General features: G+C 66.8%; 53 protein-coding genes and 2 tRNA genes (1 of these 55 running past the window's edge). 25 read left to right on the top strand and 30 right to left on the bottom strand.

What is annotated here, in order from left to right; translation table 11 throughout:
- The 5 genes from AC3WTC_RS07260 to AC3WTC_RS07280 form a co-directional block, all read right to left on the bottom strand.
- Positions 1-73: transfer RNA gene (locus AC3WTC_RS07260), tRNA-Pro, on the bottom strand.
- Positions 74-211: 138 nt separating this feature from the next.
- A tRNA-Pro gene (locus AC3WTC_RS07265) sits at positions 212-288 on the bottom strand.
- A 56-nt stretch (positions 289-344) separates the two neighbouring features.
- Positions 345-458, bottom strand: coding sequence for a cytochrome bd-I oxidase subunit CydX (gene cydX / locus AC3WTC_RS07270; RefSeq protein ID WP_025876452.1), 114 nt, complete (start codon positions 456-458; stop codon positions 345-347).
- A 54-nt stretch (positions 459-512) separates the two neighbouring features.
- Entirely contained in the window at positions 513-1,667 is a 1,155-nt protein-coding gene (cydB, locus tag AC3WTC_RS07275; protein ID WP_025876453.1) for a cytochrome d ubiquinol oxidase subunit II, read from the bottom strand.
- A 15-nt stretch (positions 1,668-1,682) separates the two neighbouring features.
- On the bottom strand, positions 1,683-3,266 hold the full coding sequence (locus tag AC3WTC_RS07280) for a cytochrome ubiquinol oxidase subunit I (RefSeq protein ID WP_032978752.1): 1,584 nt from the start codon (positions 3,264-3,266) through the stop codon (positions 1,683-1,685).
- A 228-nt stretch (positions 3,267-3,494) separates the two neighbouring features.
- On the opposite strand from AC3WTC_RS07280, the gene cydD reads away from it, so the two are divergent.
- A complete protein-coding gene (gene cydD, locus AC3WTC_RS07285) occupies positions 3,495-5,240 on the top strand; it encodes a thiol reductant ABC exporter subunit CydD (RefSeq protein WP_080148406.1) in 1,746 nt (581 codons plus the stop codon).
- Positions 5,237-6,916: a thiol reductant ABC exporter subunit CydC gene (cydC, locus tag AC3WTC_RS07290; RefSeq protein ID WP_080148407.1), complete on the top strand. Its 1,680-nt coding sequence runs from the start codon at positions 5,237-5,239 to the stop codon at positions 6,914-6,916. Before cydD ends, cydC begins: the two co-directional genes overlap by 4 nt.
- Before the next feature lie 50 nt (positions 6,917-6,966).
- Here cydC and AC3WTC_RS07295 read toward each other — a convergent pair whose 3' ends face one another.
- The 11 genes from AC3WTC_RS07295 to ccmA form a co-directional block, all read right to left on the bottom strand.
- Positions 6,967-7,311 (bottom strand): DUF1294 domain-containing protein, encoded by a 345-nt coding sequence (locus tag AC3WTC_RS07295; RefSeq protein WP_059064663.1) that lies wholly within the window; start codon positions 7,309-7,311, stop codon positions 6,967-6,969.
- The gene (gene metX / locus AC3WTC_RS07300) at positions 7,311-8,423 is read right to left on the bottom strand and encodes a homoserine O-acetyltransferase MetX (RefSeq protein ID WP_492711227.1); all 1,113 of its coding nucleotides are present in this window, start codon (positions 8,421-8,423) and stop codon (positions 7,311-7,313) included. Before metX ends, AC3WTC_RS07295 begins: the two co-directional genes overlap by 1 nt.
- Positions 8,424-8,576: 153 nt before the next feature.
- Positions 8,577-9,566 carry a tetratricopeptide repeat protein gene (locus AC3WTC_RS07305; protein ID WP_025876465.1) on the bottom strand — a complete coding sequence of 330 codons (990 nt, stop codon included), beginning with the start codon at positions 9,564-9,566 and terminating at the stop codon, positions 8,577-8,579.
- On the bottom strand, positions 9,560-10,018 hold the full coding sequence (locus AC3WTC_RS07310) for a cytochrome c-type biogenesis protein (RefSeq protein WP_428701884.1): 459 nt from the start codon (positions 10,016-10,018) through the stop codon (positions 9,560-9,562). The genes AC3WTC_RS07305 and AC3WTC_RS07310 overlap by 7 nt, the downstream gene beginning before the upstream one ends.
- 4 nt (positions 10,019-10,022) lie before the next feature.
- Positions 10,023-10,640 (bottom strand): DsbE family thiol:disulfide interchange protein, encoded by a 618-nt coding sequence (locus tag AC3WTC_RS07315; protein WP_025876469.1) that lies wholly within the window; start codon positions 10,638-10,640, stop codon positions 10,023-10,025.
- Between the two features lie 9 nt (positions 10,641-10,649).
- Positions 10,650-12,569 carry a heme lyase CcmF/NrfE family subunit gene (locus AC3WTC_RS07320; protein ID WP_248149209.1) on the bottom strand — a complete coding sequence of 640 codons (1,920 nt, stop codon included), beginning with the start codon at positions 12,567-12,569 and terminating at the stop codon, positions 10,650-10,652.
- A complete protein-coding gene (gene ccmE / locus AC3WTC_RS07325) occupies positions 12,570-13,031 on the bottom strand; it encodes a cytochrome c maturation protein CcmE (RefSeq protein ID WP_025876474.1) in 462 nt (153 codons plus the stop codon).
- Entirely contained in the window at positions 13,028-13,213 is a 186-nt protein-coding gene (gene ccmD, locus AC3WTC_RS07330; RefSeq protein WP_025876476.1) for a heme exporter protein CcmD, read from the bottom strand. The genes ccmE and ccmD overlap by 4 nt, the downstream gene beginning before the upstream one ends.
- Complete coding sequence (ccmC, locus tag AC3WTC_RS07335; RefSeq protein WP_492711228.1) at positions 13,213-13,974, bottom strand: heme ABC transporter permease CcmC; 762 nt, start codon at positions 13,972-13,974, stop codon at positions 13,213-13,215. The genes ccmD and ccmC overlap by 1 nt, the downstream gene beginning before the upstream one ends.
- A gap of 43 nt (positions 13,975-14,017) precedes the next feature.
- Positions 14,018-14,713 (bottom strand): heme exporter protein CcmB, encoded by a 696-nt coding sequence (gene ccmB, locus AC3WTC_RS07340; RefSeq protein ID WP_025876478.1) that lies wholly within the window; start codon positions 14,711-14,713, stop codon positions 14,018-14,020.
- Positions 14,710-15,441, bottom strand: a complete 732-nt coding sequence (gene ccmA, locus AC3WTC_RS07345) for a heme ABC exporter ATP-binding protein CcmA (protein ID WP_492711229.1) — start codon at positions 15,439-15,441, stop codon at positions 14,710-14,712. Before ccmA ends, ccmB begins: the two co-directional genes overlap by 4 nt.
- A gap of 113 nt (positions 15,442-15,554) precedes the next feature.
- On the opposite strand from ccmA, the gene AC3WTC_RS07350 reads away from it, so the two are divergent.
- The 3 genes from AC3WTC_RS07350 to AC3WTC_RS07360 all read left to right on the top strand — a co-directional run bounded on the left by AC3WTC_RS07350 (position 15,555) and on the right by AC3WTC_RS07360 (position 18,067).
- Positions 15,555-16,703 (top strand): pyridoxal phosphate-dependent aminotransferase, encoded by a 1,149-nt coding sequence (locus AC3WTC_RS07350; protein WP_032978768.1) that lies wholly within the window; start codon positions 15,555-15,557, stop codon positions 16,701-16,703.
- Positions 16,704-16,717: 14 nt separating this feature from the next.
- Complete coding sequence (locus tag AC3WTC_RS07355) at positions 16,718-17,524, top strand: amidohydrolase (protein ID WP_080148411.1); 807 nt, start codon at positions 16,718-16,720, stop codon at positions 17,522-17,524.
- A gap of 105 nt (positions 17,525-17,629) precedes the next feature.
- The gene (locus tag AC3WTC_RS07360) at positions 17,630-18,067 is read left to right on the top strand and encodes a hypothetical protein (RefSeq protein WP_492711230.1); all 438 of its coding nucleotides are present in this window, start codon (positions 17,630-17,632) and stop codon (positions 18,065-18,067) included.
- Here the strand turns inward: AC3WTC_RS07360 and AC3WTC_RS07365 are convergent.
- Positions 18,054-18,374, bottom strand: coding sequence for a hypothetical protein (locus AC3WTC_RS07365; RefSeq protein WP_258954683.1), 321 nt, complete (start codon positions 18,372-18,374; stop codon positions 18,054-18,056). The two genes, AC3WTC_RS07360 and AC3WTC_RS07365, sit on opposite strands and share 14 nt — an antisense overlap.
- A 68-nt stretch (positions 18,375-18,442) precedes the next feature.
- Positions 18,443-19,570, bottom strand: coding sequence for an MFS transporter (locus tag AC3WTC_RS07370; RefSeq protein ID WP_223482859.1), 1,128 nt, complete (start codon positions 19,568-19,570; stop codon positions 18,443-18,445).
- A gap of 90 nt (positions 19,571-19,660) precedes the next feature.
- Here AC3WTC_RS07370 and AC3WTC_RS07375 point away from each other — a divergent pair, with 90 nt between their 5' ends.
- On the top strand, positions 19,661-20,449 hold the full coding sequence (locus AC3WTC_RS07375; RefSeq protein WP_080148414.1) for an AraC family transcriptional regulator: 789 nt from the start codon (positions 19,661-19,663) through the stop codon (positions 20,447-20,449).
- A 63-nt stretch (positions 20,450-20,512) separates the two neighbouring features.
- Here AC3WTC_RS07375 and AC3WTC_RS07380 read toward each other — a convergent pair whose 3' ends face one another.
- From AC3WTC_RS07380 to AC3WTC_RS07395, 4 genes are read right to left on the bottom strand one after another with little or no spacing between them, the layout of a single operon-like run.
- Positions 20,513-21,238: a hypothetical protein gene (locus tag AC3WTC_RS07380; protein ID WP_133119351.1), complete on the bottom strand. Its 726-nt coding sequence runs from the start codon at positions 21,236-21,238 to the stop codon at positions 20,513-20,515.
- 27 nt (positions 21,239-21,265) lie between these two features.
- A complete protein-coding gene (locus AC3WTC_RS07385) occupies positions 21,266-22,996 on the bottom strand; it encodes a pseudouridine synthase (RefSeq protein WP_032978780.1) in 1,731 nt (576 codons plus the stop codon).
- Complete coding sequence (gene scpB, locus AC3WTC_RS07390; protein ID WP_080148415.1) at positions 22,989-23,861, bottom strand: SMC-Scp complex subunit ScpB; 873 nt, start codon at positions 23,859-23,861, stop codon at positions 22,989-22,991. Before scpB ends, AC3WTC_RS07385 begins: the two co-directional genes overlap by 8 nt.
- 13 nt (positions 23,862-23,874) lie before the next feature.
- A complete protein-coding gene (locus AC3WTC_RS07395) occupies positions 23,875-24,780 on the bottom strand; it encodes a segregation and condensation protein A (protein WP_080148416.1) in 906 nt (301 codons plus the stop codon).
- A gap of 373 nt (positions 24,781-25,153) precedes the next feature.
- Between AC3WTC_RS07395 and AC3WTC_RS07400 the strand changes: the two genes are divergently transcribed.
- From AC3WTC_RS07400 to AC3WTC_RS07445, 10 genes are all read left to right on the top strand, one after another.
- Positions 25,154-25,453 (top strand): YciI family protein, encoded by a 300-nt coding sequence (locus AC3WTC_RS07400; RefSeq protein ID WP_492711252.1) that lies wholly within the window; start codon positions 25,154-25,156, stop codon positions 25,451-25,453.
- Positions 25,450-25,725: a BolA family protein gene (locus AC3WTC_RS07405; protein WP_492711231.1), complete on the top strand. Its 276-nt coding sequence runs from the start codon at positions 25,450-25,452 to the stop codon at positions 25,723-25,725. Before AC3WTC_RS07400 ends, AC3WTC_RS07405 begins: the two co-directional genes overlap by 4 nt.
- Positions 25,726-25,889: 164 nt before the next feature.
- The gene (locus AC3WTC_RS07410) at positions 25,890-26,912 is read left to right on the top strand and encodes a LacI family DNA-binding transcriptional regulator (RefSeq protein ID WP_025876505.1); all 1,023 of its coding nucleotides are present in this window, start codon (positions 25,890-25,892) and stop codon (positions 26,910-26,912) included.
- Positions 26,913-26,988: 76 nt separating this feature from the next.
- Entirely contained in the window at positions 26,989-30,045 is a 3,057-nt protein-coding gene (locus AC3WTC_RS07415) for a TonB-dependent receptor (RefSeq protein ID WP_059064656.1), read from the top strand.
- Between the two features lie 244 nt (positions 30,046-30,289).
- Positions 30,290-31,894 carry a glucoamylase family protein gene (locus AC3WTC_RS07420; RefSeq protein WP_025876509.1) on the top strand — a complete coding sequence of 535 codons (1,605 nt, stop codon included), beginning with the start codon at positions 30,290-30,292 and terminating at the stop codon, positions 31,892-31,894.
- Between the two features lie 64 nt (positions 31,895-31,958).
- Positions 31,959-33,239: a sugar ABC transporter substrate-binding protein gene (locus tag AC3WTC_RS07425; protein WP_282440417.1), complete on the top strand. Its 1,281-nt coding sequence runs from the start codon at positions 31,959-31,961 to the stop codon at positions 33,237-33,239.
- The gene (locus tag AC3WTC_RS07430) at positions 33,236-34,117 is read left to right on the top strand and encodes a carbohydrate ABC transporter permease (protein ID WP_025876513.1); all 882 of its coding nucleotides are present in this window, start codon (positions 33,236-33,238) and stop codon (positions 34,115-34,117) included. The genes AC3WTC_RS07425 and AC3WTC_RS07430 overlap by 4 nt, the downstream gene beginning before the upstream one ends.
- The gene (locus AC3WTC_RS07435; protein ID WP_025876515.1) at positions 34,114-34,950 is read left to right on the top strand and encodes a carbohydrate ABC transporter permease; all 837 of its coding nucleotides are present in this window, start codon (positions 34,114-34,116) and stop codon (positions 34,948-34,950) included. The genes AC3WTC_RS07430 and AC3WTC_RS07435 overlap by 4 nt, the downstream gene beginning before the upstream one ends.
- Entirely contained in the window at positions 34,947-38,114 is a 3,168-nt protein-coding gene (locus tag AC3WTC_RS07440) for a discoidin domain-containing protein (RefSeq protein ID WP_492711232.1), read from the top strand. Before AC3WTC_RS07435 ends, AC3WTC_RS07440 begins: the two co-directional genes overlap by 4 nt.
- Positions 38,115-38,116: 2 nt before the next feature.
- Complete coding sequence (locus tag AC3WTC_RS07445; protein WP_492711233.1) at positions 38,117-39,001, top strand: endonuclease/exonuclease/phosphatase family protein; 885 nt, start codon at positions 38,117-38,119, stop codon at positions 38,999-39,001.
- 115 nt (positions 39,002-39,116) lie between these two features.
- Here AC3WTC_RS07445 and AC3WTC_RS07450 read toward each other — a convergent pair whose 3' ends face one another.
- Positions 39,117-42,350 carry an Rne/Rng family ribonuclease gene (locus tag AC3WTC_RS07450; RefSeq protein WP_492711234.1) on the bottom strand — a complete coding sequence of 1,078 codons (3,234 nt, stop codon included), beginning with the start codon at positions 42,348-42,350 and terminating at the stop codon, positions 39,117-39,119.
- Positions 42,351-42,756: 406 nt separating this feature from the next.
- Between AC3WTC_RS07450 and AC3WTC_RS07455 the strand changes: the two genes are divergently transcribed.
- Complete coding sequence (locus tag AC3WTC_RS07455) at positions 42,757-43,731, top strand: RluA family pseudouridine synthase (RefSeq protein ID WP_134832823.1); 975 nt, start codon at positions 42,757-42,759, stop codon at positions 43,729-43,731.
- A gap of 476 nt (positions 43,732-44,207) precedes the next feature.
- On the opposite strand, the gene zupT is transcribed toward AC3WTC_RS07455, so the two are convergent.
- The 3 genes from zupT to AC3WTC_RS07470 form a co-directional block, all read right to left on the bottom strand.
- Positions 44,208-45,017 carry a zinc transporter ZupT gene (gene zupT / locus AC3WTC_RS07460; RefSeq protein WP_025876721.1) on the bottom strand — a complete coding sequence of 270 codons (810 nt, stop codon included), beginning with the start codon at positions 45,015-45,017 and terminating at the stop codon, positions 44,208-44,210.
- 97 nt (positions 45,018-45,114) lie between these two features.
- Positions 45,115-45,531: an energy transducer TonB gene (locus AC3WTC_RS07465; RefSeq protein ID WP_025876723.1), complete on the bottom strand. Its 417-nt coding sequence runs from the start codon at positions 45,529-45,531 to the stop codon at positions 45,115-45,117.
- Complete coding sequence (locus AC3WTC_RS07470) at positions 45,528-45,878, bottom strand: 4a-hydroxytetrahydrobiopterin dehydratase (RefSeq protein ID WP_025876725.1); 351 nt, start codon at positions 45,876-45,878, stop codon at positions 45,528-45,530. Before AC3WTC_RS07470 ends, AC3WTC_RS07465 begins: the two co-directional genes overlap by 4 nt.
- A 90-nt stretch (positions 45,879-45,968) precedes the next feature.
- On the opposite strand from AC3WTC_RS07470, the gene AC3WTC_RS07475 reads away from it, so the two are divergent.
- Entirely contained in the window at positions 45,969-46,568 is a 600-nt protein-coding gene (locus tag AC3WTC_RS07475; RefSeq protein WP_049466593.1) for an NfuA family Fe-S biogenesis protein, read from the top strand.
- Positions 46,569-46,578: 10 nt separating this feature from the next.
- The gene (locus tag AC3WTC_RS07480) at positions 46,579-48,333 is read left to right on the top strand and encodes a hypothetical protein (RefSeq protein ID WP_263929097.1); all 1,755 of its coding nucleotides are present in this window, start codon (positions 46,579-46,581) and stop codon (positions 48,331-48,333) included.
- Between the two features lie 122 nt (positions 48,334-48,455).
- Here AC3WTC_RS07480 and AC3WTC_RS07485 read toward each other — a convergent pair whose 3' ends face one another.
- Together AC3WTC_RS07485 and AC3WTC_RS07490 are read right to left on the bottom strand one after the other, a co-directional pair.
- Positions 48,456-48,869, bottom strand: a complete 414-nt coding sequence (locus tag AC3WTC_RS07485; RefSeq protein WP_025876732.1) for a barstar family protein — start codon at positions 48,867-48,869, stop codon at positions 48,456-48,458.
- Entirely contained in the window at positions 48,866-49,318 is a 453-nt protein-coding gene (locus AC3WTC_RS07490; RefSeq protein WP_032978805.1) for a guanyl-specific ribonuclease, read from the bottom strand. Before AC3WTC_RS07490 ends, AC3WTC_RS07485 begins: the two co-directional genes overlap by 4 nt.
- A gap of 220 nt (positions 49,319-49,538) precedes the next feature.
- Between AC3WTC_RS07490 and AC3WTC_RS07495 the strand changes: the two genes are divergently transcribed.
- Positions 49,539-50,150, top strand: coding sequence for a superoxide dismutase (locus AC3WTC_RS07495; RefSeq protein WP_005410310.1), 612 nt, complete (start codon positions 49,539-49,541; stop codon positions 50,148-50,150).
- A 113-nt stretch (positions 50,151-50,263) separates the two neighbouring features.
- Here the strand turns inward: AC3WTC_RS07495 and AC3WTC_RS07500 are convergent, their stop codons facing one another.
- The gene (locus tag AC3WTC_RS07500) at positions 50,264-51,100 is read right to left on the bottom strand and encodes an endonuclease/exonuclease/phosphatase family protein (RefSeq protein WP_025876740.1); all 837 of its coding nucleotides are present in this window, start codon (positions 51,098-51,100) and stop codon (positions 50,264-50,266) included.
- 162 nt (positions 51,101-51,262) lie between these two features.
- On the opposite strand from AC3WTC_RS07500, the gene AC3WTC_RS07505 reads away from it, so the two are divergent.
- Entirely contained in the window at positions 51,263-52,828 is a 1,566-nt protein-coding gene (locus AC3WTC_RS07505; protein ID WP_492711235.1) for a POT-type proton-dependent oligopeptide transporter, read from the top strand.
- Between the two features lie 7 nt (positions 52,829-52,835).
- Complete coding sequence (locus tag AC3WTC_RS07510) at positions 52,836-53,462, top strand: rhomboid family intramembrane serine protease (protein ID WP_492711236.1); 627 nt, start codon at positions 52,836-52,838, stop codon at positions 53,460-53,462.
- Between the two features lie 62 nt (positions 53,463-53,524).
- On the opposite strand, the gene AC3WTC_RS07515 is transcribed toward AC3WTC_RS07510, so the two are convergent.
- Complete coding sequence (locus AC3WTC_RS07515; protein ID WP_162887673.1) at positions 53,525-53,686, bottom strand: hypothetical protein; 162 nt, start codon at positions 53,684-53,686, stop codon at positions 53,525-53,527.
- Between the two features lie 208 nt (positions 53,687-53,894).
- On the opposite strand from AC3WTC_RS07515, the gene AC3WTC_RS07520 reads away from it, so the two are divergent.
- The 3 genes in view from AC3WTC_RS07520 to cfa are tightly spaced (at most 36 nt apart) and all read left to right on the top strand, a layout consistent with a single transcriptional unit that may run on beyond the window.
- A complete protein-coding gene (locus AC3WTC_RS07520; protein ID WP_025876743.1) occupies positions 53,895-54,197 on the top strand; it encodes a GNAT family N-acetyltransferase in 303 nt (100 codons plus the stop codon).
- 36 nt (positions 54,198-54,233) lie between these two features.
- A complete protein-coding gene (locus tag AC3WTC_RS07525) occupies positions 54,234-55,115 on the top strand; it encodes a DUF3298 and DUF4163 domain-containing protein (RefSeq protein ID WP_105165031.1) in 882 nt (293 codons plus the stop codon).
- 19 nt (positions 55,116-55,134) lie between these two features.
- Positions 55,135-55,672, top strand: the 5' portion of a protein-coding gene (gene cfa, locus AC3WTC_RS07530) for a cyclopropane fatty acyl phospholipid synthase (protein ID WP_312401445.1). Its footprint extends 578 nt past the window's final position; 538 of the gene's 1,116 nt are visible here — the first part of the coding sequence; its start codon is at positions 55,135-55,137; the stop codon falls past the right edge of the window.

The following is a 55,672-nucleotide window of genomic DNA, read 5'->3' on the forward strand; positions in this document are numbered from 1 at the left end:
CGGGGAGACAGGATTCGAACCTGCGACCTCTACGTCCCGAACGTAGCGCTCTACCAGACTGAGCTACACCCCGAAGGGAGCCGCCTATTCTAGCCATTTCCCCCGATGGCGGCAAGGGGGAAGACCGTTCTGCTTCGCTGCCGTGGCAGCGACTCCTGCGGGAACAAAAAAGCCTGGAAGACTTCACCAGGCTTCAATGCGACCACCGAAGTGGTCGGGGAGACAGGATTCGAACCTGCGACCTCTACGTCCCGAACGTAGCGCTCTACCAGACTGAGCTACACCCCGAAGGAGCCGCCAAGAATACGGTGTGAAGGCCGTATCGGCAACCCTTTTTTACAGTTTCAACGCACTTCCTTGTCGGCGCGGGCGCTTTCGCGCGCTTCGAACCACATCCCGTTGAGGATGGCCACGACCGAAGCCAGGCCGGCGCCGAGAATCCAAGCGAAATACCACATGGTCAATCTCCTGTGTGCGAGGGGTGTGCCGACCCTGGGCCGGCACACGGGCAATCAGTACGCGTTGGGGTTGTCGTCCATGTCCTCGACCGTCGTCTTGCCCTTCAGCACGCGGTACACCCAGGTGGTGTAGGCGAGGATGATCGGCAGGAAGATGGCCGTGGCCAGCAGCATGACCCACAGCGTGAGGTGGCTGGACGAACTGTCCCAGACGGTCAGGCTGGAGGTGGGCTGGCTGGAGGACGGCAGCAGGAACGGGAAGATCGCAAAGCCGACGGTGAGGATGATGCCGGCAATGGACGCGCCCGAGGCGATGAAGGCCAGGCCGCCACGACGCGCGCGAAGCAGCACCGCGCTGGCAAGCGCACCCAGCAGGCCCAGCACCGGGAACACCAGCGTTGCCGGCATGCTGCTGTAGTTGCGCAGCCAGCCACCTGCGGCGGACCCCAGTTCGGCGGTCTTCAGCAGCGGATTGGTCGGCCCGTCGGTCACCACCTGCGAAGTGATCTGGTAGCCCGGCAGGCCGAAGGCCACCCAAGCGCCGGCAGCGGCGAACAGCACGAAGCTGATGATGGCGGCGATGCTGCCATAGCGCGCCGCACGTTCGGCCACCGGGCCGTCGGTCTTCAGCACCAGCATGGCCGCACCGTGCGACACCAGCATGGCCACGCTGATGAGGCCGGCGATGAGCGCGAACGGTGTGAGCAGGCCGAAGAACGAACCGGTGTAGGTCACGCGCAGGGTGTCATCGAAGTGGAACGGCACACCCAGCAGTACGTTGCCCACGGCGACGCCGGCAATCAGGCCCGGCAGCAGGCCACCGACGAACAGCACGCGGTCCCAGTTGTCGCGCCAGCGCTTGGAAGGCAGCTTGCTGCGGTACTTGAAGCCGACCGGGCGCAGGATCAGCCCGAACAGCATCGCGAACACCGCCAGGTAGAAGCCGGAGAAGCTGACCGCATACAGCGGCGGCCATGCGGCGAAGATCGCGCCGCCACCCAGCACCAACCAGACCTGGTTGCCTTCCCAGACCGGGCCGACGGTGTTGATCACCAGCCGGCGTTCTTCATCGGTCTTTGCCACGAACGGCAGCAGCGTGCCGACGCCGAGGTCGAAACCATCCATGACGGCCCAGCCGACCAGCAGGATGCCGAGCAGCAGCCACCAGATCACGCGGAGCGTGGTGTAATCAAGTGCAATGAATTCCATCTGGATTCTCCTGCCTCAGGCCTGGCCGGGGGCAACGGCATTGGGGGAAACAGGGCGGATGTCGGCCTGCAGCGTCGGCAGGATGTCGTCCGGGCCCTTGCGGACCGCCTTCAGCATCAGCTTGATTTCGATGATCAGCAGCACCGTGTACAGGCTGGTGAACACCGCCAGCGTGGTCAGGATTTCATGCAGTGCCAGGCCCGATGCCGCGTAGAAAGTGGGCAGCACGCCATCCACCGCCCACGGCTGGCGGCCGTACTCGGCCACGAACCAACCGCATTCGATCGCGATCCACGGCGCCGGCAGGCTCCACACGGCCAGCTTCAGGAACCAGCGCTTGTCCTGGAAGTTGTTGCGGCACGAGAAGTAGAAGGCCAGCGCGAAGAAGGCGATCAGGTAGAAGCCCAGCCCGGCCATGATACGGAAGGTCCAGAACAGCGGCGCCACGCGCGGTACGGTATCCATCGCGGCCTTGGAGATTTCCTCCGGCGTCGCGTTGAGGATGTCCTCGCGGTAACGCTTCAGCAGCAGGCCATGGCCGAGGTCCTGCCAATGGCGATCGAACATTTCACGCGCTGCAAGATCGGTCTTGTCCTTCTTCACCCGTTCCAGTGCGCCATAGGCGATCTGGCCACCGCGGATGCGGTGCTCCGCACGCTCCACCAGCTCCAGGATGCCCGGAATCGGCTGATCCAGCGAACGGGTGGCGATCAGGCCCATCAGGTATGGGATCTTGATCGCGTAGTCGTTGGTGTGGGTGTCCTGGTTGGGAATGCCGAAGGCGGTGAAGTCGGCCGGCGCACGCTCGGTCTCCCACATCGCTTCGATCGCCGCCAGCTTCATCTTCTGGTGCTCGCTGGCGGCATAGCCGCTCTCGTCACCCAGCACCACCACCGACAGCGAGGACAGCAGGCCGAAGGCCGCGGCGACCGCGAACGAACGGCGGGCCATGTCCCTGTGCTTGTTGCGCAGCAGGTACAGGGCGCTGATGGACATCACGAAGATCGCACCGGTCACGTAACCGGCACTGACGGTGTGCACGAACTTGGCCTGCGCCACCGGGTTCAGCAGCACCGCGGCGAAGTCGACCACTTCCATGCGCATGGTTTCCGGGTTGAACACCGCACCGGTCGGGTTCTGCATCCAGCCGTTGGCGATCAGGATCCACACCGCCGACAGGTTGGTGCCCAGCGCCATCAGCCAGGTCACGGTGAGGTGCTTGACCGGGCTCAGGCGCTTCCAGCCGAAGAAGAACAGGCCGATGAAGGTCGCTTCCAGGAAGAACGCCATCAGGCCTTCGATGGCCAGCGGCGCACCGAAGATGTCACCCACGTAGTGGCTGTAGTACGACCAGTTCATGCCGAACTGGAACTCCATCACCAGGCCGGTGGCCACGCCGATGGCGAAGTTGATGCCGAACAGGGTGCCCCAGAACAGGGTCATCTGCCGCCAGACCTGCTTGCGGGTCATGACGTACACGCTTTCCATGATGGCCACCATGAAGGACAGGCCAAGCGTGAGCGGTACGAATAGGAAGTGGTACATCGCGGTCAGAGCGAATTGCAGCCGCGACAGTTCTACGACTGTCTGATCAATCATGGCCTGGCTACCTCGTTGGATAGTGCCGTTGCAGGTGGCGGGAAGGGTGGTCTACGGGGTGAATGATGTGACCGACTACTTCAAACAGCCTTGATCCAGATCAATGTATGAACAGGTATTCAGGAGGATCGTATGCCAACCCGATGAAGACTGCGACCGCCGGCCGCAGGGGAAGGCTGTTGCCTGCGCCTACAATGCCGTCCATCCCCCTGCTGCCTGTGAAGAGCCTTGAGCGCTGCCGAACCGACCGCTGACGCCCCTGATCGGGATGAAGAATCGACCCGCCTGCGGCGTGTGCGTACCGCCTGGCTGGCCGATCTGGCCCGTGCCGCGAAGGGGCGGCAGCGGCTGGCGTCGCTGTGCATCAGCGTGTCTGGTGCGCTGTTGATCGCTCAAGCTGCCGCCATCGCCTGGCTGGTGCAGCAGGTGCTGGTCGAGCGCGTGCCGCTGGCCCAGGGCCTGCCGGTGCTGGCCGCGTTGGCGGTGATCCTTGTCGTGCGCACCCTGCTGGGCAGTGCCACCCAGGCCGCGGCCGGTGACGTTGCCGATGCCGCACGCCTGTCCCTGCGCGAGCGTGTCTTCGCGCGTCTGCTCGGGCACGGCCCATTGTGGCTGCGGCAGCGCCGTACCGGTGAACTGGGCGAGTTGATGCTGCATCACGGCGATGCGATCGAGAACTACTACAGTGGTTTCCTGCCGGTGCGCACCGAAGTGGTGGTGGTGCCGTTGTTGATCCTGGCTGCTGTGGCCTGGGTCGATTGGGTGGTTGCACTGATCCTGCTGTTCACTGCACCGCTGGTGCCTTTTTTCATGATGCTGGTGGGCTGGGGCGCCGAAGCCGCCGGGCGCGCGCAGCTGGGCGAGCTGGCGCGGATGAGCGGGCACTTCGCCGATCGCATCAAGGGCCTGGGCCTGCTGCGCCTGTATGGCCGTGGGGAAGCCGAACTGGCCGGCATCGAGGCCGCGGCCGAAGGTGTGCGCGTGCGCACGATGAAGGTGCTGCGCATCGCCTTCCTGTCGTCCACCGTGCTGGAATTCTTTGCCTCGGTCAGCGTGGCGATGGTCGCCTTGTATCTGGGCCTGAGCTATCTGGGCCTGATGTCGCTGCATGCGACCGTGCCGACGCTGGGGGCGGGCCTGTTCTGCCTGCTGCTGGCACCGGAGTTCTACGCACCGTTGCGGCGCCTGGCCGCGCACTATCACGACCGCGCCAATGCACTGGCCGCCGCCGCCGAGGTGGAGCGCCTGCTGCAGGCGCTGCCGGAAGAGGAGGCCAGCACAATCGACGGCACTGTGCCGTTGGCGCCAGAGCCTGCCGAGGCCGCCCTGCCGCCACTGCAGGCGCACGGTCTGGTATTGCGTCCGTTGGGCGCTGCGCACGATGTGCTGCAGAACCTGGACCTGCAGCTGGAACCGGGCCAGCGTCTGGCCCTGGTCGGCCCCAGTGGCAGCGGCAAGAGCACGTTGCTGGAAGCGCTGGCCGGTTGGCTGCCGCCGCGTGCTGGCCGGGTGCAGTTGCGGCCGGGGCTGCAGGTGGCCTATGCCAGCCAGCGTCCCTATCTGTTCCACGGCACCATCGCCGAGAACCTGCGCCTGGCCGATCCCGGTGCCAGCGACGCGCGCCTGCGCGCCGTTGCCGAAGCCGCCCAGGTGCTGCAGTTCGCACAGCGCCTGCCGCAGGGGCTGGATACGCTGATCGGCGAGCGCGGCTTTGGCCTGTCTGGTGGCGAAGCACGTCGCATCGGCCTGGCGCGCCTGCTGCTGCGCGATCCGCAGGTGCTGCTGCTGGACGAGCCAACCGCGTTTCTCGATGCCGAAACCGAAGCAGCGCTGCTGCGCAGCCTGGCCGCCTATGCGCGCGGACGCAGCGTGGTGGTGGCCACCCACAGCCCGGCGGTGATCGCCTGGGCCGACCGCTGCCTGCTGTTGCCCGAAGGGCGCCTGGTTGAGCCGGCGCAGGCGGTACGCGCATGAGCCGGTCTGCCGATTCGCTGCGCACGGTATTCCTGCGGCATCGCCCGCGCCTGCTGCTGGCAGTGCTGCTGCTGTGGACCACGATGCTGGCCGGCACCGCCCTGCTGGGCCTGTCTGGTGGCTTCCTCACTGCTGCAGCGCTGGCCGGTGCAGCGGGCCTTGGCCAGGGCTTCAATTTCTTCACTCCGTCGGCCGGCATCCGCGGCCTGACCATGGCGCGCATCGCATCGCGCTACTTCGAAAAGCTGGTGGGGCATGATGCCACCCTGCGCATCGCCCGCGACCTGCGCGTATGGTTCTTCCGCCGCGCGCTGCCACTGGCCCCGGCACGGCTGGGTGCAACCCGCACCGGCGATCTGCTGGCGCGGCTGCTGGGTGACATCGGCGAAATCGATGGCCTGCTGGTGCGTGCCATCGGCCCGTTGCTGGCGCTGGGCGCGTTGACGTTGGTGGGCGTGGGCTCGGCAGCGTTGATCCTGCCATCGGCAGCGGTGCTGCTGGCGGTACTGGCGTTGCTGATCGGCATCGGCGTGCCGTGGCTGGGCGTGAGGGGCCATGACAGCGAAGAGGCCGACCGCGCCGCACATCGCGCAGCGTTGCGCACGGCGGCATTCGAGGGGCTGGAAGGGGCGGCTGATCTGGCCGCGCTCAACGCTGGCAATGCCTGGCAGTTGAAGGTGCGGGTGGCGGCCAAGCAGGTGGCCTCGCGCGATCGTCGTCGACGCCTGCGGCTGATCGCTGCATCAACGCTGCATGGTGTGCTGGCCGGGCTCGGCCTGGTGGCGATGCTGGCACTGGCGCTGCATGCGGCCGAACAACAGCGCATCGCGCCGGAAATGGCCGCCGGGCTGGTGTTCCTGACCGTTGCGATGATCGAACTGTGGGCGGGCATGGGCCTGGCCTGGCAGTCGCTGCAATCGGGCCGCATTGCGGCCGCGCGCCTGCAGGGCATCGTCGAGCAGGCACCTTCGGTGCAGGAGCCGGTGTCGCCGCAGCCGCTGGCGCCGGCGGCGACCGTGCATTGGGACGATGTGCACTTCCAGTGGCCGGGCGCCGCACGGCCGGTGCTGCGTGGCCTGCAGCTGACGCTGGCACCGGGCGAGCGCATCGCCATCCGTGGCGACAGCGGCAGCGGCAAGACCACCTTGTCGAGCCTGCTGCTGCGGCTGTGGGATCCGCAGCAGGGGCGGCTGACCTACGGTGGCCAGGACCTGCGCGATGTCGTCCAGGCCGACTGGCACCGGCACCTGGCGTGGCTGCCGCAGAACGCGCCGGTGTTTGCCGGCAGCGTGGCCGCGAACCTGCGGCTGGGCGATCCCGAGGCCAGCGACAAAGCGTTGTGGGCGGTGCTGCAACGGGTACGGCTGGGTGAATGGGCCGAGCGCAACGGCGGCCTGCAGGCGTGGGTGGGCGAGAACGGCGCAACGATGTCGGCCGGCCAGGCGCGTCGCCTGGCGCTGGCCCGCGCGCTGCTGCGCAATGCGCCGATCCTGCTGGTGGATGAGCCCACCGAAGGCCTGGACGTGGATACCGCGCGCGCGCTGCTGCAGGACCTGCCAGCACTGCTGGAAGGGCGCAGCCTGCTGATGATCACCCACGATGACCTGCCCGCGGGTGTGGTGGATGTGCAGTACCGGTTGGTGGACGGGGTGCTGGTCCGCGAACCGCTTCGGTAGATGCCGACCTTGGTCGGCATATCCACGCGTGGCGTGGATCTACAGGGCAGCTACCGCGAAAACGCGCGCAGCATCACCGCGATCGAGGCCACGTTGGCCAGCACGCATAACCAGAACACCCACTGGAACGGCGCCTTGCGATGTTTATGGCGGAACAGCGCCTGGCCGAGCAGCGCGCCGGGCCAGCCGCCGGCAAAGGCCAGCAGCTGCAGCGTGCGTTCGGGCGTCCTCTGCTGTTTTCGCTGCGCGGCGCGCTTGTCGTGCCCATACAGGCCGAACGACACCGCACTGGCCAGCACGCACCATGCGCCCAGCCAGAGCGGAAACACGCCGGTTGCGGTCAAGCCGATCAACGCACCGAACGCGGCCAGTGCGAAATTGCGCCGCCACGCCACTACAGTTCGTCGAGGAAGCCGCGCACGGCCGGGCCGAAACGTTCGAAGTCGACCAGGAACGCGTCATGACCCTGGGGCGATTCCAGGCCGATGAAACGCGCGTCCGCGCCACCAGCGCGCAGGCCATCGGCGACCTGTTGCTGCTGCTGTACAGGGAACAGGATGTCGGTGTTGGCGCCGATCGCCAGTGCCTTGCCGACGCGGATGCTGGCCAGTCCGGCCAGCACATCGCCATCGCCATACTCGGCCAGATCGAACCAGTCCATCGAGCGGCTCAGGTACAGATAGCAGTTGGGGTCGAAGAAGCGCACGAACCGGCGTGCATGGCCTTCCAGATAGCTCTCGACCTGGAATTCCAGGCCGAATGGATCATCGTCGGTCTGGTCTGAATCCAGCCGCACGCGACCGAAGCGGCCATCCCATTCCAGTGCCGAGCGGTAGGTGATCACGCCCAGCTTGCGTGCCATGCGCATGCCTGATTCCGGGTATGCCTCATTGTCGTAGTGGCCACCGTTCCAGCGCGGGTCCAAGCGGATCGCTTCGCGCTGCAGCGAACGGATGGCGATCGAGAACGGCAGGGCCTGCGCGCTGCCGGAAATGTTGATATGGCTGCGGGCGATGCCCGGGTGCAGCAGCAACACCGCCAGCGCCGTCATCCCGCCCATCGAATTGCCGATCACGCAGGCGAGTTGTCCGATGCCCAGTGCGCGCACCACGTCGATCGCCGCGCGTGCGCCGTCTTCGATGGACAGTTCCGGGAAATCCAGGCGATACAGCTCGCCGTTGGCCGGATTGATCGAGGCCGGGCCGGTGGAGCCCTTGCAGCTGCCCAGCGAGTTCACGCAGACCACGAACCAGCGGTCGGTATCGATCGGTTTGCCGGGGCCGAGCATGGCCTCCCACCAGCCTGGCGCAGGGTTGGCTTCGTTGGCTGCGGCATGCGCATCCGGCGACAGGCCGGTGACGATCAGGATCGCGTTGCTGGCGTCTGCGTCCAGCGCACCCCAGGTCTCATACGCCACACGGGCGCCATGCAGCGCGCCGCCGCGTTTGCATGGGAACGGCGAGGGCAGGGCATGGAAGCGGGTGCCAGGCGGAATGAATTCGGTCATGTGGGCATTCTAGCGGGGCGGCGTGTGCAGCTGGCGACACGCTGGTTTCCGTCAACGGGCTGAGCGTGAATCCGCCGGGCATGGCCCGGCGCTACCGGTGGTGCGCGTGGATAACGCCGGGCCATGCCCGGCGAGCGCAGCGGCGCGTGTACGTTACGGGAACTGCAGCTCAACCACACCGTCATGCGGCAGGCTGACCTTGACCGGCGTGGTCTGCAGGTCGTCTTCGCTGCGGTTGGCGCTGCCGCTGCGCGAAATACGCGCCAGTACTTCCACTTCGCGATGTGCCGACAACGGTGCGGTAGGCATCGGGCTGTCGCCGTCGCCGAGGCCGACCGTTGCAGGGAAGCCGGCCAGGGGCAGCTTGCGTGCAGCCACCGGCATCGGCGGGCCGCCCACAGCGCGTGCCAGCACGAAGACCTGGGTGCTGGCCGGCCAGTCACCCGCTTTCAATGATGCGGGCAGCTGCACCCGTACCTGCAGCAGCGCGGGAGCAGCTGCCGGTGCGTGCGATGGCTGGCCGGCCGCCTCGCGGGCGATGGCGATCTGTGCCTGCAGCGCCTGCGCGGCACCCGGCTCCAGGCGTGGCAGCAGCGTGCTCCAGAGTTCGGCGGCCTCGGCATTGCGGCCCCGCTGGCGCAGGGCAATGCCAAGCAGCCAGCTTGCGCGTTCGGCGTCGGGCGACAAGGTACGTGCGCGCTGCAACCATGCCAGGGCGGTGTCATCGAACTGCTTGCCAGGATCGGCCTGGGCGCGTGCCTGCGCGGCCTCGACCAGCACGCCCGGTTCGTCGGGTGCCAGTGCTGCGGCGCGGTTGAAGGCGTCGGCCGCGGCGGCGGCATTGCCAAGCTCGGCCTGCGAACGACCCAGCAGCGCCCAGCCATCCGCACGTTGCGGGTCACGCTGCAGCGCCTGCTGCAGCGCCTCTACACCGTCACGCAACGTGGCGACCGAAGGCGCAGGCTGCACCTGTGCGGCGCGGGGATTGCCGACCAGCAGGTACAGGCAGGCACCGGCCACGCCCAGTGCCACCACCCCCAGCACGAAGCTGCGACGGCCATGCTGGCGCAGCGGCCACAGCACCACGGCCGCCAACAGCGCAGCGGCCACTGCGGCGACCATCGGCAACCAGTGCGTCACCAGTCCTCTCCCTCGGTTGGGTCCGCTGCAGCGGATGCATTCATCTGCCGACTACGGCGACGGACGATGCCCATCACCACCAGCGCGCCGCCACCCAGTACCAGCAGCGGGCCGCCCCACAGCAGCCAGGTGCCCGGTTGCAGTGGCGGTTGATAGAGCACGAACTCGCCATAGCGGGCGACCAGGAACTGCTTGATGGCCGCATCGTCGAGGCCCTGCTGCATCAACTGCAGCACTTCGCGCCGCAGGTCCTGCGCGATCTGCGCGTTGGAATCGGCCAGTGACTGGTTCTGGCACTGCACGCAGCGCAACTGCGCAGCCAGGTCGTGGAAGCGCGTCTCCTCGGCTGCATCGCGGAACATCAGCGGCCGCGCATCATGCACCGGTTGTTGGGCGAGGCCGGAGTTTGGCAGCGCCAGGGTCATCGCCAGCAGCAGCGGCAGCAGCCAGCGCATGCGCTTACGGCGAGGCGTGCAGGGTATTGCCAGCATCGCCCTGGGCCTTTTCAAGCTTTTCCAGCGCCGGAATCAACTTCTCATCGACCACCTGCTGGGTCATCGCGCCGCTGTACTTCCAGCGCACGATGCCACTGCCGTCGACCAGGAAGGTCTCCGGTGCTGCCGTCACACCCCAGTCGATGGCGGTGCGGCCTTCGATGTCGCTCAACACGACCATGAACGGGTTGCCCAGCTGTTCCAGCCAGTGCAGCGCGTCGGTCGGTTCATCCTTCCAGTTGTAGCCGATCACGCGTACGCGCTTGCTCTCGGCGAAGCGGGTCAGCACCGGATGTTCTTCACGGCAGGCCGCGCACCAGCTGCCCCAGACGTTGAGCAGGTACGGCGCGCCACGCAGCTCCTCGCTGCGCACGATCATCTGCGGGTCATGCAGCACCGGCAGCGCGAACGCCGGCGCCGGCTTGTCGATCAATGCCGAGGGCAGCACGTCGCGCTGCGGATCGCCCGATTTCATCACCCCGTAGATCATCAGGCCAAGCAGGCCGAAGAAGAACAGGACGCCGATCACGATGGCTACCGGCGGCAGCGGGCGGGAAGGGCGTGGGGCGGGTGACTCGGACATGGGGAACTCCTACGGACGACGAAAGCGGCGATCGGCAGCGGTGATGAATCCGCCCAGGGCCATCAACAGCGCGCCCAGCCAGATCCAGCGCACGAAGGGCTTGATGTGCACCCGTACCGCCCATGCATTGTTGCCCAGCGGCTCGCCCAATGCCACGTAGACATCACCGCTGAGTCGTGCATCGATGCCCGCTTCGGTCATCACCTGGCCGCCGCTGGCGTACTGGCGCTTCTCTGGATGCAGCAGGGCCAGCTCGCGACCATCGCGCAGCACCCGCAGATGGCCGCGATCAGCGATGAAATTGGGGCCTTCGCGGTGGTCCACGCCCTCGAAGCGCACTTCGTGCCCGGCGACCACCACCTGCTGGCCCGGCGACAGCGCCACTTCGCGCTGCACGTTCAACGCTTCCACCAGCAGCGCGCCGGCCAGGAACACCGCGACACCGGCATGGGCGACGATCATGCCAAGCATTTCGGCAGTGAAGCGGCCATTGCCACGCAGGCGCTGCCAGACGAACCGGGCGGTGCCCAGCCCAACCCAGGCCGCAGCCGCAACGCCGATGCCGGCCTTCCAGCCATTCTGCGGCGCCTGCCACCAGGCCCAGGCGCCAAGCAGCACAGCCAGCCCCGCCCATGGCAACAGCAATGCCAGTGCGCGCGAGGGTTGGTCGCGCTGCCACTTCACCAGCGGACCGAACGGCAGCAGCATCACCATCGGTGCCATCAGCAGCAGGAACAGGCTGCCGAAGTACGGTGGGCCCACCGAGATCTTGCCCAGCGACAGCGCATCGGCCAGCAGTGGGTAGAGGGTGCCCAGCAGGACCATCGCGCAGGCGCTGGCCAGCAGCAGGTTGTTGGCCAGCAGCAGGGTTTCCCGCGAGGTCGCGGTGAAGCCACGGCGCGGATCACCGGCATCCACGGCCAGCCGCGGCGCACGCAGCGCATACAGCAGCAGGCTGCCCCCCACCAGCACCGACAGGAAGATCAGGATGAACAGCCCACGCGAGGGATCGGCCGCGAACGAATGCACGCTGGTCAGCACGCCGGAGCGGACCAGGAAGGTGCCCAGCAGCGACAGCGCGAACGCCGCGATGGCCAGCAGCAGCGTCCAGCTGCCGAAGGTGCCGCGCTTTTCGGTCACCGCCTGCGAATGGATCAGCGCCGCGCCGACCAGCCAGGGCATGAAGCTGGCGTTTTCGACCGGGTCCCAGAACCACCAGCCGCCCCAGCCCAGCTCGTAGTACGCCCACCAGCTGCCCAGTGCGATGCCCAGCGTGAGGAAGCCCCAAGCGACATTGGTCCAGGGTCGCGTCCAGCGTTGCCAGCGTGCATCGACACGGCCTTCCAGCAGTGCCGCCACGGCGAAGGCGAACGGCACCGCGAAGCCGACGTAGCCCAGGTACAGCATCGGCGGATGGATGATCAGCCCCGGATCCTGCAGCAACGGGTTGAGGTCACGGCCTTCCAGTGGCACCGGGTTCAAGCGCAGGAACGGATTGGAGGTGAAGATCAGGAAGGCGAGGAAGCCGACGCTGACCACGCCCATCACCGCCAGCACGCGCGCCTGTACCGGTGCCGGCAGGTGGCGCGAAAACAGCGCCACTGCACCGGTCCACAGCGCCAGCACCAGCGCCCACATCAGCAGCGAGCCTTCGTGCGCCCCCCACACCGCCGAATAGCGGTAGATCAACGGCAGCAGCGAATTGGAATTCTCGGCGACGTAGCGCACCGAGAAATCCTGTTGCACGAAGGCCGCCGTCAGTACGGCGAAGGCGCCGGCCAGCAGCGCCAGCTGGGCAAAGGCCGCCGGGCGGGCAACGGCCATCCATGCGTCATTGCCGCGCTGCGCGCCCACCAGCGGCAGCACCGCCTGCAGCAGCGAGGCCAGCAGCGCACACAGCAGGAGGATCTGACCGAATTCGGGAAGCACTCAGCGCGCCTCGGGCGCCGTGACCGGCACATCGTGCTTGCGATGCGCATCGCCCATCTTGTCGGCCACTTCCTTGGGCACGTAGTTCTCATCGTGCTTGGCCAGCACCTCGTCGGCGACGAAGGTACCGTCCTGCAGGCGACCGCTGGCGACCACGGCGGTCCCCTCGCGGAACATGTCCGGCAGGATGCGGTCGGTACTGACCGGGAGCGTTGCATCGCCGTCGGTGACCACGAAGTGGGCCTGCAGCGAGCCGCTGGGTCGATCGAAGGACCCCTTCACCACCATGCCACCCAGGCGGAAGCGGGACTGCGCATCCACGTCCCCGCGCAGCACTTCCGAAGGCGTGTACAGGTAGGCGATGTTGCGCTGCAGGGCGAAGGCCACCAGCGTGGTGGCCAGCCCGGAGGCCAGCAACAGCAGGAGCACCCAGATCATGCGGCGTCGCTGTACCGGCGTCATCGGCTGAGCTCGGTGGCAAGCGGCGCCGGTGCCGACGCGTTGCCACGCGCCTGCAGCCGCTGCTGGCGGCGTTGCGCCAGCTGTCGGGCGCTGCGCAGGCGCAGCCACGAGCCCAGCGCATCGCAGGCCAGCACCAGCAGGAACACCGCGAAGGCGGCGATGAGGTAGGGCAGGTGGGTCATCACCGTGCCTCCCCATCCGCGGTGCCGAAGCGCTCGCCGATCCAGGCCTTGCCGGCCTCGCGCGCGATGTTGTCGGCGCGCGCCTTGGCCAGCAGCGAGCCGACGAACCACAGTTTGGTGGCGACCACCATCCACCACAGCGGGGCGATCAGCTCCGGCCGCACGGCGTTCTCGCCGAACACGTTGATCGACTGGCGCTGGTGCAGCGCGCCCCACCAGTCCACCGAATAGCGGATGATCGGCAGCAGGCCCACGCCGACGATGGCCAGCAGGCCGGCCGCGCGTGCGGCGCTGCGGCGGTCTTCGATGGCGTGGTACAGGCCGATCACGCCCAGGTACAGGAACAGCAGGATCAGCTCGCTGGTCATGCGCGGGTCCCAGTCCCACCAGGTGCCCCAGGTGCCCTTGCCCCAGATGCTGCCGGTCAGCAGGGTGATCAGGGTGAAGCCGGCGCCCATCGGCGCACAGGCCATCGCCAGGATCTCGCAGATCTTGATGCGCCAGATCAGCGCGATGGCGGCGTAGGCGGCCATCAGCGCGAACACGAACAGGCTCATCCAGGCGCTGGGTACATGGATGTAGATGATGCGGAAGGCGTCGTGCTGGTTCTGTTCCGGCGGTGCCACGAACAGGCCCTGCCACAGGCCGATCAGCAGCACCGGAACCGCCGCAGCGTAGAACACGCGGGACCAGCGTGCGGCGAAACGATCGAAGGTCGGGGGCGAACCGAGTTGATGGAACCAGCGGACGATCGGATTCATGCGTGGCGGCTATCCAGCAGGGGTGGATTGGCTCTCAGCTCGGTCAACTCAGAGAAATACGGATCGCAGCAGCGGTGGCCAGCGGTGCCAGCACCAGGGCGATCACCAGTCCAGCGCCCAGCATCAGCAGCGCACCGACCGGGTCCTGCCCGCGGCTGGCTGCCGCCAGGCTGCCGGCACCGAAGACAAGCACCGGTACGTACAACGGCAACGACAGCAACGCCACGAGAATACCAGAGCGCCGGATGCCGACGGTCAGTGCAGCGACCACGCCACCGATCAGGCTCAACAACGGTGTTCCCAGCAGCAACGATGCCAGCAACATCGGCAGCTGGTCATGCGGCAGATGCAGCATTTCCGCCAGCAACGGGCTCAGCAGGATCAGTGGCAGGGCGGTGGTCGCCCAATGCAGCAGCACCCGCACCAGCACCAGCCACGCCAGTGGCACCGGCGCCAGCAGCCATTGTTCGAGCGAACCGTCTTCGGCGTCGGAGCGGAACAGCGAATCCAGCGCCAGCTGCCCGGCCAGCAGTACCGCCAACCACAGCACCGCACCGGCGGTGGCGGCCAGCGGCTGCGGGTCCCGGCCCTGGGCCAGGGCGAACAGCACCACCACCAGCAGGGCGAACAGCACCGGCTGCAGGGCATCGCCGCGACGCCGCCAGAGCAGGCGCAGGTCGCGCGCAATCAGCGCGCGGGCGGTCTGCCACAGGCCCGGTTCGGTGCCTGGCGCGATCATGCTTCACCCCCCAGATCGAGCTGGCGGGTGCGTACCGGCGGGGCGGCATAGGCGCCATGCGTGGTGACCAGGGCGGCGCCGCCACTGCGCAGGTGTGCGGAAATCATCCGGTTGACCAGGTTGATGCCTTCCAGGTCGAGGTTGGCATAGGGTTCGTCGAGCAGCCACAGCGGTGCCGGCGACAACCAGATGCGGGCCAGCGCAAGCCGCCGCTTCTGTCCGGCCGACAGGTGCCGCACCAGGGTGTCCTCGTAGCCGGCCAGTCCGACGATGGCCAGCGCATTGCCCGGCATCTGCCGGGCGCGGCGGCCGTGCAGGCCGCAGAGGAAATGCAGGTTCTCCAGCGTGTCCAGGTCCGGCTTCAGCGCCGGCAGGTGGCTGAGGTAGGCGACATAGCGCGCACGCTCGGCGTTGCTGGCCGGCCTGCCGTCGATCAGCACCTGGCCCGCGCCCGGGCGCACCAGGCCCGACAGCACGCGCAGCAGGGTGGTCTTGCCGGCACCGTTGCCGCCCTGTACCAGCAGCGCCTCGCCGGCATCCACGTGGAAGTCCAGCGGGCCGAACACCGGCTCGTCATTGCGGGAGAAGCTCAGGCCGCTGGCGGCCAGCAATGCAGGGGTGTTCAAGGCGCAGGGGTCTTCATGCGGGAGTGCGGCAGCAATTGTAGCGGTGAATGTGACCCGGTAGCGCCGGGCCATGCCCGGCGAGCGCGCAGCGCGGCTTGCCATCGGTGCGGCATGTGCAAAGAGCCGCCGGGTATGACCCGGCGCTACCGTCGGCGCCGCAGGCCGGGTCGGGATTTCGTACACTTCCAGCCCTTGTTTCCCCACAGCCCAGGCCGATGCAACCGAACACCAAGCTGCCCAAGGTCGGTACCACGATCTTCACCGTGATGTCCCAGCTCGCCGCCGAACACGGCGCGGTCAACCTCGGCCAGGGGTTCCCGGATTTCTCCGCGCCGCAGCGCCTGATCGACGAGACCAGCAAGGCGATGGCCGCGGGCCTGAACCAGTACCCTCCGATGACCGGCGTGGCACCGCTGCGCCAGGCCATCGCGCAGAAGTCGCTGGACCTGTACGGCGCGACGATCGATCCGGACACCGAGATCACCGTCACCAGCGGCGCCACCGAGGCGATCTTCAACGCCATCCACGCCGTGGTGCGTGCCGGCGAGGAAGTGATCGTGCTCGACCCGGCCTACGACTGCTATGAACCGGCGATCGAACTGGCCGGCGCCACCGCCGTGCACGTACCGTTGGATCCGCAGACCTTCGCGGTGGACTGGGACCGCGTGCGCGCGGCGATCACCCCGCGCACCCGCCTGCTGATGGTCAACACGCCGCACAACCCGTCCGGCGCGATGCTGGACGAGGCCGACATGCAGGCGCTGGCCGATGTACTGCGCGGCACGCAGATCTACCTGATTTCCGATGAGGTGTACGAGCACATCATCTACGACGGCCGTCGCCACGAATCGGCGTTGCGCTACCCGGAACTGCGAGAGCGCACCTTCGTCATCTCCAGCTTCGGCAAGACCTATCACTGCACCGGCTGGAAGATCGGCTATGCGGTGGCGCCGGCGGCGATGACCGCCGAGTTCCGCAAGGTGCACCAGTACAACACCTTCACCAGCTTCGGCCCGGCGCAGTACGGTTTCGCCGCGATGATCCGCGACGAGCCGCAGCATCATCTGCAACTGGGCGCGTTCTATGAAGCCAAGCGCGACCGGTTCCGCGAGCAGCTGGCCGGTACCCGCCTGAAGGCGCTGCCGGTGCCGGGCGGCTACTTCCAGCTGGTCGACTATTCGGCCATCAGTGACCTGCCGGACCATGAGTTCGTGAAGTGGCTGACCATCGAGAAGGGCGTCACCGCCATTCCGCTGTCGCCGTTCTACGAAACCGCGCCGGTCGGCCAGCGCCTGGTGCGCCTGTGCTTCGCCAAGAACGAGGCCACCCTTGACGCGGCGATCGAACGCCTGCGCCTGCTGTGAGCGGAGGAGACAGCATGCAGGACCTGCGCATTTCCCTCGTCCAGGGCGACACCCGCTGGCACGACCCGGCCGGCAACCGCGAATACTACGGCGCGCTGCTGGCGCCGCTGGCCGGCACCACCGATCTGGTGATCCTGCCGGAAACCTTCACCAGTGGCTTTTCAAACGAAGCCATCGCCCAGGCCGAAGGCATGGACGGCCCGACCGTGGCGTGGGTGCGCGAACAGGCCAAGGCCCTGAACGCGGCGGTGATCGGCAGCGTGCAGCTGCGCGATGGCGAGGGCGTCTACAACCGCCTGCTGTTCGCCACCCCTGACGGTGGCCTGCAGTACTACGACAAGCGCCATCTGTTCCGTTACGGCGGCGAGCACGAGCGCTACGCCGCCGGCCGCGACCGGTTGTGCGTGGAATGGAAGGGCTGGCGGATCAATCCGCAGGTCTGCTACGACCTGCGTTTCCCGGTGTTCTGCCGCAACCGCTACAACGTCGAGCGAGCCGGCCAGCTGGACTTCGACCTGCAGATCTTCGTCGCCAACTGGCCTTCCGCGCGCGCCTACGCGTGGAAGACCCTGCTGCGCGCGCGCGCGATCGAGAACCTGTGTTTCGTCGCTGCGGTCAACCGCGTAGGCGTGGATGGCAACCAGCTGCATTACGCTGGCGACAGCGCGGTCATCGACTTCCTCGGCCAGCCGCAGGTGGAGATCCGCGAGCGCGAGCAGGTGGTGACCACCACCATCTCCGCCGAAGCGCTGGCCTCGCATCGTGCACGCTTCCCGGCCATGCTCGATGCCGATGCCTTCCATCTGGATGTGCAGGCCTGATACGGCGGCTGAACGCTTCCCGCCCCACCGCGCGCGCCTGCATCCAACGTGCACGCGCGCGCTGCTAGATTCGCCCACATTCCGACCGATGTGGATGTTCTGCCGATGAATACCAAGCCGTTTGCACTGCTGCTGGCGCTGGCCGCAGCGTCCCTGGCCCCGGCCGCGCAGGCCGGTGGCAACCTTGACTGCCAGCTGCGCTACAACCTGTCCGGCTGGTCACTGATCTACAAGACCGCCTCGGGCAACGGCACCATCCACTGCACCAACGGTTCCAGCATGCCGGTGCGGATCCAGCTGAAGGGCGGCGGCCTGACCGTTGGCAAGTCGAAGATCACCGATGGCCGTGGCAGCTTCACCGGCGCCAGCAGCGTCGGCGAGCTGCTGGGCACCTACGCCTCGGTCGGCGCGCATGCCGGTGCGGTGAAGTCCAGCAACGCGCAGGTGATGACCAAGGGAGACGTCTCGCTGGCCCTGTCCGGTACCGGCAAGGGCTGGGACCTGGGTGTGGACGGCGCGGCGTTCACCATCAGCCGGCGTTGAGGCGGGAGGGCTCCCCGGCTTCCCAGCTGATGCGGATGTAGTGCTGCTCGGCGTCGCTGGGCAGCCGTTCGACACTGAAGCGGTTCTGCAGCAGTTGCTCGACGACGCCGTCGACGAGGCGCTCGCTGGCCAGCGCCTTGTTGAAGCCGAACACGATGTAACGGCGGCCGTTTTCCGAGCCGACCTGGATCGATTTGTCCAGATCCCTGTAGTACTGCTCGATCGGTCGAGTGGCGGCGTCAGCGTTTGCGCGGGCCTGTTCTGCGGTGATGGTGATCATCGGCATCTGCGTGGTTGCGGAGAACACGCACCATAGCCAGCGCTGCCGCGCGGTTTCCGGCAGTGGCGCACAGTGCAGGGCGTTTGCAGCAATTCCTAGGCCAGCGCGCTCCGCGGACGCAGCAACCACAGCGCCAGCAGTGCACAGGCGATGATGGATGGCGCCAGCATCTGCAGTGCGCCGACAACGGCCATCGCCGCGCCGATCAGCAGGTAGTAGAGCAGGCCGAACAGGGCGCCGGCACTGCCCAGGCAGTGTGCATAGCTGCGTAGTGCCTGCCCGAGCACGTTGGGGATGGCCAGGCCGAATCCCGCAACGACCGGCAGCATCGCCATCACCATGACCGGTTGCCCGCGCAGCAGCGCTGCAAGGACACCACCGGCCAGTACCAGCGATGCCGCGATGCGGATGCGCGTCAACGCAGGGACGCCGGCACGCAACAGGCGGCCATTGGCCCAGGCGCCCAATGCCGAACCCAGCGCCAGCACCGCACCGCTGGCGCCGAACCAGCTGGCCGGCCAGTGCAGGCGTGCGAACACGAACGGCCCCAGCGCGTACCAGCTGTACATGGCCACGTTGAAGGCCATGACCAGCAGCGCGTGCGACCAGATCCAACGGTCGCCCAGCAGTTGCCGCAGCAGGGGCCGCAGCGGTACGGGTGCGATCTGCGCGGGCCGGCTTTCACGCAGCCCGGTTACGCAGCCCAGCATCAGCAATGCAGCGATCAGCAGCAGGCCGGCCTGCACGCCGGCATAGCCATCGGCAGCGACCAGCAGCGAGCCCAGTGCCAGCCCGATCGCCGGGCTCAGCGCCAGCGCCATGCCAATCCAGGAGAACGCCTGCGCCAGCGCGGGCCCTTCAAGGTGGTCTCGCAGCACGGTCTGGGTCACCACCGAGGCGGCGGCGGCGCCCAGGGCGGCCAGCATCTGCGCAGCCAGCACCTGGCCGAACGTGCCGGCCGCCAATCCGCCCAGTGCCGCCAGCACGAAAACGGACAGGCCACCCAGCAGGGCGGGGCGACGGCCAACGCGGTCGGCCAGCCTTCCCCACAGCAGGACGCCCAGCGCGAACCCCAGCAGGTACAGGCTCATCGCCTGGCTGGCAGCGCTGGCCGGCAGGGTGAAGCGTTGCGCCAGATCGGCCAGCGCCGGGCTGTACAGGGTCTGCGCCAGCTGCGGAAACATCAGCAGCGCAATGGTGAGGGACAGCAGGCGAGGCGACATCGGCGCGCTCCGGAAACAGGGGCGCGCATTGTCGTGGCCGTGCTGATGGCGCACTCTAGTGATTACGACAGTAGATGGATTAAATCGGACATGGCGTGGCTGCAGCCCGACGCTCGCTTCGATGCCGATGCCTGGAGCGCCCCGGTGATCGGTATCGCTGCCACGCTGGCCGAGCATGACTCCGGTTGGCACCAGCACGCACGTTCGCAACTGCTGTACACGCGCGCCGGTTGCACGCGGCTGACGTTCGGCGATCGCATCAGCCTGTTGCCGCCATCGCGCGCGGCGTGGATTCCGGGTGGTCTGCTGCACCGCGCGCAGATGCGACAGGCGGTGGACTATCGGTCGCTGTACTTCGATGCCACGCTGTCGGCGCAGTTGCCGCAGCAGCCGGCAATCATTGGTGTTGGTCCCCTGCTGCAGGCGCTGCTGGAGCCGATCGCGCAGGCGCCGTTCGCACATGACTGGCAAGCGCCGCGAGCGGGGCATCAACTGGCGCTGTGCGTGCTTGAGATTGCCGCTGCGCCGGTGGAGCCGATGCAGCTGCCATTGCCGCGCGACCCGCGCATCGCCTGCTGCCTGCCGGTGGCCGAGCAGCTGCCGCCCGAACTGGGTGAGCTGGCCCAGCGCAGCGGACTGAGCGTGCGTACGATCGGGCGCCTGATGCAACGCGATACCGGCATGGGCTACCAGGCGTGGCGCCAGCAATGGCGGTTGATGCGGGCCATGGAACTGCTGCTGCTCGGCCATCGTGTCGCGCACGTGGCGCTGGAACTTGGATTCTCGGCAGAGAGTCCGTTCATCGCCTTCTTCCGCAGCATGGTCGCGACCACGCCTGCGGCGTTCCAGCGCGCCGAAAGCGCTCGAGCGGCAGGGTGAGAGTGCAGTGGTCGCGGCCGAACGCGGGGAAGCGGGCGCACGGGCCCGGCTTCCGCCGCCGGTCTACTGCTGGGCCATCAGCCAGGCCAATGTGCCGCGATGTGGTTCGGGCACGGTGCTGGACGCGGCATCGAGCAGCATCAGCGATGCCCAGCAGACGTCGGCAGCCGGTGCGGTGTCCATCCGCGGCAGTACCGCCATGGCCCGCGCGCGTGTGCTTTCGTCAGCCATCGAGGCGAGCAGGGCCTCGGTCGCCTCGGCAATCTGCTGTTCAGTGGCAGGGGTTGCGGGTCGCTGTTCGAGCTCGGCGAGGCTGGCCTGGTAGCTCATCTCGAACCAGAAATCGATGTCCTGCGACGGACGCTTCTCCAGTTCGTTGAACAAGGTCCTGCCTACCTGCGCAATGTCCGACGCCGTGGTGGCGCGGGCGATCAGTGCGCATTTCTCTACCGGCATTCCGCGCAGCATTGCGGCCAGCAGCTGCGCACGCCGCTCCAGCATGGGGCGGGGCAGGCGGCCAATGCCATCCAGTGCAAGCTGTGCACCGGCGACAGCAGCCTTGTCCTTGCTGCCGGCCTGCTTGATGCGGGTGAGATAGCGCTCATCGACGATCAGCCGACGCAGCATGCGGTCGGCCGGATCGTGCAGGGCCGAAGATTTCGGCCAGGGATTCTGCGTGGCGGCGATTTCCTGCTTGAGCCGGTCGGCAGCGCGTTCGCAGCCGCCGACCAGCAACAGAGCCACCAGCACGGCGCCGATGCGGGCGCCGAGGGACAACATCCGTGTCATCGCTGTGTCCTTCATTGAAGGTGGAGATCAGCCGCCGCGCGGGCCGCTGCGACGCGGGCCACCCGGGCCACGGTTGCCGCCGGGGCCACCCGGGCCGCGGTTGCCACCCGGGCCGCCGGGACCACGGTTGCCGCCGGGGCCACCCGGGCCGCGATTGCCGCCCGGACCACCCGGACCACGGTTGCCGCCCGGACGTGCATTCGCATTGCCGCCCGGACGACCGTTGCCGGCCGGACGCGAGCTGCCGTACGGACTGAAGCCCGGATTGGCGTGGTCGGACGGGAAGCTGGGGGCATTGCCCGGATGGCCGTACGGGTGCTTGTTGCCCTGGCCCTGCGAGCGGTTGCCCGCACCGGCCGGACGACCCTGGCCGCCTGCGCCACCGGCGCCACCGCGTCCTTCACCACCGTAGCCACCACGACCTTCACCGCCGTAGCCGCCCCGACCCTGGCTGCCACCGGCGCCTGCGCCCGGACCCTTCGGCTTGCCGTACGGACGGCCCTGGCCGCCTGCACCTGCGCCCGGACCACGGGCACCCGGGCCACGAGCGCCCGGACCGGCATTGCGGTGGCCGCTCGGGCCGGTGCTCACGCCATCCGGCACGTACCAGGTACGGAATGCGGCCGGGTTGCCTTCCGGCAGCGAGCGGTCGTTCTTCGGCGCGCGCTGCTTGAACGGGCGCTGCGACTGCTTGGCAGCAGCTTCACCGCTGACGGTCAGGCCGCCCTTGAAACCACCACCACCCTTGCCGCCGCGACCGCGGCCGCGGTCTTCGCGCACGTTGTCGAAGCGACGCAGTTCGCGACCTTCATCGGCGGTGTTGTGACCATTGACGTAAGCGTTGCCGCGGCCACCTTCGCGTACGCGCACGGTGGTCTTGGCAGCACGACGCTGGCCGATCACCGGCTGCAGGGTCAGGGCCGACGGCGCGCCTTCTTCCAGCTTCAGTTCGGCGCGCAGCGCTTCGACCTGGCTGCCCGGCAGTTCGACGGACTGGCCGCGGGCCAGTTCGCGCGGCAGGCTGACCTTGCCGTAGCGGGTGCGCTTGAGGCGGCTGACCTGGCAGCCCTGCGATTCCCACAGGCGGCGCACTTCGCGGTTGCGGCCTTCCTTCACCACGACGCGGAACCAGTCGTGCGAATCGGTGCCGCCGATGCGTTCGATCTCATCGAACTTGGCCGGGCCATCTTCCAGCGCGACACCACGGGTGAGGCGGTCGACGACGGCATCGGGCACCTTGTCCTCACCTTCCGGGGCACGCACGCGCACCACGTACTCGCGCTCGACCTCGAAGGAGGGGTGCATCATGGCGTTGGCCAGCTCACCGTCGGTGGTCGCCAGCAGCAGGCCGGTGGTGTTGATGTCCAGGCGGCCGACGGCGATCCAGCGGGCACCCTTCAGCGCCGGCAGGGATTCGAACACGGTCGGGCGACCTTCAGGGTCTTCACGCGTGGTCACTTCGCCTTCCGGCTTGTTGTAGACCAGCACGCGCGACGGCTCGGCCAGCGCAGTGGCGACGAAGCCGCGGCCGTCGAGTTCGATCCTGTCGCCGCTCTTGACCGACATGCCGGTCTGGGCGACTTCACCGTTGACCTTGACCAGGCCTTCGGCAATGCGCTGTTCCAGCGCACGACGCGAGCCGAGGCCGGCCTGGGCCAGGACCTTGTGCAGGCGTTCTTCCAGCTTGAACTGTTCGGACGTGGCTTCGCGCTTGAGCGAAAGCTTGTTCAACGAGGGCTTGCGGGGGGTGTCACTCATCAGTTTTGCTCCGGCCGACGGTTTCGAGGTCGGCCTCTGGTTCGGAATCGGCTTGGTCAACAGCCACGGTCGTCTTCGCGACGGCGTTGTCTTCGCGTTCGTTCACTGTCACCGCGCGCTCGCCCGGCGCGGAATCGGGGTGCCCATCATTGGAGGGCGAAGGTGCTTGCTCATCGTCGGCCGCCGCAGGAAGTGCGTCGGCAGAATCGGGGGTGTCGCCGGCGGTCGTGCCGGTGTCGTCATTTGCAGCGGCGTCCGGGTCGGCGCTCACGTCCGGGCCGTCGGCACTGGCGGCGAGGGGGGCGTCGCGATCCAGCGCCAGCTGCGGTTCCAGGTCGCCCAGGTCCTTCAGCTCGGAAAGGGGCGGCAGTTCGTCCAGGCGTTTCAGCCCGAAGTAGTCCAGGAAGCCCTTGGTGGTGCCGAACAGGGCAGGCTTGCCAGGCACGTCGCGGTGGCCGACCACGCGGATCCACTCGCGCTCTTCCAGTGCCTGGATGATGTTACTGCTGACCGCCACGCCGCGCACCTGCTCGATCTCGCCACGGGTGATCGGCTGCCGGTAGGCGATCAGGGCCAGTGTTTCCAGGGTGGCGCGGGTATAGCGGGTCTTGCGTTCGGTCCACAGCCGGCTGATCCAGCCATGTACTTCGGTGGTCACCTGGTAGCGGAAGCCCGAAGCCACCTCCACCAGTTCCACGCCACGGTCCTGGCAGCCCTCGCGCAGCCGTTCCAGCGCACGTTCGATGCTGCCCGGTGGTGCCGGCTCATCTTCCGGGAACAGGTCCTTCAGCTGGGCCAGGGTGAGCGGCTGGCTGGAGGCCAGCAGCGCACCTTCGACAATGCGGTTGATCAGCGTTTGATCCATCGGCAGTCAGCGCTCACTCGTTTTCATTGGCGGCGTCGTTGTCGTCGAACTCGCTGCTGAACTGCAGCGGGGCATTGGTATTGCCGGCGGCCAGGGACTTCACGTAGATCGGCGCCAGCGGTTCTTCCTGCACCAGGTCCAGCAGCTGCTCCTTGGCCAGTTCCAGCACTGCCAGGAACGTGACCAGCACGCCCAGCTTGCCTTCTTCGGAGGTGAACAGGTTTTCAAAACGATAGAACCTGCCGTCTTCAAGCCGCCCCAGCACTTCACCCATGCGCTGCCGGACACTCAGCGCCTCGCGCTTGATGGCGTGGCCGGTGAACAGCTCGGCGCGCTTGAGCACGTCGTGCAGCGCCATCAGCATTTCCTTCAGGTCCACCGGCGGCGGCAGCTTCACTGCGGCGCGCTCGGGCATGAAGGCATGTGCCACGGTGGTGTCACGGTCCTGCCGGGGCAGGGCGTCGATATCCTCGGCGGCCTGCTTGAAGCGTTCGTACTCCTGCAGCCGTCGCACCAGCTCCGCACGCGGATCGGCTTCCTCGCCCTCCACGCTGGGGGGGCGGGGCAGCAGCATGCGCGACTTCACTTCCGCCAGGATCGCCGCCATCACCAGGTACTCGGCGGCAAGCTCGAAGCGCAGCTCGCGCATCACGGTGATGTATTCCACGTACTGCCGGGTGATCTCGGCCACGGGAATGTCCAGCACGTCCAGGTTCTGCCGGCGGATCAGGTACAGCAGCAGGTCCAGCGGTCCTTCAAAGGCGTCAAGGATGACTTCCAGCGCATCCGGCGGGATGTACAGGTCCTGCGGAATCTGCAGGACCGGTTGCCCATGCACCACGGCCAGCGGCATTTCCTGCTGCTGGGGGGCGGGCGGCCGGGTTGGCGTGTTCGCGTCGAGCGCGAGTTCGGAAGTCATCTAATGGAGATCAGGATTGCAACGGACCAGTCGCGGTAGCTGACACACCGGGCAACTGCCACGGACCGCCAGGACACCAGGCGCGCCTGTCTCGGCGCGGTTCCACACATCAAACAACAGGGCGCTCCGCAGGACACGGCAGCGACAGGACTACGGGGAGGTCGTCTACGTGACCCGGTCGGGTGGACCGGTTCGAAGCAGCGGGTCGGTCGTCGGGGGCTGCGTTGGCCGCAAAAACCGACGGGCTGCTGCATCCAGCCACGTGCAATGGTTCCTAGGGTAAGCCTTTGCCGCGCCAGTGTCCAGCCGAGGCCGGGCGCGGGGCTGGATTGGCTAGAATTGCTTCACCAGCAACGCAAGCGAGGAAATGCCGGTGTGGTATGTGATTGAAGGATATGACGGCCAGGATGTACTGGCCCAGCGGCTGCAGGCGCGGCCCGAGCACCTGGCACGGTTGACCGCGTTGCGCGATGAAGGCCGCCTGCTTCTGGCCGGACCGTGTCCGGCGATCGACAGCGAAGACCCGGGCCCGGCAGGGTTCAGTGGCTCGCTGGTGATTGCCGGCTTCGACTCGTTGCAGCAGGCCCAGGCCTGGGCCGATGCCGACCCGTACGTCGCGGCGGGCGTTTACGTGCGGGTGCAGGTGCGTCCGTTCCGCAAGGTGCTGCCGTGAACGCGGAACGGATCGAGCAGATTCGTGATGCGCTGCAGCACGCGCTGGCCCCCAGCGTGCTTGAGATCGAAGACGACAGCCATCGCCATGCAGGCCATGCCGGAGCGCGCGATGGTCGCGGCCATTTCAACGTGCACGTGGTCAGCGAGCGCTTCGCGGGAATGTCCCCGCTGGCGCGCCATCGCGCGGTCTACGCCGCCTTGGGCACGTTGATGCAAACCGACATCCACGCGTTGTCCATCCGCGCGCATACCCCGTCAGAACAGGGCTGAGGCCTTGTCCCGCGCTGTCCTGGCAGGTCCGTTGATGGGCCTGCCAGGGACAGGTTTCCGTGTCCGTTTGGGGACATTCGTCTAACGGACTGTTTACAAGCGCAGATGGAAACGCTTACATTCCGCGCCAATGCTGGTAGGTCCAAGCCGTGGAGGGCGGCTTCGTGAACAAGGCAGCCATAACAATCAAAGACGTCGCCCGTGAAGCCAAGGTCTCTGTGGCCACCGTTTCGCGCGCGCTCAACGGGCATGAAAATGTCGCCGAACCGGTCCGCCAGCTTGTGCTGGAGGTGGCCGCACGGCTGCGTTACACCCCGCACGCCGCCGCCCGCAGCCTGAGCAGCCGCCGCACCAATACGGTGGGCGTGGTGCTTCCGGACCTGTACGGCGAATTCTTCTCCGAACTGATGCGTGGCATCGACAACGTCGCCCGCAGCCGGCGCCAGCACCTGCTGGTGTCGAGCTATCACGGCGACCAGGAGCAGCAGGGCGCGGCCCTGCGTGCCATGCGCGGCCGGGTCGACGGTCTGCTGGTGCTCTCGCCCTATGCCGAGAGCCCCGGGTTCCTGACCGACAACCTGCCGCAGGCATTGCCGACGGTACTCATCAACACCTACCTGCCTGGGCAGGACCATCCGGTGTTGAGCATCGATGACCATGCAGGGGCAATGGCGATGACCCGCCACCTGCTCGATGCTGGCCATCGGCGCATTGCATTCATTTCTGGCCCGGACCTCAACTTCGACGCGCGCGAGCGCCTGCGCGGCTTCCGTGACGCGCTGGCGGCGTTTGGCAGCGGCGCCGAAGGCATCGAGCTGCCCGGTGATTTCGACGAAGCTTCCGGCCATCGCGCCGGTCAGGAGTTGCTGGCAGCCGGCACGCTGCCCGATGCCGTATTCGCCGCCAACGACATGATGGCCCTGGGTTGCCTGTATGCCTTCGCGCAGGCAGGTGTCCATGTCCCGACCGATGTCGCCCTGGCCGGCTTCGATGACATTCCGCTTGCGCGTTTCGTTCACCCGTCGCTGACCACCATGCAGGTCAGCATTGCCGAACTGGGCGATCGGGCGATGTCGCGTTTGTTGCAGTTGATGGACGGCACCTCCACGGAAGGGGCAGGGGACAAGCAGACCCTGGTCCCGCGCCTGATTGTTCGCGATTCCACCACTCCGCCATCCGGCCATTGAAGCCAGAGGCGTTCCTTCTTTTTTGATTGATCGCAGGTGCCGCGCAAGCGGTCACCGCCACCCGGAGATTGAGTTGATGATGCATTCCACTATCCGCACGCCGGCGCGCCGGCTGCTGAGCACCGCACTGGTCAGCTGCCTGATGCTGGCCGCCGCCCCGAACGTCATGGCGCAGTCGGCCAACGCCAGCCTGCGCGGCCAGGTGTCCGGCGCCCAGGCCGGTGCCGAAGTCACCGCCACCAACGTCGCCACCGGCACCGTCCGTCGCGGCACCGTGCGTGCCGACGGCAGCTACTCGCTGATGGGCCTGGATCCGGGCACCTACAACGTGGTCGCCAACGGCCAGACCCAGAAGGTCACCGTCACCGTCGCCTCGACCGCGACGCTGAACTTCAGCGAGGCGGCTGCCGGTGGTACCGGCTCGACCGCCGCCACCAACCTGGACACCGTCAACGTCGTCGCGCCGACCCTGCTGCAGGAAGTGCGTACCTCCGAAGTCGGCAAGACCGTCAGCCTGCAGCAGATCCAGACCACCCCGCAGGTGTCGCGCAACTTCCTGGAGTTCGCCGACGCGGTGCCGGGCCTGATCTTCACCCGTGATGCCAAGGGCAACACCTCGCTGCGCGGCGGTGCCACCAATTCCGACGGTACCAACGTCTACATCGACGGCGTGGGCCAGAAGAGCTACGTCAAGGGCGGCGGCGTGGCCGGCCAGTCCGGCAGCGCCGGCAACCCGTTCCCGCAGCTGGCCATCGGCGAATACAAGGTCATCAGCGGCAACTACAAGGCCGAGTACGGCCAGGTGTCGAGCGCCGCAGTGACCGCTGCCACCAAGTCCGGTACCAATGAATTCAAGGGCGAGGCGTTCTACCGCTACACCGACGAGGACATGCGCGCCAAGACCCCGGCCGAGCGCCAGGGCGGCAAGGACAAGATGGTCTCGGCCGAGAAGGAATACGGCTTCGCCCTGGGCGGCCCGATCATCCAGGACAAGGCCCACTTCTTCGTGACCTACGAAGCCAAGCGCTTCGACCTGCCGGTCACCATCGCGCCGGACGGCGCGGTCACCGGTGCTGCCGGCCTGCTGCCGCCCGCAGGCGCCGCCGGCCTGGGCCCGGCCAGCCAGCCGTTCCAGCAGGATCTGATCTTCGGCAAGATCGACTTCGAGCCGACCGACAACGATCGCATCGAGCTGACCTTCCAGGACCGCGACGAAACCCAGTCGCAGTTCAGTGGCCAGACCTCGCCGGAAGCCGGTCGTGAAGTGGTCAACACCGACCGTCGTTACGCCCTGCGCTGGAACCACAGCGGCGAGCGTTACTACAACGAAATGATGGTCACCCATGAAGATTCGTTCAACAACCCGACCCCGCTGACCCTGGCCAACGGCATCACCTACACCGCACCGGACGGCACCGAAGACCGCACCGTGGTGAAGATCGGTGGCGCATCGGCACTGGATTCGCAGGTGAAGGGCCAGAAGGGCTGGTCGATCGAAGACAACCTGACCCTGGACGGCATCCAGTGGGCCGGCGACCACACCATCAAGATGGGCGTGAAGTACAAGGCGATCGACCTGTACGCCTCCGATGCGGCGCAGATCAACCCGACCTTCACCTACAGCCTGGGCGATCCGGACTTCCCCGATTCCATCCCGTACAAGGCGCAGTTCGTCAAGCCGGTGACCGGCGTGGACGGCGTGTCCGGTGAAGTGCGTTCGAAGTCCAAGCAGTACGGCGTGTTCATCCAGGACGACTGGCAGGTCAACGACCACCTGCAGATCAACCTTGGCCTGCGCTGGGACTACGAAAAGACCCCGTCCTACCTGGACTTCGTCACCCCGCAGGCCGTGGTCGACGCGATCTATTCGCAGGATCCGCGTGCTGCCGCCGGCCAGACCTACGCCGATTCGCTGGCGCTGGGCGGCCTGGACATCAGCGACTACATCAGCAACGGCCACAACCGCAAGGCATTCAAGGATGCCTGGCAGCCGCGCCTGGGCTTCTCGTATGACATCAACGCCGACGAGCAGCACGTGATCCACGGTGGTGCCGGCCGTTCGTACGACCGCGATCTGTTCGACAACCTGCAGCTGGAAACCACCAAGCTGGCCCTGCCGCAGCCGACCATCTACTTCCGCAACCCGGCCACCGGCACCTGCATCAACGGCCAGGCCGCCTGCTATGACTGGAACCCGAACCTGCTCAACGGCATCGGCAACCTGCAGAGCCTGGTCGGTGCGACCAGCAATGCCGGCCTGGAAGTGGATCTGCTGAACAACAAGCTGAAGGCTCCGTACTCCGATCAGTTCAGCCTGGGCATGAGCAACCAGATCGGTGACTGGCTGACCGACGCCACCATCGCCCGTACCCTGAGCTACGACGGCTTCGCCTTCACCCTGGGCAACCGTTACCCGACCGGCCAGTTCTTCGATGACCCGCGCCTGTGCGGTGGCACCGAGCCGGGCCTGAGCCAGGCCTGGAGCTGCAACGTGCCGGGCTTCGGCAGCCTGATCATCGGCCAGCAGGGCATCAAGACCCGTGCGACCCAGATCCTGCTGTCGGCGCAGAAGCCGTTCACCCAGGAAAGCGGCTGGGGTACCTCGATCGCCTACACCTGGACGACCGCGCGCCACAACCGCGACATCAACGAGAAGTACGCCTTCGACCGCGGCCTGATCGAGGATTACCCGACCATCCGTTCCAACGGCGCGCCGCGCCACCGCCTGGTGGTCACCGGTTCGTACGCGGGCTTCTGGGGCATCACCTTCGGTGGCAAGATCACCCTGGCCACCCCGACCGCCGTCAATGACTGGTACCCGGTGCCGCAGGCCAGTGGCTACAACCTGCCGACGCCGCAGGCGGCTGTGCCCAACGCCAATGGCAAGTTCCTGGTGGGTGGCAAGATCTTCGGCTACCGTTCGGTCGACCTGCAGGCGACGAAGACGTTCAAGCTGGCGGGCGATACCGAGCTGTACGCGCGTATCGACATCATCAACGTGTTCAACTTCGACAACTTCTCCACCTACAACTACGTCAAGACCAACGGCAAGCTGCAGGCCAGCTACAACGAGACCGGCGACATCATCGGTACTCCGCGTCAGGTCAAGGCCGAAGTGGGCTTCCGCTTCTGATCGCGGGAAGTTGATGCAGTACGGAGCCATCGGTTCGCCGATGGCTCCGGTTTCAACGGCAATGGCCGGCCTCCGGGCCGGTCCATTGCCCACGCCATTGCCGGGCAGGGGGCAATGGCGTGGGCAATGACCGCGGTGTCATCAACCACGTTTTCGTGGTTTTTTAAGACCGCACTTTGTAAACGATTTCAGGTCATTGGACGTTATGCTCTTTCATCGATCAGCCCACCGGAGGAACCGCGCCATGCAGGCACGCCACCTGATGACCGCCGCTGCGATGACCCTGGCCATCGCCGCCTGCAAACCGGCCCAGCAGGAGCCTGCCAAGCCGCGCCCGCCGGTGATCCTGATCGAGGCCGACGCACCGCCGCGGCCGATGAAGCCGGAGCTGCCGCCGCTTTTCGATGACATCGAGCGCCGCACCTTCCAGTTCTTCTGGGATACCACCAACGAGATCAACGGCCTGACCCCGGACCGCTATCCGTCGCGGCCGTTCGCCAGCATCGCCTCGGTCGGCTTCGCCCTGACCGCTTATCCGATCGGCATCGAGAACGGCTGGGTCAGCCGCAACCAGGCGATCGACCGTACCCTGACCACCCTGAAGTTCTTCCGCGACGTGCCGATGGGCCCGCAGCGCACCGGCAAGGCCGGCTACAAGGGCTTCTATTACCACTTCCTGGACATGCAGGAAGGGCGCCGCTACGACAGCTGGGTGGAACTGTCCTCGGTGGATACCGCGCTGCTGATGATGGGCGTGCTGTTCGCCCAGTCGTACTACGACGGCGACGATCCGCGCGAGAAGGAAATCCGGCAGATCGCCGACACCCTGTACAAGCAGGTCGACTGGCCGTGGCTGCAGCAGCGTGCGCCGCTGATCTCGATGGGCTGGTTCCCCGAGAACGGCTTCATCGACCATGACTGGATGGGCTACAACGAGGCGATGATGGTCTACATCCTCGCCCTGGGCTCGCCCAGCCACCCGGTCAGCCCGGATGCGTGGACGGTGTGGACGCGCACCTACGACAACGACTGGGGCGTCTACCAGGGCCAGGAATACCTGTCCTTCGGTCCGCTGTTCGGCCACCAGTACAGCCACGTCTGGATCGACTTCCGCGATATCCAGGATGCGTACATGCGCGAGCGTGGCAGCACCTACTTCCTCAACAGCCGTTCGGCGGCGCTGGCCCAGCGTGAGTACGCCATCGCCAATCCGATGAACTGGAAGGAATATGGCGAGAACGTCTGGGGCCTGACCGCCAGCGATGGTCCGCAGAACACCACCCAGGAATACCGGGGCGAGCAGCGCCAGTTCCGCCATTACTCGTCGCGCGGCGCAGGCCTGCGCGAGAATTTCGATGACGGTACGATCGCGCCGACCGCCGCGATCTCGTCGGTCGTGTTCGCGCCCGAGGAAGTGATTCCGGCCACGCTGGAGATGCACAAGCGCTACGGCGACTACATCTACTCCAGCTATGGCTTCCTGGATTCGTTCAATCCCAGCTTCAGCTACGACATCCCGATCAAGACAGGGCGGGTGGTACCCGATCGTGGCTGGGTCGCCAGCGACTACATCGCCATCGACCAGGGCCCGATCCTGACCATGATCGCCAACTACCGCAACGACTTCGTCTGGGACGTGATGAAGAAGAACCCGTACATCCGCAAGGGTCTGGAACGGGCGGGCTTCAGTGGAGGCTGGCTGGCGCCGGAAGGCTCCTTCCAGCCGCTGGAGCTGCAGAAGGATGAGAAGGCCGCCGCAGCGCGTGCGGTCGGTATCGCCGAATCACGTGCGGCCGCCGCGCAGGAACAGAAAAACAATGCCAACCGCAACACCGGCCAGGGGAAGTAACAAGGTGCACGACTGGAAACACCGCCTGCGACGCTGGGCATTGCCTGCACTGGCCGCGCTGGTCATGGCCGGCTGTGCCCGCCAGGAGCAGGGCACCACTACCGTGCGCTTCTGGGCGATGGGCCGCGAGGCCGAAGTGGTCAGCGAGCTGATCCACGAATTCGAAGCGGAAAACCCTGGCATCAAGGTCGATGTGCAGAACATCCCCTGGACCGCCGCGCACGAAAAGCTGCTGACCGCATTTGCCGCCGACGGCCTGCCCGATGTGTGCCAGCTGGGCAACACCTGGGTGCCCGAGTTCGCCGAGCTCAACGCGCTCACGCCGTTGCAGCCGTTCGTGCAGCATTCCACCGTTGTCGATCCGAAGGACTACTTCCAGGGCATCTGGGATACCAACGTGATCCACAACGAGCTGGTCGGGGTGCCGTGGTACGTCGACACCCGCCTGATCTATTACCGCAAGGACCTGCTGGCCAAGGCCGGCTTCGACCATCCGCCGCGCACCTGGGCGGAATGGGACGAGCAGATGGCCGCGATCAAGCGCATGCAGGGCCCGAACCGCTATGCGGTGCTGATGCCGATCAACGAGTTCGAGCAGCAGCTGTCGCTGGCCCTGCAGCAGCCCGATCCGCTGCTGCGCGACGACGACACCCGTGGCAATTTCTCCAGCCCCGGCTTCCGCCGCACGCTGGGGTTCTACGCCAACATGTTCGAGCAGGGCTGGGCGCCGAAGATGTCCGAGACGCAGATCTCCAACGTCTGGGATGAATTCTTCCGCGGCTTCAACGTGTTCTACATTTCCGGCCCCTGGAACATCCGCGAGTTCAAGAAGCTGCAGCCGAAGGAACTGGAAGGGCAGTGGGGCACGGCCGCGCTGCCGGGTCCGGACGGTCCGGGCGCGGGCATCGCCGGTGGTACCAGCCTGGTGATCTTCCGCAAGTCGCAGCAGAAGGAAGCGTCCTGGAAGCTGATCGAATTCCTGTCGCGGCCGGCAATCCAGGCGCGCTTCCACGCGATCATCGGCGACCTGCCGCCGCGTCGAAGCACCTGGAATGCGCCGTCGCTGGCCAACGATCCACTTGCCGCCGCCTTCCGAGACCAGCTGGAGCGGGTCAAGCCGACCCCGAAGGTGCTCGAATGGGAGCGCATCGTGCAGGAAATGCGCATCGTCACCGAACAGGTGGTGCGTGGCGGCCTGCCGCAGGACAAGGCCGTGGCCGAACTGGACCAGCGCGTGGACAAGGTGCTGGCCAAGCGTCGCTGGATGCATGAACAACAACGCCTGCAGCGCAGCGCACCCCCCTCGGGTTCGACCAGTGCAGTCGCGGCCGGGAGCCCGCAATGAAACGTACTTCGCTTGCCGGCTGGATCTTCGCCGGCCCCTCGCTGATCGTGCTCGGCGTGTTCTTCGGCCTGCCGGTGGCCTCGGCGCTGGCGCTGAGCGTGACCGACTTCGACCTGTATGCGCTGGCCGACAGCAGCAACCTGCGCTTCGTGGGTCTTGGCAACTACATCGACCTGCTGCAGACCCCGATGTTCTGGAAGTCGCTGTGGAACACCACCTATTTCGTGGTGATCGGCGTGCCGTTGTCGATCGGCGTATCGCTGGGCGCGGCGATGCTGCTCAATGCCCCGGCCGCGCGCTTCAAGGCGCTGTTCCGCACCGCGCTGTTCGCCCCGGTGGTGACCACGCTGGTGGCGGTGGCGGTGATCTGGCGCTACCTGTTCCACACCAGCTATGGCCTGGTGAACTACGGTCTGGGCCATCTTGGCATCAGCCCGATCGACTGGCTGGGCGATCCCAACTGGGCGATGCCGACCATCATGCTGTTCGCGGTGTGGAAGAACTTCGGCTACAACATGGTGATCTTCCTGGCCGGCCTGCAGGCGATCCCGCATGACCTCTACGAGGCCGCGCGCATCGACGGTGCCTCGCGCTGGAAGCAGTTCCTGCACATCACCCTGCCGATGCTCGGCCCGGTGCTGCTGGTGGTCGGGGTGATCACCGTATCCGGGTACTTCCAGCTGTTCGCCGAACCCTATGTGATGACCCGCGGCGACCCACTGCAGAGCACCGTCAGCGTGCTGTATTTCATGTTCGAGGAAGGCTTCAAGTGGTGGAACCTGGGACGCGCCTCGGCTGTGGCGTTCCTGCTGTTCCTGATCATCCTGGCGGTGACCACCGTGATGCTGCGCTTTGGCCGCAAGAGGCAGTTGGTATGAGTCGTGAAATCGGCCAGTCACGCTGGCACCCGTGGATGATCAATGGCGCGCTGCTGGTGCTGGCCCTGGTCAGCCTGGCACCGTTGCTGTGGATGCTGTCGGTGTCGTTCATGCCGCAGGGCGAGGCCACCCATTTCCCGCCACCGCTGCTGCCGTCCAGCATCACCACGCACAATTACACCGAGCTGTTCGCGCGCACCGGCATGGGCGGCAACTTCGCCAACAGCCTGCTGGTGTCGCTGGCGATCACCCTCGGTTCGCTGCTGCTCAACACGATGGCCGGCTACGCCTTCGCCAAGCTGCAGTTCGCCGGTCGTGAGCGGCTGTTCCAGGTGCTGATGGCGGCGCTGGTGATCCCGGCACAGGTGGCGATGCTGCCGCTGTTCCTGTTGATGAAGCAGCTGGGCCTGGTCAACAGTTTCGGCGGCGTGATCGTGCCGGCGCTGGCCAGCGTGTTCGGCATCTTCCTGGTGCGCCAGTACGCCCGCTCGATTCCCGATGAGCTGCTGGAAGCGGCACGCATCGACGGGGCAGGGGAACTGCGGATCTTCTTCCAGATCGTGCTGCCGATGCTCAAGCCGGTGCTGGTGACGCTGGCGATCTTCACCTTCATGGGCGCCTGGAACGATTTCATGTGGCCCTTGATCGTGTTGACCGACCAGGAGCACTACACTTTGCCGGTGGCCCTGGCCACCCTCTCGCGCGAACACATCATGGACGTGGAAATGATGATGGCCGGCGCAGTGGTCACCGTGGTTCCGGTGCTGGCGCTGTTCCTGGTGCTGCAGCGGTACTACATCCAAGGATTGTTGCTGGGGAGTGTGAAGGGATGATGCGTGCGATCGCCGTTGGACTGGGCCTGTTGTGGTCTTCCCTGGCGATCGCCGCACCACCGGCGCTGCCCGCGCCGAAGGTGCTGGATGATTTCGACGACATCAGCGCCTGGAAGCTGGTGTTGTCCGATCAGGTCAGCGGCTCGCTGCGGCCGGTCAGTGGCGCTGGCGGTGGCCGCGCGCTGTGCCTGGATTACGACTTCCATGAGGTCTCCGGTTACGTCGGCATCCGTCGTCCACTGAACATCGAGTACCCGGCCAACTATCGTTTCGGCTTCCAGCTGCGCGGTGATTCGCCGTCCAATGACCTGCAGTTCAAGCTGATCGACGCCAGCGGCGACAACGTGTGGTGGGTCAACCGTCCCGGCTACGCCTTCCCCAAGGCGTGGACGCCGGTGGAGTACCGCCGCCGGCAGATCGACAAGGCCTGGGGGCCATCGCCAGAGAAGGACATGGCGCGCAGCGCGTCGATGGAATTCACGATCTACAGCAAGGTCGGCGGCCGCGGTACCGTGTGCTTCGACAAGCTGACCCTGCAGGGGCTGCCCGCGCAGGATGATTCGGCGCTGCGGCCCTCGGTGATCGCCGATACCGCAACCGCGCTGCAGGACCGGATGATCGACGGCAAGTCCGATACCTTCTGGATCAGCGGTGGGGTCAAGCAGCAGACCATCAGCCTGGACCTGCACAAGAGCCGCGAGATCGGCGGTGCGGTAATCGACTGGCTGCCCGACCTGGAAGCGAACCGCTACACCGTGCGTACCTCCGAGGATGGCCGTGACTGGCGTACCGTGCGCGAAGTGACCGCAGGTGCCGGAGGCCGGGACTGGCTGGCACTGCCCGACACCGATGCGCGCTACGTGCGTTTCGACCTGCAGGGCGGGCCGAACTGGCGCTACGGCATCCGTGACATCACCCTGAAGCCGCTGGCGTTCGCCGCGACTCCCAATGCCTTCCTGTCCTCGGTGGCGGCCGACCTGCCGCGTGGCGCGTTGCCGCGCGCCTACGTTGGCGAGCAGCCGTACTGGACGCTGCTTGGCCTGGACGGTGGCCAGGAACAGGCGTTGATCAGCGAGGACGGTGCGCTGGAGCCGGCCAAGGGCAGCTTCAGCATCGAGCCGTTCATCCGCCTCGACGGCAAGCTGCTTGACTGGTCGAACGTTGCCATCAGCCAGTCACTGCAGGATCGTTACCTGCCGATCGCCACGGTCGACTGGGTGCACGAGAAGGCCGGCCTGTCGGTGACAAGCTTCGTGCAGGGCACGCCCGAACGCGCGCAGCTGATCGGGCGCTACCGCTTGAGCAATCCGGACAAGGTCGCGCACGAATACACCCTGGCCCTGGCGATCCGCCCGTGGCAGGTCAATCCACCCACCCAGTTCCTCAACACCGTGGGCGGCTTCAGCCGCATCGACAGCCTGGACGTGGGCGAGCAGCTGGTGCGCATCAATGGCGAACCGCGGCTGTATCCCCTGCAGGTACCGGATGCGCGCTTTGCCAGCAGCTTCGACGGCAAACTGGATGCGGTGCACCTGGCCAGCGGCAAGCTGCCCGGCACTACTGCGGTGAAGGACCCGACCGGCATGGCGTCCGGCGCACTGTTGTACACGATCAAGCTCGAACCCGGGCAGAGCCGCGAGGTGGCGATCGTGATGCCGCAGACCGGCAGCTGGGCGCCGCAGGCGCTGGACGTGGCCAAGGCACAGCAGCAGGTGGCGACGATGTGGCGCGACAAGCTGGGCGTGGTGACCCTGCAGGTGCCCGCCGCCGGCCAACCGCTGGTGGAAACCCTGCGCACCGCGGTGGCGCACATGCTGATCTCGCGGGTCGGCCCGCGCCTGCAGCCTGGTACGCGCTCCTATGCACGCAGCTGGATCCGCGATGGCGCGATGATCTCCGAAGGCCTGCTGCGGATGGGGCGCAGCGATGCCGTGCGTGACTACGTGACCTGGTATGCGCCCTATCAGTTTGAAAACGGCAAGGTGCCGTGCTGCGTCGATGCGCGTGGCAGCGACCCGGTGCCGGAGAACGACAGCCACGGCGAACTGATCTACAACATCGCCGAGTACGGCCGCTATACCGGCGACACGGCCTTCCTCGAGCAGATGTGGCCGCATGTGCTGGGCGCCTACAGCTACATGGAGCAACTGCGGGGCAGCGAGCGCACCGAGGAGAACCGCGCGCGCAATCCTGCCTTCTACGGGATGATGCCGGCCTCGATCAGCCACGAGGGCTATTCGGCCAAGCCGATGCATTCGTACTGGGACAACTTCTGGGCGCTGCGTGGTTACAAGGACGCCGCGCAACTGGCGGCGCAGCTGGGCAAGGTCGAGGCGATGCAGATCAGCGAGTCGCGCGATCAGTTCCGTGATGACCTGCAGGCCTCGCTGCTGGCGGCCATGCAGCAGCACCGCATTGATTACCTGCCGGGCTCGGCCGAGCTGGGTGACTTCGACGCCACCTCCACCACGATCGCGTTGGCGCCCGGCGGCGAGCAGGGGCGGTTGCCGCAGGAGGCGCTGGACGCGACCTTCCAGCGTTACTGGAACGAATTCGTCGCACGCCGCGATGGCAAGCGCGAATGGAAGGACTACACGCCGTACGAATGGCGCAACGTCGCCGCGTTCGTGCGCCTGGGATGGCGCGATCGTGCCTGGCAGGCCACCGAGTTCTTCTTCAAGGATCGTGCGCCGCAGGCCTGGAACCAGTGGGCCGAGGTCGTCTCGCGCACGCCCCGCAAGCCGTTCTTCGTGGGTGACCTGCCGCATGCCTGGGTGGCCTCGGACTTCGTCCGTTCGGCACTGGACATGTTCGGCTACAACCGCGATGCGGATGAGGCGCTGGTGCTGGCCGCCGGTATTCCGGTGGCGTGGCTGCAGGGCGAGGGCATTGCCGTGCAGGGTCTGCGCACGCCGCAGGGGCAGCTCAACTATCGCCTGCAGCGCAGCGACAAGCAGCTGGTGCTGGAAGTGCAGCCCGGGTTGGTGCCACCGGCCGGTGGCGTGGTGCTGCCATGGCCGTATGCAGGCGAGCCGGGCCAGGCGACGGTCAATGGCGAGGCGGCGGAATGGGTCAACAACGAGCTGCATGTGCACCAGTTGCCGGCACGGGTCGAGATCGATGTGCCCAGCGCGGTGCGCCGCGCCGAACGCAAGGAAAAGTAAGCATGCGAGGTCCGCTCGGAATCGGTCGCGGTTTGTGCGCGCTGGGGCTGGCGATCGCGCTGGCCCTGCCCGGGCTGGCGCCAGCCGCTGAGCCGGCCAGCGCGGCTGACGCGGCCACAGCGGTCGGCGAACCCGGCATGAGCATGGTCACATTCAACCTGCACCACGACCGCGAGGACTGGCCCAGCCGTCGTCGCACGATCGTGGCCGAGCTCAAGCGCCTGCAGCCCGATGCCATCGCGCTGCAGGAGGTGATCCAGAAGCGCAACGTGCGCAACCAGGCGCAGTGGCTGGCCAGCCAGCTCGGCTACCGGTACGTATTCGTGTCCACCGATCCGGTGGGTGCACCCAAGCGTTATGGCAATGCGCTGCTGACCCGGCGCCCGATCCTGGCGCATGGCGAGCACCTGCTGCTGCCGCTGGATGACTACCGCACCGTGGCCCATCTGCGCATCGACGTGGAGGGCAGGCCGGTCAATGTCTATGCCACCCATCTCAACGAGCGCAGTGACGACGCCGGCCAGAGCATCCGCCGCAGCCAGGTCGAGGATCTGCTGCGTTTCATCGCCGGCAGTTCTGCGGGGGCACCGGTGGTGATTGCCGGCGACTTCAACGCCCTGGTCGATGCCGGCGATCTGAGCGAACTGCGCAGCCACTACGGCGACAGCTACGGCAGCGTGCACGTCAACACCGACCTGGCGGGTGTGAGCACGCTCAACCGCCATTACTACCAGGCGCCGTCGCGGATCGACCACATCTTCTTCCAGCAGGACGAGATGGTCGCGCGCGAAGCGAAGATCCTGTTCGACCAGCCTGATGACGGCGGCCGCTGGGCCTCCGATCACTACGGGGTGTGGACCCGGCTGCAGTTCGCGCCGAAGCCCTGATAACGGCATCGCGTGGCGACGCGGCAGGCGTTCGCTACGGCATCTGATACGCCACAAACAGAAACGGCGGGGATCATCGATCCCCGCCGTTTCGTTGTTGCCGATCAAGGATCGATCAGGCGACCGGCGGCGTGCGCTTGCCGGCGTCTTCGTCTTCTTCCGACGCCTGCGCGTCGGCGGCCTGTGCGGCAGCGTCGGAATGGCCATCGGCGATCGGGTCGACCTGCGCCGGCACGATCGCATCGGCGACCGGCGCAGCGGCGTCCACCGGTGCGGCTTCGACAGCCACCGGGGCTGCGGGCTGCTCGGCGACCGGGGCGACTTCAACCTCGGCCTTCGGTTTGACTGCCGGAGCAGCTTCAACCACCGGCGCAACATCGGCCACCACCTGCTTCGGCTCGGCCACCGGTGCGGCTTCGACCACCGCGGTCGGTTCAGCGACCGGAGCGGCTTCGATCGCAGCAGCGGTCTCGACCACCGGCGGCTTCGCCTCGATCACCGGAGCCGCTTCAGGCGCGGGCTGCACCGGCGTCGCTGCATCGATGGCATCCAGCATGCTGGTCTGCACCGGCGACGAGGCCGGTTCGACCTTGGCAACTGCTTCCAGCGGAGCCGGAGTCTGCACTGCGGCGGACACTGGAGCGGCTGCCTCGACCACGGCACTGCTTACGGCAGCGACCGGCGCAACCGCGGCGGCCACTGCAACCGGTGCACGTGCCGGCTTGCCGGCATCAGCGGCGGCCGGCTCGACTTCGTCATCGAAATCAAATTCCGGCTGCGAACGCGACGGCTGCACGGCGGCTGCCGGTGCGCCGACCGAAGCCGGGGCGGTCTGCTCGACCGAATCGCCGTCGTTGTCCTCGCCTTCGGCATCATCGCCGTCGTCCAGGTCATCACCCAGTACGTCACTACCTGCAGCGTTCTCGGCGCCACCACGACGACGACGACGACCACCGCGACGGCCACGGCGGCGGCGGGTTGCGCCTTCGCCGGTCTGATCGCCTGCGGCATCGGCCGCAGCATCCTCGGCAGCCCCGGTCGCAACCACGACCTCGGCATCGGTCGTTGCGGCGGTGTCCACGGCCGCGACAGTGTCGACCACGTTTTCAGTGGCGACGGCCGGTGCCAGTGCCTTTTCTTCCTGCACCGCAACCGTGGCCGCAACCGCAGTCGTGGTAGCCACGGCAGCAGCAGCGGTCACGACATCGGCCGGGGCTTCGGCAGCGGCACGCTGCGACTTCTCGGCCGGCTTGTCACCGTCCTGCGGGCGCGGCTGCCTCGGCTGCTTCAGCTTCGGCTGCTGCTGCCCCTGGCCCTGTTCGTTGCGCGGCTTGTTCTGCTGCTGCGGCTGCTGGGCATCCTTCGGCTTGCCCTGCTGCTGCGGCTGCTGCTGGCCATTATTGCCATTGGCCTGGCTGCCGCCGTTGCGGCCATCCTTGCGCTGCTCACCGCGGTCCTTGCGGTTGCCGCCGTCCTTCTGCTGCTGCGCATTGCCATTGCCGCCGTTGCCACGGCTGTCCTCGCGACGGTCCTTGCGGTCCTTGTTGCGATCCTTGTTGCGGTCACGGCGACCGCCATCCTGCTGCTGGCGCGCGGCCGGTGCCGGCGCAGGAGCGGGAGCGGGCTCGCCGCCAAAGATGCGCTTCAGCCAACCAACCACGCCACCGCTGGCGGCGGCAGCGGGAGCCACTGCGGCCACCGGTGCGGGTGCAGGCGCAGCGGTCGGTTCCACTTCCTCCCGCACCGGGGCGGGGGAGTTGTGCTTGACCTGGGTCACCATCGGCGGCGGGATGTTCAGCTGGCCCTTGGTCAGTGCGTGCACCGGCAGCTTGCGCGGGGTGCCGCGCTGGTAGCTCGGCTTGCCGCTTTCCTCGCCCAGTTCGTTGTCGCGCAGGCGGGTGACGGTGTAATGCGGGGTGTGCAGCTGTTCGTCGGCAACGATCACGATCGGCGCCTCGTGGCGCTTCTCGATTTCGCCCAGCGCGCCGCGCTTTTCATTGAGCAGGTAATTGGCGATCTCCACCGGGGCCTGTACCAGCACCTGCCCGGTGTTCTCCTTCATCGCATGCTCTTCGGCGACGCGGATGATCGACAGCGACAGCGACTCGACGCTGCGCATGCGGCCATGGCCGTCGCAACGCGGGCAGACGATCTGGCTGGATTCGCCCAGGCTCGGGCGCAGGCGCTGGCGGCTCATTTCCAGCAGGCCGAAGCGCGAGATGCGGCCGACCTGCACGCGTGCACGGTCGTACTTCAGCGCGTTGGCCAGGCGGTTCTCGACCTCACGCTGGTGCTTGTTGGAGGCCATGTCGATGAAGTCGATCACCACCAGGCCGCCGAGGTCGCGCAGGCGCAGCTGGCGGGCCACTTCTTCGGCCGCTTCCAGGTTGGTCTGGAACGCGGTGTCCTCGATGTCGCTGCCCTTGGTGGCGCGCGAGGAGTTGACGTCGACGGCAGTCAGCGCTTCGGTCTGGTCGACCACGATCGAGCCACCCGACGGCAGGCGCACGTTGCGCTCGTAGGCGCCTTCGATCTGCGATTCGATCTGGAAGCGGTTGAACAGCGGGATGTCGTCCTTGTAATGCTTGAGCTTGCGCAGGGTCTGCGGCATCACCTGCTGCATGAACTCCTTGGCGTGCTCGTACATTTCCTCGGTGTCCACCAGGATCTCGCCGATGTCAGCACGCAGGTAGTCACGCAGGGCGCGCACGATCAGGCGCGATTCCTGGTAGATCAGGAACGGGGCCGGCTTGCTCAGGGCGGCTTCGGCGATGGCGCGCCAGACGTTCAGCAGGTAATCCAGATCCCACTGCAGCTCTTCCGCATCGCGGCCGACGCCGGCGGTACGGATGATGACGCCCATTTCGTCGGGGATGTTCAGCTTGTCCAGAGCGTCCTTCAGGGCCGCCCGGTCTTCACCCTCGATGCGACGGGAAACACCGCCGGCACTGGGGGAATTGGGCATCAGCACCATGTAACGGCCGGCCAAGGAGATGAACGTGGTCAGGGCGGCGCCCTTGTTGCCACGTTCTTCCTTGTCCACCTGGACGACGATTTCCTGGCCTTCCCTCAGCAGCTCGCGGATGCCGGCCTTGTTGTGGTCGACACCGGCCTGGAAGTAATCGCGGGAAATTTCCTTCAGCGGCAGGAAGCCATGGCGGCCACCACCGTATTCAACGAAGGCCGCTTCCAGCGAGGGCTCGATGCGGAAGATCCGGCCCTTGTAGATGTTGGACTTCTTCTGTTCCTTGGACGGCTGCTCGATGTCGATGTCATACAACGACTGGCCATCCACGATGGCAACACGCAGCTCTTCAGCCTGCGTGGCGTTGATCAGCATTCGCTTCATTGTTGCGTTCCTCGCAAGCGGCTACCGCGCGGAACGCCATGGAGTTTCGCCTCTGGACACGGCTCGCCGCCCATTCGCGCAAGCGCGGGGAGGGCGACTTGGGTTTCCAGCGCTACGACACCACGGCAGGCCGCGGGAGCGCTTCAATTTTCTGGTTTTGGGTGTTGCAGGGCCGGAGGCAGCTGTCAGCCAGGCTGGAGCGCCGCACGGGACATGTTCAGCGCGACTGCGTGTCAGGCAATCGGCGATGGCCGGGAACGCCGGTGAGCCGCTAACATGGCCGCCCCGCGGGCGGTGGTCGCGCACTGTGCCGGATTCGTCGGAAGCGGGGCTTCTGGCCCTGAGTAACTTCCAACGAAATCAATCCCTTATCTCGCCCCCCGAGTGTAACAGAATAAACAGGCTGATGACTGCACAAGACCCCACCAAGCCGGCCGGCGACAAGCCTTCCGTGCGCATGATCACCGTTCCGGCCGACCGCGCCGGCCAGCGCCTGGACAATTTCCTGCTCGGCCAGCTCAAGGGTGCCCCGCGCAGCCTGGTCTACAAGCTGGTCCGCAGCGGCCAGGTGCGCGTCAATGGCGGCCGCGCCAAGGCCGAGCGCAAGCTGGAGGCCGGCGACGAAGTGCGGATACCGCCGGTTCGTCTCAGCGAAGAGGGAGACAAGGCGGGTCCGCCCGAGGCGTTCATGCGTCGGCTGGAGCAGGCCATCGTCTTCGAAGATGCCCGGCTGCTGGCGCTGAACAAGCCGACGGGCGTCGCCAGCCATGGTGGCAGTGGCATCAGCTTCGGCGCCATCGAGACCCTGCGCGCTCTGCGCCCCGGGCAGACCCTCGAACTGGTCCACCGGCTGGACCGTGACACCTCGGGCCTGTTGATCGTGGCCAAGAAGCGTTCGGCACTGAGCGAGCTGCAGGCACTGCTGCGTGAAGACCACGGCGCCGGTATCCGCAAGCGCTACCTGACCCTGTTGGCCGGGCGCATGCCGGACGGGGTGATGACGGTCGACGCGCCGTTGCACGTGGGCCTGCGCCAGGGCGGCGAGCGTCATGTGCAGGTCAACGCGATCGGCAAGGAATCCATCAGCCATTTCCGGGTGCTGGAGCGCAAGGGCGGCCATTCCTATTGCGAGGTGCGCATCGAAACCGGCCGCACCCACCAGATCCGCGTGCACGCCCAGCATCTGGGGCATCCGGTAGCCGGTGACGACAAATACGGCGATCCTGCGGTCAACAAGCGGCTTCGTGAGCAGATCGGGCTGAAGCGCCTGTTCCTGCATGCCGCGTCGCTGGAGTTCGCGCTGGACGACGGCAAGAGCCCGTATGTGCTGAACGCGCCGCTGGCCGATGAGCTGGTCGAGGCGCTGGACAGGCTGAAGTAGCCCCTGCGGGGACTGACCGGCCAACGGGCGCAGCCCCCTCGCGGCTGGCACTGTGATCGAATGCCGGGGAGCGCTGGGCGGGGTGCGTTTGCGGGGGATGCCGCAAGTACGTCCTTGTAGGCTCAGCCGCGCCATCCATGGCGCGGATGCCCCCGCAAGCGCACCCCGCCCAGCGCCAGACAGATCGCGCGCGTGCCAGCCACGGAACATCAAAAGAAAAGCAGAGTCGAGCAACGCTCGACTCACGCGCGCAGCGCGGGCTTCGCTTTTAATCCTTTCATCGCGCGGCTGGCACGCACGGAAAAATGAGGGGCACGGGCGGGGTCAGTTCGCGGGGGTGTCCGCGGCATGGATGCCGCGGCCAAGCCTCCAGGGACGGATTAACGGCGTCCCCCGCGAACTGACCCCGCCCGGGACCATTCAGAAAGGTTCGGGTGCCAGCCGCGAGGGGGCTCAGCCCGTTGGCCGGAAATCCCTCACCACTTGAACAGCACCAGGCTGATCGCCAGCGTACCCATGCCGGCCACCAGGCCATACACGGTTTCGTGGCCCTTGGCGTAGCGCTTGGCCGCCGGCAGCAGCTCGTCCAGCGCCAGGAACACCATCACACCGGCAATCAGGCCGAACACCCAGCCGAACGTGGCGTGGGACAGCGAGCCGGAAAGCAGTACATAGCCGATTGCCGCGCCCACAGGCTCGGCCAGGCCTGACAGCAGGCTGGCGGCGAACGCATAGAACTTGTTCTGCGTGGCGAAGTAAACCGGCACCGCAATGGCGATGCCCTCGGGAATGTTGTGGATGGCGATGGCGAAGGCCAGCGGCATGCCCACCGACGGGCTCTCCAGCGTCGCGAAGAACGTTGCCAGCCCCTCCGGGAAGTTGTGCGCGGTGATCGCCACCGACGTCAGCAGGGCGACCCGCTTCAGGTATTCGCGGCTGTTCTCGCGGAAGGCCGGGTCCTGCTTGTCCAGGCTGTCATGCGGGTTGGGAATGAAGTGGTCGATCAGCACGATCACCACCACGCCCAGCAGGAAGGCGAGGGTGCCGTAGGTGAAGCCGGTGCGTTCACCATAGGCCAGCGCGAACGAGGCGATGGATTTGTTGAGGATCTCCGACAGCGAGACGTACACCATCGCGCCGCCGGCAAAGGCCAGGCCGAAGGCCAGCAGGCGCGGATTGGGGCGACGCGAGAACAGCACCAGCAGGCTGCCGATGGCGGTGGCAAGGCCCGCAGCGAGGGTGACCGCCAGGGCGATCCAGATGTTTTCGGGGGGAATCTGCAGCATGTACCGACGCGTTCCTTGTCATCAAGCAATCGCCCCGGCACGGGCCGGGGCGGCAAAGGCGAGGCGGGCGTCGGCTGGCCTCGTCACCGGCAGGCGATCAGCCGCCGCGGCGCAGGCTTTCTTCGATGGCGAAGCACTGGTCCGGCTTGGGCTGCGGCGGGTTGAAGCTGACCGGCACCTGGATCGTGGCCGGCACGGCCTCGCCATTGCGGGTGGCTGCCTTGAACTGCCAGCCCTGCACGGCGGTCTTGGCCAGATCGTCCAGCTGCGGGTTGCCCGCGCCGGTCAGCAGGGTGACCTCGCTGGGTTTGCCGTCGGTGCCGATCACCACCTTGAAGGTGCTGGTGCCGCCGACGCCGGTGCAGGCCAGTTCCAGCGGGTATTGCGGCGGCGGGGTTTTCACCGCAGCCACTTCGGTGGGTGCGGCAGCCGGTGCTGCCGGCGGTTCGGAGGTGCCGCAGCCGGCCAGGCCGGTCACGGCAAGCAGGGACAGGCTCAGCAATCGCACGTTCATTTCAGTTGCTCCGTCAGGGCCGAAGTCTTCGCTGCGCAGATGAAGTCGTTCTCGCTCAGGCCGCCCACGTCGTGGGTGGAGTAGCGGACGACGGCACGGTCGTAGTGGACGCCGAGGTCCGGGTGATGGTCCTCGCCGTGGGCGATCCAGGCCAGCGCGTTCACGAAGGCCATGGTGGCGTAGTAATCCTTGAAGCGGAACGTGCGCACCAGCGCCTGGCCGGCCTCGGCCAGCTCCCAGCCGGGAACCTGCGGCAGCAGTTCGGCCAGCCGGGCCTCGCCCAGCTTGTGGTCGCTGCCTTTGCGCGGCACGCAACGGGCCTGTGCCAGCGGAATCAGGTCGGCCATGGGTTCCTCCACCTCGTGTTGACTGAACAATGCGCCGGCCGGTGTATAAAACGAATGAGCGGCTGACGCTTACTTGGCTAGAATAGCCTGATGATCCAGATCTCCGACACTGCCCAGACCCATTTCCGCAAGCTGATCGAACGCGAGGGCGTGCCCGGCATGGGCGTGCGCTTGAGTGCGGTCGATCCTGGCACCCCGCGTGCCGACGCCCGGCTGGAGTTCGCCGAGCCGACCGATCTGCTCGGCGACGAGTGGGCGGTGGACTGCGATGGCTTCACCCTCTATGTGGACGCCACCAGCGTTGGCTGGCTCGATGGCGCGGAGATCGACATCGTGCCCGGTACCGCTGGTACCCAGCAGCTGACGATCAAGGCGCCGCGGATCAAGGGCGAAGCGCCCGGCGATGCCGCCTCGCTGGTCGAGCGCGTGCATTGGGTGGTGGAAAACGAAGTCAATCCGCAGCTCGCGTCGCACGGCGGCAAGGTCGCCGTGCAGGAAGTCTCGGCCGACGGCGTGGTGCTGCTGCGCTTCGGCGGTGGCTGCCAGGGCTGCGGCATGGCCGACGTCACCCTCAAGCAGGGCATCGAGAAGACCTTGATGGGCCGTGTGCCGGGGGTGACTGCGGTGCGTGACGCTACCGATCACGACAGCGGCCACGCTCCGTATATTCCGCGCGGCAACGCCGCCTGATCGCCAACGCGTGCCTCTGCCCAGAGCCGAGCAACTCATCGACCTGCTGCTGGCGCGCCAGCAGCGACCGCCCATCCTCGAGAAGAGCACCGGCCTGCCGTACGGCTGGGCGATCTGGCTGCGGACGCTGGCGCCGCTGCCGCGTCCGTTCCACGCGCGCGAGGTGATCGCAGTGCTGCTGCCGCGGCCGCTGCCCGGGCCTCCGGGGCGCTTGCCGGGGCTGGGGCCATGGGCGTCCCTGCGCCGCCTGTTCTGGCAGGACTGGGATCCGGCGCCGCGTGACCAGCGCTGGATGCGCTGGACCTCGGCACTGCTCAGCGCGTTGCTGCATCTGTTGTTCTTCCTGCTGCTGCTCTGGGTGGCGGTGATCCGCACGTCTTCGCCGGACGAGCAGGGCAGCGAGGGTGAGCGCGTGCAGATTGAATTCGTCGGCCGTGCTGCACAGGAAGGCGGCGGCGACCAGCCCGGTGCCGAGGCGGCTGCCGCTGCGGAGGCCGGTGCTGTAGCCGCAGGCCAGGATGCCGGAGCGGCGACAGCGCCCCGGCCGCAACCGTCTGCACCTGCGCCGTCTTCCACTGCCGCTGCCACGGCACCGACCGCCAGCGTGCCGCCGCCGCCCGAGGTGGAGCCGGCGCCGGTGGCCGCACCGCCGCCCTCACCGGTACAGGCCACCGAGGTTGCAGAGGCGACTGCCGAATTCGTGGTGCCGCCGGTCGCACTGCCGCGCACCGAGGTCAGCATCGTGCCTCGCGACACCATTCCGACCGTGCGCGAGCGCAGCGTGCAGCCGGTACAGGCTGCGCCGATAGCAACGCCGGTACGCACGCCCGAGGTGGCAGTGCAGGCTCCCCGCGTGCGCGATGTACAGGTGCAGGAGCGCGAAATCAGCACGGTTGAAGCGCCGGTGGCGCCGCAGCCGATGCGCACCACCGACATCCAGGTACGCGTGCCGCAGCGCGACGTGCAGGTGCGCGAGCGCGAAGTGCAGGCGATGACCGATCCGCAGGTGCGCATGGCCACCGTTGCAGGGCGCGAGCCCACGGTGCGTGCGCCTGCCGGGCGCGAGGTGCAGGTGCGCGAACGGGAGGTTGCTGCCGCTCCGCAACCTGCCGCGTCGACTGCGGCAGGCAGTGCGACCACGCCGACGCCGGCACCCGCCGGCAGTTCGGCCCAGAACAGCGCCAGCGTGGCGCGCCCTGCGACGACCAGTACCGCCGCCGCACAGGCGGGCGCCCGTCCGGCACCGGCCCCGGGCAACTGGGCAACGCCCGCCCGCGGTGACGACTGGGGCGCCTCCAGCCGCAATCGCGACGGTGCCAACCAAGGCGCCGCGCAAACCAGTGCGGGCAAGGGCGATGGTCTGTTCAACGCTGACGGCAGCGTACGCGTGGCCGGCCAGGACGGGGCTGGCAAGGCCGAGCGTGGCGCACCCGGTGGGGCCAACGACGGCTGGAGCAAGGAGCGCATCGCCGAGTCCGGCAAATGGCTGAAGCGGCCGCCGTACGACTACACGCCTACCTCGTTCGACAAGTATTGGGTGCCGCAGGAATCGCTGCTCGCCGAGTGGGTGCGCAAGGGCGTCAAGGCAATGGAGATTCCGTTGCCGGGTACCAGCACGAAGATTTCCTGCGTGATCTCGATCCTGCAGGCCGGTGGCGGCTGTGGCCTCACCGATCCGAACATGCAGGACCAGCCCGCAGTGGCGCGTCCGCCGCCGGATATCCCGTTCAAGAAAGAGCTGCAGGAAGATAACGGCAGCCGGTAGGGTGCCGCATCCACGCATGGCGTGGATCTACTGTGCATCCAGCTGCGCCGGGTAGATCCACGCCATGCGTGGATGATCCATGGGCTTCACGTGCATGCCGACCAAGGTCGGCCTCTACCAGGTCATTCGCTCTGTGACAGGAACACCCAGAACGGGACGTCGCGGCCTACCCAGTCACGGCTGGCTTCATCCAGGATGTCCAGCAGCGTGTCGAACTCCTTGCCTGCACCGGCGCGCAGGGCATCGACGTCGGCCAGGAACAGCGCATAGCCATGGGCCGGCAGCCATTGCAGGTCGCGCAGGTTGTCAGACAGGGCATCCCAGTTGCCGCCGAAGCCGGCAGGGAAATCAAGCTGGGCGGCCAGCCGCGCCAGCAGGGTGCGCTTGTCGCCCACGCCATCCAGGTCGATCCGGATCACCTTCAGGTCGGCATCGCGCATCGCTGCCGACAGCGCGCTGATATCGGAGCTGTCGATCGCGTAGACGCCGGCATTGTTGATGTCATGCAGGCCGAGGCCGAAATCATCGTGGCTCATGGGCGTTCTCCGGAGGCCGGTACGGTGAAGCTGCGGAACGATTCGTAGTGATCATCGGTGTAGTACCAGGCATCGGGCGGGTTGCCACCGGTGACGATGCGCCGCGCGCCGCGGTTGCCTGCACCGGGCGTGTCGACGGTGTACTCGCGGTAGTAGCCACGCGGGCGCTGTGGCAGCTGTTGTTCGCGGTTGCCGAAGGTGCTGCCGTCCTGCCGATGCGGGAACGGGCCGCCGCGCTGGATCAGCGCGATGGTCTGGCGGGCCTCGGCCGGAAGGAAGCCGGGCAGGCCGCTGTCGCTGTTGCTGCGCAGCGCCGGTGCGTTGGCCGCCGGAGTGCCCTGCAGGTCGGGCGCGAACTGCGGCGGCGGCGGCCGCTGCAGGAAATGATTGACGACCAGGCCGAGCAGCAGCAGGACGATGGCAGTGATCAACAGCCGGGGGTTGCGCATGGGCAGGAGCAGGCGAGGGTGGTGCGCCCACTGTAGCGCCTGCGCGCTGCACCCTGCATGAGGGCGCGCGCCGCGTCACCGCTGCGTAACAATTGCCGGCATGCTCACCTGCAGGACGCAATTTCCTTTACATCCCCCTTGGTAATCTGGCGGCCTGTCCCCATCATTCACCGCGCAACGCCCGACACCGTCGGGTGCCCTCGCAATCAGGAGATGCATCATGGCCTACACCCTGCCCAAGCTGTCCTACGCCTACGACGCGCTGGAACCGCATATCGATGCGGCGACGATGGAAATCCATCACACCAAGCATCACCAGACCTACATCAACAACGTCAACGCGGCGCTGGAAGGCACCGAGTACGCTGACCTGCCGGTCGAAGAACTGGTGAAGAAGCTGAAGTCGCTGCCCGAGAACCTGCAGGGTCCGGTGCGCAACAACGGTGGCGGCCATGCCAACCACTCGCTGTTCTGGACCGTGATGGCTCCGAATGCTGGCGGCAACCCGGTGGGCGACGTGGCCAAGGCCATCGACAAGGACCTGGGCGGCTTCGACAAGTTCAAGGACGCCTTCACCAAGGCTGCGCTGACCCGTTTCGGCAGCGGCTGGGCATGGCTGAGCGTGACCCCGGACAAGAAGGTCGTGGTCGAGAGCACCGGCAACCAGGACAGCCCGCTGATGGAAGGCAACACCCCCATCCTCGGCCTGGACGTGTGGGAACACGCGTACTACCTGAAGTACCAGAACCGTCGTCCGGAATACATCGGCGCGTTCTTCAACGTCATCGACTGGAACGAAGTCGAGCGCCGTTACCAGGAAGCGATTGCCTGAGAACGGTAGCGCCGGGCCATGCCCGGCGGCTTCAACAGAAGGCCGGGGGAGACCCCGGCCTTTTTTGTTTGCGCATCGGTAGTGCCGGCCGCTGGCCGGCAACCTCATGGTTCTCATTCGGTGGTGGCAGCCACGTCCTGCAGCCGCAGCGTCGCCATCACGCCCAGGCGCAGGCCGGGCAGGTCGCCATCGGCGGGCAGCATGATCGCCTGCTGGCGGATGCCGCCGAAATGCTTGACCTGGAACAGCACATCCAGCCCATGGCCACTGGCGCCGCCGCCGCTGGCCGCCGGTGCGCCGGGATTGCGCCGGGCCGGCTGGAAGCCGGGCGTGCTGCGCACCAGCTCGACGGTGCTTGCGGAAAAGTCCCCGGCGATCAGGCTCGGCATGCCCTCGGCCGTGGCGCCGATCCAGGTCATCAGGTCGCTGGTCTGATGCTGCCGGGCCGTGGCCTCATCCGGCTCCGGCCGCAGGCGCGCGACGTAGACGTTGACGTCGTTGTCGCCCAGCCGCAGGCGCATCATGCCGGCGGCACTGAAGGTGCCCGGCGGATGCAGCAGGGTGACGCCGTCTTCGCTGACCGGCAGCCGGCTGAGCATCGCGTTGCCATGCCGGACCGGCTGGCTCGGCGGGTCTGCGGTGACGAAATCGCAGCTGTAGCGCAGCCGGCTGGCCAACCAGCAGGCCGGGTTGCGCCCTTGCTGCTGCAGGACCTGCTGCACCGAGATCACATCCGGCTGCAGATCCGTCAGCAGCTGCAGCACCTGTTCGCGGCGCTGCTTCCATTGCCCTTCATCACGGCTGGGCAGTTCCAGCGCGGCGACGGTCAATTGCCGCACCTCCGTGGCAAGGCCGGCGGCCGGCGGCGCCTGCGGTCGTGCCAATGCAGGCACGGCCAGCATCAGGGCAAGGCAGCTGGACAGGATGCGGGCAAAGGGGAGGGGGCGCATAACGATAAGTTTACGCTTTTGCCGTGCAGGTTCCGTGACTTCCGGCAGGGCCGCACATGCCTGCCATGCTTTGGCGCGCCTGTCATGCAGCCCTGCAGCGTGCTTCGCACGCACAGGTTCCGGTACTCTTGCGCCTTTCGTTTTGCAGGAATGCCTTACAGGATGAGCCACGACGCAGTCGCCCCCATCGCCGGCCAGGGAAAGATGCCGCGCCAGATCCCGTACATCATCGGCAATGAGGCCTGCGAGCGGTTCAGTTTCTACGGGATGCGCAACATCCTGGTGCAGTTCCTGATCACCTCCCTGCTGCTGCAGGAAATCACGGCCGAAGGCCGTGCCGGTGAAGCCAAGGACATCATGCACAGCTTCATGATCGGCGTGTATTTCTTCCCGCTGCTCGGTGGCTGGCTGGCCGACAAGTTCTTCGGCAAGTACCACACCATCCTGTGGTTCAGCCTGGTCTACTGCATGGGCCATCTGTGCCTTGCGCTGTTCGAGGGCAGCCGTGGCGGCTTCTTCCTCGGCCTGGGCCTGATCGCGCTGGGCGCCGGTGGCATCAAGCCGCTGGTGGCCTCGTTCATGGGCGACCAGTTCGACCAGAGCAACAAGCACCTGGCCAAGATCGTCTTCGACGCCTTCTACTGGATCATCAATTTCGGCTCGTTGTTCGCCTCGCTGCTGATCCCGCTGGTGCTGAAGAACTGGGGCCCGCAGTGGGCGTTCGGTATTCCGGGCATCCTGATGTTCATCGCCACCTTCGTGTTCTGGCTGGGCCGCAAGCGCTACGTGCTGGTGCCGTTGCCGCCCAAGGACCCGCATTCGTTCGCCAATGTGGTGCGCACCGCGCTGACCACGCGGGTGGCCGGCCAGGGCCGTCCGGGCCTGGTGATCGCCGTGCTCGGCCTGGTGCTGGCGGTGGCCTCGTTCGGCCTGGTCGGCTCGCTCGGCATCGTGATCTGCCTGTGCCTGGCGCTGGTCTCGATCCTGGCAGGCATCGGTGGTGGCACCTGGCTGCAGCTGGACCGCGCGCGCGGCCAGCATCCTGCCGAAGCCGTGGAAGGCGTGCGCTCGGTGCTGCGCGTGCTGGTGATCTTCGCCCTGACCACGCCGTTCTTCTCGCTGTTCGACCAGAAAGCCTCGACCTGGGTGCTGCAGGGCCAGCAGATGCAGATGCCGAGCTGGTTCACCGCCTCGCAGATGCAGGCGCTGAACCCGCTGCTGGTGATGATCCTGATTCCGTTCAACAACCTGGTGCTGTACCCGGCCCTGCGCCGCTTCGGTTTCGAGCCCACCGCGCTGCGCCGGATGACCGCCGGCATCGCTTTCAGCGGCCTGGCCTGGATCGTGGTGGGTGGCATCCAGGTGGTGATGGATGGTGGCAATGCGATGTCGATCTTCTGGCAGATGCTGCCGTACGCGCTGCTGACCTTCGGTGAGGTGCTGGTCTCGGCCACCGGCCTGGAGTTCGCCTACAGCCAGGCCCCGCAGGCGATGAAGGGCGTGGTGATGAGCTTCTGGAACCTGACCACCACCATCGGCAACCTGTGGGTGCTGCTGTCCAATGCGGCCGTACGCAACGAGACGGTGACCCACCAGATTGCGGGGACCGGGTTGAGCGAGGCGGCATTCCTGATGTTCTTCTTCGCCGGTTTCGCCTTCGTCGCGGCGTTGGCCTTCGGTTGGTATGCGAAACGCTATCGTATGGTCGACAACTACCGCACCGCCTGAGCCTGACATGACCCCCGTCAATCTGCTGTTGATCGCCATCACCGCCATCCTGTCGTGGATGGCGTTCAACAACCGCAAGCTGGCCGACCGCCTGATCCTGTGGCCGCCGGCGGTGGATCGCCACCGCCAGTACGACCGCCTGATCACCTACGGCTTCATCCATGCCGACTGGTCGCACCTGATCTTCAACATGATCACCCTGTTCTTCTTCGGGGGGTTCATCGAGAGCGTGATGGTGCTGCTGACCGGCAGCTACCTGGTCTATCCGGCGTTCTACGTCGGTGCGTTGCTGGTCTCGATCCTGCCCAGCTACCTGAAGAACCAGAAGAACCCGAACTACCTCAGCCTCGGAGCGTCCGGGGCAGTGTCGGCGGTGCTGTTCGCCTTCATCCTGATCAAGCCGTGGTCGATCATCCTGGTGTTCTTCATCCCGGCGCCGGCGATCGTCTATGCCGCGTTCTACGTCGGCTACAGCATCTGGATGGACAAGCGCGGTGGCGATCGCATCAACCACAGCGCGCACCTGGCCGGTGCGGCGTTCGGCGTGATCTTCATGCTGGCCATGCAGCCGAGCATCTTCAGTCACTTCCTGCGCGAACTGTCCAACCCGACCTTCCGCCTCGGCGGCGGCTGAGGGGGGGGGGGCGGGGTCGGATCCGCCGGATCCGACCCCCGGGGCTGCGGCCCCGCTCCGGGTCAGGCCCGGGTCTGCTGACCGTAGGTATCGAGCAGGCGGGAGAAGACTTCCTCGCCGATGCTCTGGAACGCCTGGTCTTCGGTCTGTCCCTCCACGGCCAGTTGCAGCAGGCCCTCCAGCAGGGCGTGATCGGTATCGGATTGGGAATCGCTGGGGTGCATCACGGGCCTCCACGGCAGATCGCTTGGTCAACTGTCGCAAGGGGCATGCCAGGCTGGCGCACCCCTGCAGAGGGGGTAGCGGCCGGCTGGCCTGAAGCTTGAGGGCAACAAGTGACGCAACGGGCGCAGACTTGTCCCTGTTCAGACTTCACGCGATCATGGCGCCCGCGTGCGCACCATCCACGCAGTCGCCGCAGGAGACAGTCCCATGGCTTCGGTCACGCCCCCCGGTCTGGCTTACGAGGTCGAACACGATCAGGTCAACCACCGTTTCACCGCCCGCGTGCGCGGGCAGGTGGCACTGTTGGAGTACCAGATCAAACGCAGGCGGATGGTCATCACCCATACCGAAGTGCCCGAGCCGATCGCCGGACGTGGCATTGCCGGTGAGCTGACCCGGGTCGCACTGCGTTTCGCCCGTGAGCAGAAGTACAAGGTGGTGCCGGCATGTGCCTATGCCGAGGCGTTCCTGCAGCGGCACGAGGAGTACCACGATCTGCTTGTGGGCTGAATCCAGCGGGCCACCCTTCAGCCAGGGCAGGCGATGATGCATGAACATGAACAGGGGATCCCGATGAAGATTGGAAACAACCGGCCACTGCACGCCAGCGTGCTGGCCGGCGCTATGGGCGTGCTGTTGCTGGCCGGTTGCCAGCGCGAGAACGAGGCGGCTCCGGCCACCGATGCCGCACCTGCGGCCGAAACCACCGGCACCGCCGAGGCACCCGCGGCGGAAGCGCCGTTGGATCTGCGCGATGTGATCGAGAACAACGAACGTGAAGTGGTCGGCATCAGCTACCCGGCGGGCATCGATCGTTATCCGGGCCTGGCACGCGCGCTGCAGGCCTATGCCACCTCCGCCCGCAGCGATCTGCAGCAGGCGCTGGACGGGCTGGGCAACGACAAGCCGACCATGCCCTATGAGTTGTCGCTGAGCTTCGAGAAGCTGCTGGAGACGCCGCAGCTGGTGGTGGTCAGTGCCGACGGCAGCCGCTACACCGGCGGCGCCCATGGCGAACCGCTGGTTGCTCGTTTCGTGTGGCTGCCGGCGCAGCAGCAGATGCTGAGCGCCGAGAAGCTGGTGGCCGATGCCAAGGGATGGAAAGCGATCAGCGATTTCGTCGCCGACCAGCTGCGCGAGCGTGTGGCCACCCGCCTCAGCGGCGAGGACATGGACCCGTCGCAGCTGCAGGAATCGCTGCGCAATGCCTCGCGGATGATCGCCGACGGCACCGGTCCGCAGGCCGACAACTTCAGCCAGTTCCAGCCGCTGACCGACGACAAGGGACAGATCACCGCGCTGCGCTTCGTGTTCCCGCCCTACCAGGTGGGTCCATACTCGGACGGCACCCAGACCGCCGATGTGCCGGCCTCGGTGTTGTTGCCACACGTGGCCAAGGACTACGTGGAGCTGTTCGCGCGCGGGTAACCGTAGACGAGGAGGTGACGTGGATACAGGGTTGCAGGAGCGGGTCACCGGCCTGCTCCACGAGGCCGGGGTCCAGATCGATGGAACCCGGCCGCAGGATATCCAGGTGCATGACCCGCGCTTCTTCGCGCGGGTCATCGCGCACGGCTCACTCGGCTTGGGCGAGAGCTATATGGACGGCTGGTGGGATGCCAACGTCCTCGATGAGTTCCTGTTCCACCTGATGCAGGCGCACCTGGACGAACGGGTGCACGGCTGGCGCGAGGTAGCCGACGCCTTGAAGGCGCGCCTGTTCAACCTGCAGTCCGGGGCGGGCAGCTACGAAGTCGGCCGCCGCCACTATGACCTTGGCAATGACCTGTACCAGGCGATGCTTGGCCAGCGCCTGGTCTACAGCTGTGGTTACTGGCGCAATGCCGACGATCTGGATGGCGCGCAGGAAGCCAAGCTGGACTTGGTGTGCCGCAAGCTGGGGCTGCGTCCCGGGCAACGCGTGCTGGACATCGGCTGCGGTTGGGGCGAGGCGCTGAAGTTCGCCGCCGAACGATACGGTGTCA

The organism is Stenotrophomonas sp. FW305-C-20-S1 (assembly GCF_058783335.1).

What these genes read in the sequence shown, in the direction of transcription:
- AC3WTC_RS07310 (WP_428701884.1), bottom strand. Translation starts at nt 10,018, where the DNA reads ATGCGCTGGCTGCTGCCGCTGCTGCTGGCGATGACCCTGGCGCTGCCA.
- AC3WTC_RS07425 (WP_282440417.1), top strand. Translation starts at nt 31,959, where the DNA reads ATGGCCGGCTGTGCCCGCCAGGAGCAGGGCACCACTACCGTGCGCTTC.
- AC3WTC_RS07315 (WP_025876469.1), bottom strand. Translation starts at nt 10,640, where the DNA reads ATGTCCGAGTCACCCGCCCCACGCCCTTCCCGCCCGCTGCCGCCGGTA.
- AC3WTC_RS07440 (WP_492711232.1), top strand. Translation starts at nt 34,947, where the DNA reads ATGATGCGTGCGATCGCCGTTGGACTGGGCCTGTTGTGGTCTTCCCTG.
- AC3WTC_RS07395 (WP_080148416.1), bottom strand. Translation starts at nt 24,780, where the DNA reads ATGACTTCCGAACTCGCGCTCGACGCGAACACGCCAACCCGGCCGCCC.
- AC3WTC_RS07280 (WP_032978752.1), bottom strand. Translation starts at nt 3,266, where the DNA reads ATGATTGATCAGACAGTCGTAGAACTGTCGCGGCTGCAATTCGCTCTG.
- AC3WTC_RS07450 (WP_492711234.1), bottom strand. Translation starts at nt 42,350, where the DNA reads ATGAAGCGAATGCTGATCAACGCCACGCAGGCTGAAGAGCTGCGTGTT.
- AC3WTC_RS07500 (WP_025876740.1), bottom strand. Translation starts at nt 51,100, where the DNA reads ATGCGCCCCCTCCCCTTTGCCCGCATCCTGTCCAGCTGCCTTGCCCTG.
- scpB (WP_080148415.1), bottom strand. Translation starts at nt 23,861, where the DNA reads ATGGATCAAACGCTGATCAACCGCATTGTCGAAGGTGCGCTGCTGGCC.
- AC3WTC_RS07520 (WP_025876743.1), top strand. Translation starts at nt 53,895, where the DNA reads ATGGCTTCGGTCACGCCCCCCGGTCTGGCTTACGAGGTCGAACACGAT.
- cydC (WP_080148407.1), top strand. Translation starts at nt 5,237, where the DNA reads ATGAGCCGGTCTGCCGATTCGCTGCGCACGGTATTCCTGCGGCATCGC.
- AC3WTC_RS07485 (WP_025876732.1), bottom strand. Translation starts at nt 48,869, where the DNA reads ATGAGCCACGATGATTTCGGCCTCGGCCTGCATGACATCAACAATGCC.
- ccmD (WP_025876476.1), bottom strand. Translation starts at nt 13,213, where the DNA reads ATGACCCACCTGCCCTACCTCATCGCCGCCTTCGCGGTGTTCCTGCTG.
- AC3WTC_RS07380 (WP_133119351.1), bottom strand. Translation starts at nt 21,238, where the DNA reads ATGACACGGATGTTGTCCCTCGGCGCCCGCATCGGCGCCGTGCTGGTG.
- AC3WTC_RS07375 (WP_080148414.1), top strand. Translation starts at nt 19,661, where the DNA reads ATGGCGTGGCTGCAGCCCGACGCTCGCTTCGATGCCGATGCCTGGAGC.
- cydX (WP_025876452.1), bottom strand. Translation starts at nt 458, where the DNA reads ATGTGGTATTTCGCTTGGATTCTCGGCGCCGGCCTGGCTTCGGTCGTG.
- AC3WTC_RS07475 (WP_049466593.1), top strand. Translation starts at nt 45,969, where the DNA reads ATGATCCAGATCTCCGACACTGCCCAGACCCATTTCCGCAAGCTGATC.
- ccmE (WP_025876474.1), bottom strand. Translation starts at nt 13,031, where the DNA reads ATGACGCCGGTACAGCGACGCCGCATGATCTGGGTGCTCCTGCTGTTG.
- metX (WP_492711227.1), bottom strand. Translation starts at nt 8,423, where the DNA reads ATGACCGAATTCATTCCGCCTGGCACCCGCTTCCATGCCCTGCCCTCG.
- AC3WTC_RS07495 (WP_005410310.1), top strand. Translation starts at nt 49,539, where the DNA reads ATGGCCTACACCCTGCCCAAGCTGTCCTACGCCTACGACGCGCTGGAA.
- AC3WTC_RS07445 (WP_492711233.1), top strand. Translation starts at nt 38,117, where the DNA reads ATGCGAGGTCCGCTCGGAATCGGTCGCGGTTTGTGCGCGCTGGGGCTG.
- AC3WTC_RS07420 (WP_025876509.1), top strand. Translation starts at nt 30,290, where the DNA reads ATGCAGGCACGCCACCTGATGACCGCCGCTGCGATGACCCTGGCCATC.
- ccmB (WP_025876478.1), bottom strand. Translation starts at nt 14,713, where the DNA reads ATGATCGCGCCAGGCACCGAACCGGGCCTGTGGCAGACCGCCCGCGCG.
- AC3WTC_RS07435 (WP_025876515.1), top strand. Translation starts at nt 34,114, where the DNA reads ATGAGTCGTGAAATCGGCCAGTCACGCTGGCACCCGTGGATGATCAAT.
- AC3WTC_RS07525 (WP_105165031.1), top strand. Translation starts at nt 54,234, where the DNA reads ATGCATGAACATGAACAGGGGATCCCGATGAAGATTGGAAACAACCGG.
- ccmC (WP_492711228.1), bottom strand. Translation starts at nt 13,974, where the DNA reads ATGAATCCGATCGTCCGCTGGTTCCATCAACTCGGTTCGCCCCCGACC.
- AC3WTC_RS07355 (WP_080148411.1), top strand. Translation starts at nt 16,718, where the DNA reads ATGCAGGACCTGCGCATTTCCCTCGTCCAGGGCGACACCCGCTGGCAC.
- AC3WTC_RS07415 (WP_059064656.1), top strand. Translation starts at nt 26,989, where the DNA reads ATGATGCATTCCACTATCCGCACGCCGGCGCGCCGGCTGCTGAGCACC.
- AC3WTC_RS07370 (WP_223482859.1), bottom strand. Translation starts at nt 19,570, where the DNA reads ATGTCGCCTCGCCTGCTGTCCCTCACCATTGCGCTGCTGATGTTTCCG.
- AC3WTC_RS07430 (WP_025876513.1), top strand. Translation starts at nt 33,236, where the DNA reads ATGAAACGTACTTCGCTTGCCGGCTGGATCTTCGCCGGCCCCTCGCTG.
- zupT (WP_025876721.1), bottom strand. Translation starts at nt 45,017, where the DNA reads ATGCTGCAGATTCCCCCCGAAAACATCTGGATCGCCCTGGCGGTCACC.
- AC3WTC_RS07510 (WP_492711236.1), top strand. Translation starts at nt 52,836, where the DNA reads ATGACCCCCGTCAATCTGCTGTTGATCGCCATCACCGCCATCCTGTCG.
- AC3WTC_RS07350 (WP_032978768.1), top strand. Translation starts at nt 15,555, where the DNA reads ATGCAACCGAACACCAAGCTGCCCAAGGTCGGTACCACGATCTTCACC.
- AC3WTC_RS07470 (WP_025876725.1), bottom strand. Translation starts at nt 45,878, where the DNA reads ATGGCCGACCTGATTCCGCTGGCACAGGCCCGTTGCGTGCCGCGCAAA.
- AC3WTC_RS07360 (WP_492711230.1), top strand. Translation starts at nt 17,630, where the DNA reads ATGAATACCAAGCCGTTTGCACTGCTGCTGGCGCTGGCCGCAGCGTCC.
- ccmA (WP_492711229.1), bottom strand. Translation starts at nt 15,441, where the DNA reads ATGGCAAGCCGCGCTGCGCGCTCGCCGGGCATGGCCCGGCGCTACCGG.
- AC3WTC_RS07515 (WP_162887673.1), bottom strand. Translation starts at nt 53,686, where the DNA reads ATGCACCCCAGCGATTCCCAATCCGATACCGATCACGCCCTGCTGGAG.
- AC3WTC_RS07385 (WP_032978780.1), bottom strand. Translation starts at nt 22,996, where the DNA reads ATGAGTGACACCCCCCGCAAGCCCTCGTTGAACAAGCTTTCGCTCAAG.
- cydB (WP_025876453.1), bottom strand. Translation starts at nt 1,667, where the DNA reads ATGGAATTCATTGCACTTGATTACACCACGCTCCGCGTGATCTGGTGG.
- AC3WTC_RS07455 (WP_134832823.1), top strand. Translation starts at nt 42,757, where the DNA reads ATGACTGCACAAGACCCCACCAAGCCGGCCGGCGACAAGCCTTCCGTG.
- AC3WTC_RS07505 (WP_492711235.1), top strand. Translation starts at nt 51,263, where the DNA reads ATGAGCCACGACGCAGTCGCCCCCATCGCCGGCCAGGGAAAGATGCCG.
- AC3WTC_RS07465 (WP_025876723.1), bottom strand. Translation starts at nt 45,531, where the DNA reads ATGAACGTGCGATTGCTGAGCCTGTCCCTGCTTGCCGTGACCGGCCTG.
- AC3WTC_RS07490 (WP_032978805.1), bottom strand. Translation starts at nt 49,318, where the DNA reads ATGCGCAACCCCCGGCTGTTGATCACTGCCATCGTCCTGCTGCTGCTC.